Below are 56693 nucleotides of genomic sequence, written 5' to 3' on the forward strand. Positions count from 1 at the left end.
GCCGAACGGCGAGGGCATGCCCTGGAACACGCCGTCCCGCACCGTGACGCAGGAGAAGCGGGCCAGGCGTAGCACCACGGCCAGCAGGACCACGATCGCGCCGAGGGCCGCCATCCGCTGATGGGCGTCGTCCGCGACCATGCCGTAGACCAGGACGAAGTACGCCGGGGCCAGGCCGAAGCTGATCAGGTCGGAGAGGTTGTCCAGCTCCGCGCCCATCGGCGAGGAGCGGAGCTTGCGCGCCACCAGGCCGTCGAACAGGTCGAAGACCGCGGCGCAGAGCATCAGGATGACCGCCGTGGCCGCGCTGTGGCGGGCCATGCCGGACTCCTGGCTGCCGACCAGGTGCGGGATCAGGATGCCGGTGGTGGTGAAGTACACCGCCATGAAGCCGCACGTGGCGTTGCCGAGGGTGAGGGTGTCGGCTATCGAGAGGCGGAGAGAGAGGGGCATCTCCTCTTCGTCGTCCGTCCCGTCGGCCTCGGGCACCCAGCCCGCCTTTGTATCCGGATCAATCACGGTCAATTCGAGTCACCCCAGCCACGGTCTTCTGTCCGACCTCGACCGCGATCTCCACGCCCTCGGGCAGGTAGAGATCGACACGCGAGCCGAAGCGGATCAGACCGATCCGGTCACCCTGCTCGACCTTCGTCCCCTGCGGGATGTAGGGCACGATGCGGCGGGCGACCGCGCCGGCGATCTGGATCATCTCGATGTCGCCGAGTTCGGTGTCGAAATGCCAGACTACGCGCTCGTTGTTCTCGCTCTCCTTGTTGAAGGCGGGAACGAAGCCACCGGGCACGTGCTCGACCGACGTCACCGTGCCGGCCATGGGCGCGCGGTTGACGTGGACGTTGAGCGGGCTCATGAAGATCGCGACGCGGGTGCGGCCGTCCTTCCACGGCATGATGCTCTGGACCACACCGTCGGCGGGCGAGATGACACGTCCCGTGGCGATCTCACGCTCGGGGTCGCGGAAGAACCACAGCATGCCCGCCGCCAGCGCGGTGGCGGGTACGGCGACGGCCTTCGCGGCGCCGGAGCGGCGCGCGCGGGCCAGGCTGAGTGCTGCGGTGGCGACGGTCGGGAGAAGCCACGGCGATGCTCCGCGCGCGAGGCGGACCCGGCCGCGAGGTGCAGAGGTTTGGCTGTGGGGCATGGATGACCTTCGTAGCGGATGATGCCGCGCTGTAACGGGGGACGGCGGCTTTTTCCGGGGATCGTACCGGTCGCGGGCCACAACTGGGCAAGCCAGGAAGCCGAGTCGGCGGCTCAAGTGTACCGGCGCGGTGCCAACGGGGTGTGATCTTCTTCTCGAAGAAAACACCCCGTACCCGGACAATCAGCCTTGGAATCGATACTCTTCGAGCAACCTGCGACCGATGATCATTTTCTGGATCTCGGCGGTCCCTTCGCCGATGAGCAGCATCGGGGCCTCCCGGTAGAGGCGCTCGATCTCGTACTCCTTGGAGAAGCCGTAGCCGCCGTGGATCCGGAAGGCGTCCTCGACGACCTCCTTGCAGTACTCGGAGGCGAGGTACTTCGCCATCCCTGCTTCGAGGTCGTTTCGCTCCCCGGAGTCCTTTTTGCGTGCCGCGTTCACCATCATGGCATGCGCGGCCTCGACCTTGGTCGCCATTTCGGCCAGCTTGAACTGGATGGCCTGGTGCTGGGCGATCGGCTTGCCGAACGTGTGACGCTGCTGGGCGTAGGAAACACCGAGTTCGAACGCACGCTGCGCGACACCGCAGCCACGCGCCGCCACATTGACGCGGCCGACCTCGACTCCGTCCATCATTTGGTAAAAACCTCGGCCGGTGACGCCGCCGAGCACGCGGTCCGCGGGAATCCGCAGGCCGTCCATGATCAACTCGGTGGTGTCGACCCCCTTGTAGCCCATCTTGTCGATCTTGCCGGGGATGGTGAGCCCGGGGCGGACCTCGCCGAAGCCGGGCTCCTTCTCCACGAGGAAGGTCGTCATCGACTTGTGGGGCGCCGTGCCCTCGGGGTGGCCTTCGTCACTGCGGACCAGAACGGCCACCAGGGACGACGTACCGCCGTTCGTCAGCCACATCTTCTGGCCGTTCAGGACGTACTCCTCGCCGTCCTTCACCGCCTTCGACGTGATGGCCGACACATCCGAGCCCAGGCCCGGCTCCGACATCGAGAAGGCGCCGCGGATGTCGCCGGCCGCCATGCGCGGCAGGAAGTGGTCCTTCTGCTCCTGCGTGCCGTGCTGCTTGAGCATGTACGCCACGATGAAGTGCGTGTTGATGATGCCGGAGACCGACATCCAGCCGCGGGCGATCTCCTCGACGCACAGGGCGTAGGTGAGGAGGGATTCGCCCAGGCCGCCGTACTCCTCCGGGATCATCAGGCCGAACAGGCCCAACTCCTTGAGGCCGTCGACGATCTGCTGCGGGTACTCGTCGCGGTGCTCCAGCTCGGTCGCGACCGGGATGATCTCCTTGTCCACGAAGTCGCGGACGGTGGAGACGATCTCCTGCTGGATGTCCGTCAGACCGGCGGTCTGGGCGAGACGGGCCATTACTTCTCCTGTGCCTTCAGCTCCGGGCGGCCCGGCTGCTCGCCGCCGCGCTCCTTGATGTACGTCTCGGTCGGCACCATGACCTTGCGGCGGAACACGCAGACCAGCGTGCCGTCCTGCTTGTAGCCCTTGGTCTCCACGTGCACGATGCCTCGGTCGTTCTTCGACTTCGACGGCCACTTGTCGAGCACCGTCGTCTCGCCGTAGATCGTGTCGCCGTGGAAGGTCGGCGCCACGTGCTTGAGCGACTCGATCTCCAGGTTGGCGATCGCCTTGCCGGAGACGTCCGGCACGGACATGCCGAGCAGCAGCGAGTAGATGTAGTTGCCGACCACCACGTTCTTGCCGAAGTCCGTCGTCTTCTCGGCGTAGTTGGTGTCCATGTGGAGCGGGTGGTGGTTCATGGTGAGGAGGCAGAACAGGTGGTCGTCGTACTCCGTGACCGTCTTGCCCGGCCAGTGCTTGTACGTCGCCCCGACCTCGAACTCCTCGTAGGTGCGCCCGAACTGCATGCTCACGCCTCCGGAATCTCGAACTTGGTGGTGCGCTGCATGCCGGCCGCCCGGCCCTTGCCGGAGACGACCAGGGCCATCTTGCGGCTGGCCTCGTCGATCATCTCGTCGCCGAGCATCGCGGAGCCCTTCTTGCCGCCCGCCTCGGACGTGTAGTAGTCGTACGCGTCCAGGATCAGCTCGGCGTGGTCGAAGTCCTCCTGGGACGGCGAGAAGATCTCGTTGGACGCCTCGACCTGGCCCGGGTGCAGCACCCACTTGCCGTCGAAGCCGAGCGCGGCGGCGCGCTGCGCGACCTCGCGGTAGCCGTCGACGTTGCGGATCTGGAGGTAGGGGCCGTCGATCGCCTGGAGGTTGTTGGCGCGGGCGGCCATCAGGATCTTCATCAGGATGTAGTGGTAGGCGTCCGCCGGGTAGCCGGGCGGCTGCTCGCCCACGACCAGCGACTTCATGTTGATCGACGCCATGAAGTCGGCCGGGCCGAAGATGATCGTCTCGACACGGGGACTGGCTTGAGCGATCTCATTGACGTTGTTGAGGCCCTGTGCGTTCTCGATCTGCGCCTCGATACCGATGCGGCCGACCTCGAAGCCCATCGTCTTCTCGATCTGGGTGAGGAGGAGGTCCAGCGCGACGACCTGCTCGGCGCTCTGCACCTTCGGCAGCATGATGCAGTCAAGATTCTGGCCGGCACCCTCGACCACCGTCACGACGTCGCGGTACGTCCACTCGGTCGTCCAGTCGTTGACGCGCACGACACGCGTCTTGCCCGTCCAGTCGCCCTCGTTGAGGAACTTGACGATCGTGTGCCGCGCCTCGGGCTTGGCGAGCGGCGCGCACGCGTCCTCCAGGTCCAGGAAGACCTGGTCGGCGGGGAGACCCTGCGCCTTCTCCAGGAAGCGGGGGTTGCTTCCCGGGACCGCCAGACAGGAGCGGCGGGGACGCAGACGGTTGACGGTCATGCGGGGACCTCCAGGGGGTCGAGCTTGTTCGCTTTCCGGATCTCGTCGACGATACGGCCGATGATCCCGGTGATGTCGAAGTCCTTGGGGGTGAAGACGGCGGCCACGCCAGCGGACTTCAGCTGTTCGGCGTCCGCGTTCGGGATGATGCCGCCCGCGATCACGGGGATGTCGGCGGCGCCGGCCTCGCGCAGCCGCTCCAGCACGTCCGGCACCAACTGCGCGTGCGAGCCCGAGAGGATGGACAGGCCGACCGCGTGCACGTCCTCGGCGAGGGCCGCGTCCACGATCTGCTCCGGGGTGAGCCGGATGCCCTGGTAGACCACCTCGAAACCGGCGTCGCGGGCTCGTACGGCGATCTGCTCGGCGCCGTTGGAGTGCCCGTCCAGGCCCGGCTTGCCGACCAGGAAGCGCAGCTTGCCCGTGCCGAGGTCACCGGCCGTCAGCTCCACCTTGCGGCGCACCCCGGCCAGCGCCGAACCCTCCTCCACCGGTACGGCGACGGGCGCGGAGGAGACGCCGGTCGGCGCCCGGAACTCGCCGAACACCTCCCGCAGCGCCCCGGCCCACTCACCGGTCGTGACACCGGCGCGGGCGCACTCCAGGGTGGCCTCCATGAGGTTGTCCGTGCCCTTGGCGGCCTCCTTCAGCCGCTCCAGCGCCTTGCACGGGCGCGGGTGGTTGAACGGCGGCTGGTAACGCGAGTCCCGCCAGCCGCCGATCGCCTCGATCACCCGGGCCTCGACGGCCGGGTCCACCGTCTGGATCGCGGTGTCCAGGTCGGCCGTGAGCGGGTTCGGCTCGGTCGTCTCGAAGATGTTGACGCCGACGATCTTCTCCTGGCCGGACTCGATCCGGCCCCGGCGCTCGGCGTGCGAGGCGACGAGCTGCGACTTGAGGTAGCCGGACTCGACGGCGGCCATCGCGCCGCCCATCTCCTGGATCCGGTCGATCTCCGCGAGGGACTCCTCGACGAGCTGCGCGACCTTCGCCTCGATGACGTGCGAGCCCTCGAAGATGTCCTCGTACTCCAGCAGGTCGCTCTCGTGCGCCAGTACCTGCTGGATGCGCAGCGACCACTGCTGGTCCCAGGGGCGGGGCAGGCCCAGCGCCTCGTTCCAGGCGGGGAGTTGGACGGCACGCGCGCGTGCGTCCTTGGAGAGGGTCACGGCCAGCATCTCCAGCACGATGCGCTGGACGTTGTTCTCCGGCTGCGCTTCGGTCAGACCGAGGGAGTTGACCTGGACGCCGTACCGGAAGCGGCGCTGCTTGGGGTTCTCGATGCCGTACCGCTCACGCGTGATCTTGTCCCAGATGCGGCCGAACGCCCGCATCTTGCACATCTCCTCGACGAAGCGGACGCCCGCGTTGACGAAGAAGGAGATGCGGGCGACCACGTCGCCCATGCGCTCCTGCGGCACCTGGCCGCTGTCGCGCACGGCGTCGAGGACGGCGATCGCGGTGGACATCGCGTACGCGATCTCCTGCACCGGCGTGGCCCCGGCCTCCTGCAGGTGGTAGCTGCAGATGTTGATCGGGTTCCACTTCGGGATGTGGGAGACCGTGTACGCGATCATGTCCGTCGTCAGCCGGAGGCTCGGCCCCGGCGGGAAGACGTGCGTCCCCCGGGACAGGTACTCCTTGACGATGTCGTTCTGGGTCGTGCCCTGGAGCTTGGTGACGTCCGCGCCCTGCTCCTCGGCGACGACCTGGTAGAGCGCCAGCAGCCACATGGCGGTGGCGTTGATCGTCATCGAGGTGTTCATCTGCTCCAGGGGGATGTCCTGGAACAGCCGGCGCATGTCACCGAGGTGCGAGACGGGGACCCCGACCCGGCCGACCTCGCCGCGGGCGAGGACGTGGTCGGGGTCGTAGCCGGTCTGCGTCGGCAGGTCGAACGCGACCGACAGGCCGGTCTGGCCCTTGGCGAGGTTGCGGCGGTACAGCTCGTTGGACGCCTCGGCCGTGGAGTGTCCGGCGTACGTGCGCATGAGCCACGGCCGGTCCTTCTCCCGCACGCCGTCGGCATTCTGACGCTCAGTCATCTAGAACCTCGGGGTGCTCAGATGTTGCGGAAGCGGTTGATGGCGTCGACGTGCTTGGCGCGCATCTCCTGGTCGCGCACGCCCAGGCCCTCCTCGGGGGCCAGGCACAGCACGCCGACCTTGCCCTGGTGGAGGTTGCGGTGCACGTCGTAGGCCGCCTGGCCGGTGTCCTCGAGCGAGTAGACCTTCGACAGCGTCGGGTGGATCTTGCCCTTCGCGATGAGCCGGTTGGCCTCCCAGGCCTCGCGGTAGTTGGCGAAGTGCGAGCCGATGATCCGCTTCAGGGACATCCACAGGTAGCGGTTGTCGTACTCGTGGTTGTAGCCCGAGGTCGAGGCGCAGGTGACGATCGTGCCGCCCTTGCGGGTGACGTACACGCTCGCGCCGAAGGTCTCGCGGCCCGGGTGCTCGAAGACGATGTCGACGTCCTCGCCGCCGGTGAGCTCGCGGATGCGCTTGCCGAAGCGCTTCCACTCCTTCGGGTCCTGGGTGTGCTCGTCCTTCCAGAACTTGTAACCCTCGGCGTTGCGGTCGATGATCGCCTCGGCGCCCATGGCGCGGCAGATCTCCGCCTTCTGCGGGCTGGAGACCACGCAGATGGGGTTGGCACCGCCCGCGAGCGCGAACTGCGTGGCGTAACTGCCGAGTCCGCCGCTCGCGCCCCAGATGAGCACGTTGTCGCCCTGCTTCATGCCGGCGCCGTTGCGCGAGACCAGCTGGCGGTACGCGGTGGAGTTGACCAGTCCGGGGGCGGCGGCCTCCTCCCAGCTCAAGTGGCCGGGCTTGGGCATGAGCTGGTTCGACTTGACCAGGGCGATCTCCGCCAGGCCGCCGAAGTTCGTCTCGAAGCCCCAGATGCGCTGTTCGGGGTCGAGCATCGTGTCGTTGTGGCCGTCGGAGGACTCCAGCTCGACGGACAGGCAGTGCGCGACGACCTCGTCACCGGGCTTCCAGGCGTTCACGCCGGGGCCGGTGCGCAGAACGACGCCCGCGAGGTCGGAGCCGATGATGTGGTACGGCAGGTCGTGCCGCTTGGTGAGCTCGCTGAGCTTGCCGTAGCGCTCCAGGAAGCCGAAGGTCGACAGCGGCTCGAAGATCGAGGTCCACACGGAGTTGTAGTTGACCGAGGAGGCCATGACGGCCACCAGGGCCTCGCCCGGGCCCAGTTCGGGCAGCGGGACCTCGTCGAGGTGGATCGACTTGCGGGGGTCCTTGTCGCGGGTCTCGAGGCCCGCGAACATCTCCGTCTCGTCCTTGTGCACGGTGATCGCGCGGTACGACTCGGGGAGCGGCAGAGCGGCGAAGTCGGCGGACGTGGAGTCCGGCGACTGGATCGCGTCCAGGATTTCCTTCACGGTGTTGCCTCCGGCGATGAGCGTCCGAGGGAAGACGCTGAGGGGTACGTCGGGTGCTGCTGCTGAGGTGCGTGGTGCCGTCGGTCCGGCGGAGGTGGTGCCCTGTGGAGCTGTTGGCAGCGCTTTGTGGCGCGGAGGGTGCCTGTGACGCAGGCGTCCGGGCGCGCAGGCCCTGGGGCTTGCGGGGACAGTCGGCGCACGGTGGGTCTGTGTGTGCCGGCCGCCCGGACACCTTCAACGTATGACACCGCGTGTCAGGTGGCAAGGCACTGAGTGCCAGAACTTGATCTCAGATGAAATCTTCACGTCACAGATGAGCGATGATCGATCATGTGGACTCGCGGGCGGGTGGTCCACCTGGAAATATCACGCAAGGTGAACGGTAATCTCACTCAGAGTGAGCACGGATGTCGCGGAAGCCGAACTCCGTGTTGTCACCGCGGATACCGACGCCGCCGGGCTGGTAGAGGTCGCCCGGCGAGGGGTCGGTCACGTTCAGCACCTCGTGGCCCGCCAGCTCCAGCGTGACGCGGACCCTGTGCCCCGGAAGGTTGGTCGCGGTGGCGACGACGTCGGTCCAGGCGTCCGGCGGCAGCGTGGCCGGCGCCCTGGCGAGCGGAACGGGCCGGTACCGGAATGGTGTTCCGGTACCGGCCCGTGAGCCGTGAGGTCGGAGAGGTGAGAGCGCTCGGATCAGGAGCGCTCCTTCAGGGCCTCCTCGATCGTCCGCATGACCTCGTCGAGCGGGGCGTCGGTGCGGGCGACCGTCACCAGGACCTCGCCCTGGCGGGAGACCGTCGCCGGGGTCGAGGCCGGCGCGGACGACGTGCTGCGGCCCGCGCCGATACCGGTGCCGAAGGTCTTGCGGACGATCGCGAAGGCGTGGTCGAGCTGGGCCTCCACCTCGCCCTGGCCGTCCGCCCGCAGCCAGCGCCGCAGGACGTGGTTGTGGGCGGTGACGACGGCCGACGCAGCCACCTCGGCGAGCAGCGGGTCGTCGTTGGCGTCGTCGGCGTGCGCGTGCTCGTCGAAGTGGCCGAGGAGGTAGCGCGTGAAGAGGCGCTCGTAGCGGGCCACCGACGCGATCTCCGCCTCGCGCAGGGTGGGTACTTCGCGCGTGAGCCGGTAGCGGGCGACCGAGATCTCCGGCTGGGCCGCGTACATCTTCATGACTTCCTTGATGCCGCGGCACACCGTGTCGAGCGGATGCTCGTGCGCGGGGGCGGCGTTGAGCACCGCCTCGGCGCGGATCAGCGTGTCGTCGTGGTCCGGGAAGATCGCCTCTTCCTTGGAGCGGAAGTGCCGGAAGAACGTACGGCGCGCGACCCCGGCCGCGGCCGCGATCTCGTCGACGGTCGTCGCCTCGTACCCCTTGGTCGCGAACAGTTCCATCGCCGCGGCCGCCAGTTCGCGGCGCATTTTCAGCCGTTGGGCGGCGGCGCGGCTGCCTGCGGCACTTTCCGGCGCGTCCGGCGTGGCGGTTGTACGTGAGGACCTGGCGGGCTGGGACATGACCCGAACGTACTGCATGTGCGCAGCTCCGCGCGCATGTCCGGGGTTTCCCCCGCTCCCGGGGAGCGGGGGTCCTCCCGCCGGGTCGAGCAGTCCGCCCCAGTCCCGGTCGGCCTCGGCCGGCCCGTTCCCGGTGAGCGAGTCGCCGCGGCCGTCAGCGGCGGGCATATTCGCGGAAGCCGCGGCCGGTCTTGCGGCCGAGGCAGCCCGCAGCCACCAGGTGCTCCAGGAGCGGCGCCGGGGCGAGGCCCGGGTCGCGGAACTCGCGGTGCAGAACCTTCTCGATCGCCAGGGAGACGTCGAGTCCGACCACGTCCAGGAGCTCGAACGGGCCCATCGGGTAGCCGCCGCCCAGCTTCATCGCGGCGTCGATGTCGTCCAGCGACGCGTAGTGCTCCTCCACCATCTTGATCGCGTTGTTGAGGTAGGGGAACAGCAGGGCGTTGACGATGAAGCCCGCGCGGTCGCCGCAGTCCACGGCGTGCTTCCTGATCGCGGCGCACACCTCGCGGACGGTGGCGTGGACGTCGTCCGCGGTCAGCACCGTGCGGACGACCTCGACCAGCTTCATCGCCGGGGCCGGGTTGAAGAAGTGCATGCCGATCACGTCCTGCGGGCGCGAGGTGGCGCGGGCGCAGGCGACGACGGGCAGTGAGGAGGTGGTGGTCGCGAGCACCGCGCCCGGCTTGCACACCTTGTCCAGCGTGGCGAACAGCTGCCGCTTGACCTCCAGGTCCTCGGCGACCGCCTCCACCGCCAGGTCGACGTCGGCGAACGCGTCGTAGGAGCCCGCCGGCGTGATCAGGTCCAGGGTCCGCGCGGCGGCGTCGGCGGTCATCCGGCCCTTGTCGACAGAGCGCGAAAGCGACTTGCCGATACGGGACTTGGCGGCCTGTGCCTTCTCCTCGCTGCGGGCGGCGAGCACGACCTCGTAGCCGGCCTTGGCGAACACCTCGGCGATGCCGGACGCCATCGTGCCGGACCCGGCGACACCGACGGAGCGCACGGCGCGGCCGGCGACGGCGGAGCCGCCCTCCAGCGGGGTCAGCGCGTCCCGCACGACCGCGGCGCTGCCCGGGGCCTCGTACGTGTAGAAGCCGCGGCCGGACTTGCGGCCGGTCAGGCCCGCCTCGCTGAGCTGCTTGAGGATCGGGGCGGGCGCGTGCAGCCGGTCGCGGGACGCGGCGTACATCGCCTCCAGGACCGTGCGCGCGGTGTCGATGCCGATCAGGTCGAGCAGGGCCAGGGGGCCCATCGGCAGCCCGCAGCCCAGCCGCATCGCCGCGTCGATGTCCTCGCGGGAGGCGTACTTGGCCTCGTACATCGCGGCGGCCTGGTTGAGGTAGCCGAAGAGCAGCCCGTCCGCGACGAATCCGGGGCGGTCGCCGACCGCGACCGGCTCCTTGCCGAGGGCGACGGCGAGATCGGTGACCGCGGCGACGGCCTGGGGCGCGGTCAGCACCGAGGAGACGACCTCGACCAGCTTCATCGCGGGCGCCGGGTTGAAGAAGTGCAGACCGAGGACCCGCTCCGGGCGGGCGGAGTCGGCGGCCAGCCGGGTCACGGACAGGGCGTTGGTGCCGGTCGCGATGATCGTCTCCGGCCGCACGACGCCGTCGAGTTCACGGAAGACCTGCTGCTTGATCTCGTACGACTCCGGGACCACCTCGATGACGAGGTCGGCGTCGGCCGCGGCCCGCAGGTCGGTGGAGGTGCGCAGGCGGGCCAGGACCTCCGCGCGCTCCTGCTCGGTCAGCCGGTCGCGCTCCACGGCGCGGGCGGTGGCGGACTCCAGGGCGGTGACCGCGTGCGCGGCGGCGGCCTCGCTGATGTCGATGCCGATCACCTCGCGGCCGGCCTTCGCGAGGATCTCGGTGATGCCGGTGCCCATCGTGCCGAGACCGACGACGGCAATGGTCTGCAGCGGGGACAGAGAGTCGGACTGGGGAGTGGCCATCGCGGGACTCCAGAAATGAAGGTGACGACTGGGAAACGCGCCCGGCTGCGCCGCGGGGGCGCACCGGCGCGGAAGGCGGAGTGCGGGTGTGGTCCGGGCTGCGAGCGCACACGCCCGGTGTTGGCGCCGCGGGCGTGCACACGCCCGACACGACGGAAACCGACCGGCTCTGTCCCGAAGCCGGGTCGTACTGCGGTACTGACGTACCGAACCGACCGGCACTCACGACGGCTGCGTCACCAAACCGTCGCAAGCAGATGTGCGAGTGCGTCACTCGCTCGTATGAGCTTAACCCGTCGGTAACGAGCGCGCCAGCCCCCGGAGTTTGCGAGCCGGGCCCCGGTGGCCCGACGGCAGTCCTAGGCTGGGTGCGTGGACGAAGAGTTGCGGTCGCTCACGGAGCGCTTACGGCAGGAGTCGCGCGGATCCGCGGCGTACGAGCACCTCGTCGCCACCGCGGACCACGAGGAACTCGCGGAGGCGCTCACCGCCGCCGGACAGCCCTTGTGGGCCAGGGAGTTGGCCGCGTTCCGGCTCGGCACGGCGGGCGACCGGCGCGCCTTCGAGGCGCTCGTGCTGCTGCTCAACCACCGCGACCCGCCGCGCTGCGCCTCCGCCGCCCAGGCCCTCGCCCGGCTCCGTGACCCGCGCACCGCCCGCGCGGCCGCCGCCCTGGCCACCAACGAACTGCGCGTCGCCCACGCCCTGCACCCGGTGCGCCTCCTCGTGGAACTGCGTGCTCCCGAGTCCGTGCCCGCGCTGATCACCACCCTGGAGCGGCGCCTGCGCCCGCACGACCCCTACCGCCGGGTGGCCCTCGCCTGCGTGGACGGCCTCGGTGCGCTCGGTGACCCCAGTGCCCGCCGCGTCCTGAACGAGGCCCTGGCCCACCCGGCCCTCGCGGAGGCGGCCGTGCACGCACTGGCGCGCATCCCGAAGCAGCGGTGACCTCTCAGCGGACCGGCTCCCGCACGTACCGCACCTCGGGCACGGCCACGCCGTCCACCTCGAAGGGCTCCTCGGCGCCGTCCGCGCCAAAGCCCGCCCGCTCGTAGAAGCGCCGGGCGCGCGTGTTGCCCTGAAGGACCCACAGGAACATCCGGGCGCGACCGGCGGCCGAGGCCTCCCGCACCGCCCGCTCCAGCAGCGCCCGGCCGACCCCGCCGCCGAGATGGGCGCGGTCGACGTAGAGCGCGTACAACTCGGCGTCCGCGGTGCGCACTTCACCGTCCCGGTACGGCCCGTGCGCCGCCCAGCCGACGAGCGCGCCGTCCCGCTCGGCGACGAGGTTCACCACGTCGCCCCTGCTGTCCCGGAACCAACTCCGCCGCCGCTCGGCGTCCGCCGCGACGTCGAGCGCGTCCAGGTAGGTCTGCGGCATGAGCCCGCGGTAGGCGCTCCGCCAGCCGGCGACGCGGATCTCGGCGACGCGGTCACAGTCGGCGGGGGTCATGGCACGGATATGCACGGGTGCGTCGTTCATGGGCGCACCTTAGGGAGCGACCGGTCCCGAGGGCGCGTGATTATCCGGCGACCACGGCGAGGGCCTCCACCTCCAGCAGGAACTCCGGACGTACCAGCGAGGCCACCTGGACGGCCGTGGCGGCCGGGAGGCGGTCGTCGGGTATGTGGGCGGCGCGGGCCGCGCGGACGGCCGGCATATGGGCCATGTCCGTGACGAAGTAGGTGAGTTTGACGACGTCCGCGAAGCTCGCCCCGGCGGCCGCCAGGCACCGCCGCAGGTTCTCGAAGACCTGGCGGGCCTGCGCGGCCGGGTCGCCCTCGCCCACCAGCTCGCCGTCCTCGTCCAGGGCGAGCTGGCCGGAGACGGCGACGAAGCGGCCGGCGGCCGTGACGACGTGGCTGTACTGGGCGGCGGGTGCGACGCCGTCGGGGGCGGGGATCCTGGTCGGTTCGCTCATGGGGCCATGGTGGACCAGGGGTCTGACAATGCCCCCGACGGCCGTCAGCGGGCTCAGCGGCCAGGCTCGGTCGGTGCTCAGTCGTCCTCAGCCTCGGAAGCCGAGCAGGCCGTGCAGGGTCGAGCCGCGGGACGACGACGCGTCCGGCAGCGCCTTCGTGTTCAGGGGCTTGGGGTCGGGCGTCTTCTTGCACACCGCGTCGACCTCGCCGCCACTGCGGGGCACCGTACCGTCGGTCAGATACGTGGCCAGGTGCTTGTCGAGGCAGTTGTTGCCGCTCAGCGTGATGCCGTGGTTGCCGCCGCCCTGCTCGACCACCAGGCTGGAGCCGCGCAGCAGACGGTGGACCGTCGCACCGCCCTGGTACGGGGTGGCCGCGTCGTCCGTCGCCTGGAACAGCAGCACCGGCGGCAGCGCGCTGTTGGCGACGTCCACCGGCTTGAGCATGCTCACCGGCCAGAAGGCACACGGGGCGTTGTACCAGGCGTTGTTCCAGGTCATGAACGGCGCCGTCTCGTGCACCGCCCAGGTGTCCTTGTCCCACTGGCGCCAGTCACGCGGCCAGGATGCGTCGCGGCACTGCACCGAGGTGTAGACGCTGTAGCCGTTGTCGCCCTCGGGGTCGACGGCGGCCAACTTCTCGTACGCGTCGACCAGCGCGTCGGACTTCCTGCCGTGGACGTACGACGCGAACGCGTCGGCGAGCGAGGGCCAGTAGCCGTCGTAGTAGCCGCCGGGCATGAACGTGTCCTCCAGCTCGGAGGGGCCGACCTTGCCGCCCGCCGGCTTCTCGGCGAGGGCCGCCCGCATGGCGTACCAGCGGGCCTCGACCTTCTTCGGGTCGGTGCCCAGCTTGTACGTCCCGTCGTGCCGCGCGATCCACGCCATCAGGGCGCGGTGGCGGTCGTTGAACGCCCGGTCCTGCGCGAGGTTGTCCTCGTACCAGACGCCGGTCGGGTCGACGACGGAGTCCAGGACCAGGCGGTGGACCCGCTCCGGGAAAAGCTTGGCGTAGACCGCGCCGAGATAGGTGCCGTAGGAGTAGCCGAAGTAACTGAGCCGCCGTGCGCCGAGGGCCCGGCGGATCGCGTCCATGTCCCGGACGGCGCTGAGGGTGCCCATGTACCGCAGCACGCCCGGGTACTTCTTGCCGCAGGCGGCGGCGAACGCCTTCGCGCGCGCGAGGCCGGCGTTCTCGAGCTCCGCCGTGCCCGGCACGGAGTCCGGACGCACCGGGTCGAAGTGGCCCGGCTCGCAGTCCAGCGCGGGGGTACTCTTTCCGACGCCGCGCGGGTCGAAGCCGACGACGTCGTACTGGGCGGCGACGGCCTTGGGCAGCGCGGAGGCGACGAACCCGGCGAGCGTGCGTCCGCTGCCGCCCGGTCCGCCGGGGTTGACCAGGAGCGGGCCCTGCGACGTCCGGGCGGTGTGCGGGACGCGGGTCAGGGCGAGCGTGATCTGCTTGCCGCGTGGGTTCATGTGGTCGAGTGGCACCCGCAGCGACGCGCACTGGAGCGTCGGGTAGTCGGTCGTGCCGCACTTCTTCCAGCTGGGCCCGGTCGTCCGGGTCGTACGGTCCGGTAGAACGGACGGCGCGTGGTGCCGGGTGCTCGCGTCGGCGGGGACGGCCGTGAACGATCCGGCCAGGACGACGGCGGCGCCGCACAGCACGGCTGCGCGTGTTCCCATGGGTCCTCCCAGGGACGGAGGGGACATGGACCGCGTGAGTCACGGTCCTCGCCGCATCGTCCCGAAGAGAACGTCCGGAAGAACCCGTTCTGGCAATACTTGACCCAATCGGGTCGAGTGATGCCCTCGAACGCTCTCAGATCAGCGTGAGTTGGGTCGGCTCGCCGACGGCGGGGTCCGCTGCCGGGCGCTGCGGCTCGGGCGGGCGGATCCGGCGGTGCGCGGCCGCGCGCGTGGGGCCGATGCCGTACTCCCGGGCCAGGTCGTGTACCTGACGGGTGATCCGGCGCTGGTACCACTTCGGCGCGTAGGCGCCCTCCGCGTACAGCCGCTCGTAACGGCGGACGAGATACGGGTGGTGCTGGGCGAGCCAGGCCATGAACCACTCGCGGGCGCCGGGCCGCAGGTGCAGCACCAGCGGGGTGACGGAGGTCGCCCCGGCGGCCGCGATGGCGCGCACGGTGGCCCGCAGCTGGGCCGGGTCGTCGCCCAGGAAGGGGATCACCGGTGCCATCAGCACCCCGCAGCCGATGCCGTGCTCGGCGAGCGTCCGTACGACTTCCAGGCGTCGCTCGGGCGCGGGCGTGCCCGGCTCGACGGTGCGCCACAGGTCCGGGTCGGTGAAGCCCACCGACATCGAGACGGCCACGTCCGTGACCTCGGCGGCCCGCTTCAGCAGGTCGAGGTCGCGCAGGATCAGCGTGCCCTTGGTCAGGATCGAGAACGGGTTCGCGTGGTCGGTCAGGGCGGAGATGATCCCCGGCATCAGGCAGTAGCGGCCCTCGGCGCGCTGGTAGCAGTCGACGTTCGTGCCCATCGCCACGTGCTCGCCCTGCCAGCGGCGGGAGCCGAGCTGGCGCCGCAGTACCTCGGGCGCGTTCACCTTGACCACGATCTGGGTGTCGAAGCCGATTCCGGTGTCGAGGTCCAGATAGCTGTGCGTCTTGCGGGCGAAGCAGTACACGCACGCGTGCGTGCAGCCCCGGTAGGGGTTGACCGTCCACTCGAACGGCATGCGCGAGGCGCCCGGCACCCGGTTCAGGATCGAGCGCGCCCGGATCTCGTGGAAGGTGATCCCGCGGAACTCGGGCGTGTCGAACGTACGGGTGGTCACCGCGTCCGCGCCGAAGAGCGCGCCGTCGGCCCGGCTGTGCCCGCCGGGCTCCTGTGTCCCGTGTTCCGGCTCGCCCTCGGGTTCCACTGTGAGGTTCTGCCAGCGCATTACGCCTCCTCGGTAGCGCCGTCCTCCGAGAATAGAACATTCGTTCGCATGATCGTGCAAGGCGGTTTCCGAGTGCGTTTCCGATCGCTTGCGGTACCCCGATTTGGGGGGTCGGGGACCAGGGTGGTTGGCTTGGTCCCATCCCGAGAACTCAGGTCCTGGAGGAATGCAATGGCGCAGGTCGAGGCCACTACGGAGCGGGTCGTCGCGGCGGACGCGGACACCGTGTTCGACGCTCTGGCCGACTACAGCGGCACGCGCGCGAAGCTGCTGCCCGAGCACTTCAGCGAGTACGAGGTGCGCGAGGGTGGCGACGGCGAGGGCACCCTCGTCCACTGGAAGCTCCAGGCCACCAGCAAGCGGGTGCGCGACTGCCTGCTCGAGGTCAGCGAGCCGACCGACGGCGAGCTGATCGAGAAGGACCGCAACTCCACCATGGTCACCACCTGGCGTGTGACCCCGGCGGGCGAGGGCAAGTCCCGCGTCACCGTGACCACCACCTGGAAGGGCGCCGGCGGTATCGGCGGCTTCTTCGAGCGGACCTTCGCCCCCAAGGGTCTCGGCCGGATCTACGACGCGGTGCTCGCCCGGCTCGCCGTCGAGGTCGAGAAGTAGCCCCACGTTCAACCGGCAGGCGGCAAAGGCACGTTGGCCCTCTCACCGGTTCGAGTGGATCTCCGTGCGCCCCGGCATGACGCCGTAACTCGTCGCGCTTGTTCGTAGTTGTCGACTTACGCGGGATTTACGCGGACATCATGCGACAGCGCGGCGAGGGGAGCGGCAGGTGGGCGGGATCACCCTGGTGAAGGACGCGCCGGACACGGTGGCGCCGGTGGCCGTCGAGCCGCCGGCGCCCGCCCCGCCCTCCGGCCCCGCCGCCGAACTCGGCCCGCGCCGCATCCGGTTGGTCTTCTGCGGGCTGATGCTCGCCCTGCTCCTCGCCGCCCTGGAGCAGATGATCGTCGCCACCGCCCTGCCGAAGGTCGTCGGCGAGCTGCACGGCCTGGACAAGATGTCCTGGGCCATCACGGCGTACCTGCTCACCGCCACCGTGGGCCTGCCGCTGTACGGCAAGCTCGGCGACCTCCTCGGCCGCAAGGGCGTCTTCCAGTTCGCGATCGTCGTCTTCGTCATCGGCTCCGCGCTCGCCGGACGGGCGCAGACCATGGACCAGTTGATCGCCTTCCGCGCGGTCCAGGGTGTCGGCGCGGGCGGCCTCGTGATCGGCGTGCAGGCGATCATCGCGGACCTCGTGCCGCCCCGGCAGCGCGGCCGCTTCATGGGCCTGATCGGCGCCGCCTTCGGCCTCGCCTCCGTCGCCGGCCCCCTCCTCGGCGGCTACTTCACCGACCACCTCTCCTGGCGCTGGTGCTTCTACATCAACGTGCCCTTCGGCCTGTTCACCCTCGCCGTCGTCAGCGCCGTCCTCAAACTCCCCAAGCCGCGGGTGCGGCCCCGCTTCGACGTCCTCGGGGCGCTGTTGCTCGCCGCCGCCTCCACCTGCCTTGTCCTGCTGACCAGTTGGGACGGCACCGAGTACGCCTGGGGCTCGCGCGAGATCCTCGGGCTCGGCGCGGGCGCGGCCGCGGCGGCCCTCCTCTTCGTCCTCGTCGAGCACCACGCGGTCGAACCCCTCATCCCGCTGCGGCTGTTCAGGGACTCCGTCTTCAACGTCAGCGGCCTGGTAGGGCTCGTCATCGGCGTCGCCCTGTTCGGCGCCGCCAGTTATCTGCCGACCTTCCTGCAGATGGTCGACGGGGCCACCGCCACCGAGTCCGGCCTGCTGATGCTGCCCATGATGGGCGGGATCGTCGGTGCCTCCATCGTCTCGGGGCAGCTCATCAGCCGCACCGGCCGCTACAAGGCGTACCCGGTGCTCGGGGGCGCCCTCTCCGCGACCGGGATGTGGCTGCTGTCCCGGCTGGAGACCGACACGCCCCGGCTGCACTACAGCATCTGGATGGCCGTCCTCGGCGCCGGCATCGGCCTGGTCATGCCCGTACTCATCCTCGCCGTGCAGAACTCCGTGCGCCCGGCCGACCTCGGCACCGCCACCAGCGCCAACAACTACTTCCGGCAGATCGGCGGCAGCGTCGGCGCCGCCGTCTTCGGCACGCTGTTCGCGAACCGGCTCACCGACGCCCTGCGCGAACGCATCCCCGCGCGCGAGGGCGCCCGGCTCCCCGACCCCGAGTCGCTCACCCCGCAGCTCGTCCACGCGCTGCCCCCGGCGCTGCGCGACGCCTACATCCGCGCCTACGCCGACGCGATGCCCCGGATCTTCCTCTACCTCGTCCCGGTGCTCGTCCTCGGCCTGCTCATCGCCTTCTTCCTCAAGGAGAAACCGCTGGTGTCCCACAACGCCGCCGAAACCGAGCCCGCGCACCTCAACTCCACGATCCCGCACGCCCGTTCGTCCCACGCCGCCGGAATCCCCGTGTGCGGCACGGTGCAGCACCCCGACGGAACCGTGGTCCCGCGCGCGGCGCTCACCCTCATCGACGTGGCCGGACAGCAGATCGGGCGGGGCGCGAGCGGCGAGGACGGCCGGTACGCCCTGGCCACGCCCGGCTCGGGGGCGTACGTGCTGATCGCGGCCGCCGGTGGCCACCAGCCGCAGGCCGTCTCCGTGACCGTCGGCGAGCGCCCCGTCGAGCTCGACGTCGTCCTCGGGGGCGCCGGTCGCCTCGCGGGCACCGTCCTGACCGCGGACGGCAGCCCGGTACGGGACGCCGCGGTCACCCTCACCAACGTGCACGGCGAGGTCGTCGCCACCACGCGCAGCGGGCGCGAGGGCGGCTACGTCATCACCGAGCTGGTCGCGGGCGAGTACACCCTCGCCGCCAGCGCGCCCGCCTTCCGCCCCGCCGCGCTGCCCGTCACCGTGCAGGCGGCCCGCGAGACCCGCCAGGACGTCGAACTCGCGGGCGGCGCCGTCCTGAAGGGCACCGTCCGGGCCGGCGGCGGCCGCCCTGTCGAGGACGCGCGCGTGACCCTCCTCGACGCCGCAGGGAACGTGGTCGACACCCTCACCACCGGGGCCGACGGAACGTTCCGGTTCGTGGACCTGTCCTCGGGCGAGTACACCGTCATCGCGGCCGGGTACCCGCCCGTCGCCACCGTCCTCCAGGTCGCGGGCGGCGGGCGCACCGAGCGGGACCTCCAGCTCGGACACGAGGACTGACAGCTCGGACACGAGGACTGACAGCTCGGACACCCGGACCGACGGTCCGTCCCAGGTCCGGCGTCGATTCCCTGTACGCGGAAACGATCCGGGGAGATCAATTCCAGAATTGGCACACATCTCAACCGGCCGCCGCCGTACGGTAGTCACGGTGGCACAGATCATCGCGGAGCCGTGGGGAGAGAGGGCCGGGACCATGGACCGTGGCACTGAGAGAGGCACACCTCCCGGCCGCGCGGCCGGGAACGGCACGGCGGCCCGGGTTCCGCTCGCCGTGGTCGTCGTCGACCGCGGCGGCCTCGTGTCCCACTGGAGCAGCGGCGCGCGACGGCTGTTCGGCGCCGCCAAGGAGCAGGCCATCGGGCGAGCCGCCCTCGACCTGCTGCCCGTCTCCGGCGCGCTCCCGGAGGGCGACGAGATCACTCCGTACGGCGCGTACGCCGCCTACGACGGTCTTGGCCACGACCTGGGGTCCTCGATCGACGGGCGGCAGAACTACCCGGCGGCGGGCCGCGCCCGCCTCACCGTGCCCGCCGACGAACCCGGCGAGGCCCGGATCCCGCACAGCAGGACGGAGTTCCCCGCGTCCGACGGTCGGCGGCGCAAGGACGTCCTGTGGTGGGCCTACCCGCTGGTGGGCCCGGGACCGGAGCGGCTGCTGGTGCTGGCCGCCGACGCGGAACGGCTGCGCCCGGCCCCGGCGGACGACAGCGGACCGGCGGAGGCGTTCGAGCGCATCGCGCCCGGATTCGCCCTGCACACCGACTTCCCCGGAGCCGACGAACTCGCCCGCCGGCTCCCCGAGATCCTGCCCAGCATGAGCGTCGACGACGGCGCCCGCATCGTTGCGCAGGTCCTCGAACTGGGCTATCCCGTCCTGGAGTTCAGCCAGAGCGAGCGGGTTCCGATCACCCCGGACTGGGGTGTGGCCCGGCGCACCGAGCGCAAGGCGCGCCGCGAGCGGGCCGCCCAGGCGGCGGCGCAGGGCCTGCCGCTGCCCGAGGACGCCGCCGAGGACGACCGCGACGACCTGGAGTACGCGGCCGTACGCGAACGCCTCGAGTTCCTCAACGAGGTCAGCGGACGCATCGGCACCTCCCTGGACCTGGCGCGGACCGTCATCGAGGTCAGCCGCGCCGTCGTCCCGCGCTTCACCGACGTCGCCGGAACCTATCTGCGCGAACAGGTCGTCGCGGGCGAGGGGTTCCCGGACGGGGTGCCCGACACCACCACCCTGTGGCACCGGGTGGCCCTCGAGCACACCGACGAACCCGGCCGCTGGGACGACGTCGTCCCGGTCGGCGAAGCCATGCCGTTCCCAGCGCACACCCCGTTCTTCCAGTGCATGACCAGCGGTGAGCCCGTCCTCGTGCCGCGCATCAGCGGGGAGTTGGGGCACGCGATCGCCGCGCAGTTCGAGAAGCGCGACATCCGCCCGCTGATCACCGGCCGCTCCATGCTGGTCGTCCCGCTCAAGGCGCGGAACGTCGTCCTCGGCTTCATGGTCCTGCTACGCCACCCCGAGCGCCCCGAGTTCAACGACATGGACCGGGTCACCGGCGCCGAACTCGCCGCCCGCGCGGGCCTCGTGCTCGACAACGCCCGCATGTACACCTACCAGGAGAGCGTCGCCGAGACCCTCCAGGACAGCATGCTGCCGCACATCCCGCCGCGCATGGCGGGCTGCGACATCGCCACCCGCTACCTCCCCGGCACCCTGCTCGGCCGGGTCGGCGGCGACTGGTTCGACTCGGTCAAGCTGCCGGGCGCCCGCACCGCCCTGGTCGTCGGCGACGTGATGGGCCACGGCCTCAACTCGGCGGCGATGATGGGCCAGTTGCGTACGGCCGTGCAGACCATGGCCGCCCTCGACCTGCCGCCCGCCCAGTTGCTGCGCAACCTCGACGACCTCGCCCAGCGCCTCGGCGACACCTACCTGGCGACCTGCCTGTACGCCGTCTACGACCCGATCGCCGGCGAGCTGCACCTCGCCAACGCGGGCCACATCCCGCCGGTGCTGGTGCGCGCCGAGGACGGCCGCAGCGAGCTGCTCGACCTGCCCACCGGCGCGCCGATCGGTGTCGGCGGGGTGCCCTTCGAGGCGGTGCGCGTGCCCGTGCGGCCGGGCGACCGGATCGTGATGTGCACCGACGGTCTGGTGGAGGTGCGGGGCGAGGACATCGGCGTGGGTCTCGCGACGCTGTGCGAGTCCGCCGCCCACCCGGCCGCCTCCATGGACGACGCCTGCGACACGATCATCCGTGCCCTCAATCTCCGCGGCGGCCGCCGCGACGACGTGGCCCTGCTGATGGTCCGGCTGACCGGCATCGCGCCGGAGGACGTCGCCGAGTGGCGGCTGGCCCTCGCCCCGGCCGAGGCCGGCCGGGCGCGCACGGCGGTCCGCGAGCAACTGCGCGCCTGGGGCCTCGACCCGCTGGCGGACTCTGCTGAACTCATGGTCAGCGAGCTGGTCACCAACGCCGTACGCCACGCCCACGGCCGACACGTCCAACTCCGGCTGGTACGAGGCGACACCCTCCTCTGCGAAGTGGAAGACGACGACCACACCCTGCCGACCCTCCTGAACGCCGGCCCCGACACCGAGTCGGGACGCGGGCTGCGCGTGGTCAGCACGTTGGCGCGCGAGTGGGGCGCGAGCCGGACGGGCGCCGGGAAGACGGTGTGGTTCGAGCTGAGTTCGCGGCGTGGGTGAGCTCGGGGCGGGCTCGGTGTACGCGACGGGCAGGCCGATCACGCCGGCGCTGCTCGGAGCGGCCCCGGCCCCGAGGCCGGGTGAGGGCTGCGAGCGGTCAGCACTCTGGCGGGAGAGTGGGAAGCGAGTCGGAGGAGCGCTGGGAAGACGGTGTGGCTCGAGTTGAGTTCGCGGCGGGGGTGAAGGGGTTCCGACGCGGGCGTCGGTGTACGCGGTGGGCGACGCCCATCACGCCTGCGCTGCTGAGCGCCGGCCCCGAGTCCGGGTGCGGGCTGCGCGTGGTCAGCACTCTGGCGGGGGAGTGGGGGGCGAGTGGGACGGGTGTCGACAAGGCCGCCTGGTTCGAGCTGAGTTCGCCGCGCGCGTGAGCCGCTCGGGGCACGCGGCGGCGTACGCGGGGCGACGGGGGAGTGGAGGAGCGCGCCGCGCGCTTGTGGGGGTGCTCCAGCCGCGATAAACCGAACTCGGCCGTCAACCACGGCTGATCGGCTTCGCATCCTGGGGAGTTGGGCATGAGCGTGACGAGTCGGTACCGGGCGGCCTGGGAGGGTTTCTGGGACGAGGCGCCCGACGAGCCGGGGGCGGTGTTCTGGGACGCCGAGCCGACGTTGACCGCCGGGCCTCACCTAGGCCTCTTCGAGCCGTACCTGGAGGACCCGGACCTGCCGCTGATCGACCTCGGCTGCGGCAATGGCACCCAGACCCGCTTCCTCGCCGGCCGCTTCACCCACGTCGTCGGCGCCGACATCGCCGAGGCGGCGCTTCGGCACGCCCGGCGGGCCGACCCCGCGGACCTGGCGACGTACCGCCTCCTCGACGCCGCCGAGAAGGGCGAGGCCGAGCGGCTGCACGCCGAACTCGGCGACGCCAACGTCTACATGCGAGGCGTGCTGCACCAGGCCGAGCCCGACGACCGCCAGCCGCTGGTGGACGGCCTTGCCGCCCTGATCGGCGAGCGTGGTCGGGCCTTCGTCGTCGAGCTCTCCGAGGCCGCCCGGCCCGTGCTGCTGGGCCTCGCCCAGAGCCCCTCCGGGCCGCCGCCCAAGCTCGCCCCGATCTTCCGGCACGGCATCGCTCCCGGCGAGGTCGCCGACGATGCGGTGCCCGAGTACCTGCGGGCGGCTGGTCTCACCGTTCTCGCGAGTGGTGAAATGCCGCTGGTCACCACCGAGTTCTCCGCGGACGGCATCCGTATCGAGCTGCCGTCGAAGTGGCTCGTGGCCGGAGTGGGCTGAGAGGGCTAAGGGGACTGACGGGACGCCCGCGCACGCGGTGTCACGTGGTGTCAGGCCCGGCCGCGCCGTTACGTCCTTCGCGTGGCGCCGCGGCGTCGCACAACCGTCGGTCCCCGCCGTGTGTCTCACACGGCGAAGCCCGGCTGTGCGCGCTCGCGCGTCACGCCCCAAGGAGGAACAACCGTGGGCATCCGCCGACCGACCGTCACAGCCGCCACCGCAGCAGCCGCCGCGCTCATCGGGGCGTTCACCGTCCCGCTCGCCGGGGGGACCGCGTCTGCCGCGGAGGGCGCCGCGACCGTGCGCGAGGACTTCGACGGCGACGGCTACCAGGACATCGTCGTCGCCGCCCCCGCCACCACGGTGGGCGGCCACGCGTGGGCCGGTCAGATCGCCGTCAGTTACGGCTCGGCGAACGGCATCGGACCGGCCCGTACGACGGTCATCACGCAGGACACCCCTGGCGTGCCCGGCGCCTCCGGCGACGACCACGGCTTCGGCTACGAGCTGCTGCCCCGCGATCTGGACGGCGACGGCCTGACCGACCTGGCCGTGGTGACGCACGAGTACCGGCCGGCGGACAACATCGGCGGTTCGGTGATCGTTCTCTGGGGGCGGAGAACCGGCCTCTCCGGTCAAGGCGCGGTCCGGATCCCCGCACCGGCGAACGCGTTCGTCGGCGAGGACATCACCGCGGGCGACTTCGACGGCGACGGCCGCACGGACCTCTTCCTGCACAACTCCGAGGACTACGACGTCCGTGACGTGCTCTACGGCCCGTTCAGCCGGAACGGGGCACCCGCGCGCGAGCAGCAGCTGACCGTCTTCAGCACCGACAACACCATCTGCTCCACCGCCGCGGGCGACTTCAACGGCGACGGTATCGACGACCTCGCGACGTTCTACGCCTACGAGGACCACGCCGAGGGCGGCAAGCTGTGGCTCGGCACGAGGCAGGGCCTGTCCACCGCCCCTCGACCGCTGCCCTCCGCGGACACCACCGCCGTCGGCGACTTCGACAAGGACGGTCACGCCGACCTCGCCACGCGGGTCTTCCCGAACGGCGAGACGTATCTGGACGACGACCCGGGGACGGTCAAGATCTACTACGGCTCCTCGTCCGGTCCCAGCACGACCCGTACGAAGACGATCACGCAGGACACCACCGGCGTGCCCGGCGCGAGCGATAAGGGCGACCAGTTCGGGGCACGGCTGAACGCGGGCGACGTGAACGGCGACGGATACGCCGACCTGGCGGTGGGCGTCCCGGACGAGGCGATCGGCTCGGTGGCGAAGGCCGGTTCGACGGTGCTGCTCAAGGGCGGCAAGGGCGGGCTCACCGGCACGGGCGCGCAGGCGTTCCACCAGGACACCCCGGGTGTGCCGGGGGTCGCGGAGAAGGGCGACGTGTTCGGCGGGTCGGTGCGGCTGCTGGACGTGACGGGCGACGGGCGGGCGGATCTCGCCGCGGGCGCGCCGGGCGAGGACCTGGGCACGGTCGCGAACGGCGGCGCCGTGTGGCTGCTGCGGGGCACGGCGTCCGGTCTCACGGCTTCGAAGGCCGTCGCGCGGAACCCGGTGGACCTGGGGGCGTCGGCGGCGGGAGCGGAGTTCGGGGAGAACCTGGGCGGGGACAACGGGCCGGTGCTGTTGATTCCGTAGGCCTGCCAGTTCCGTAGGGACTTCCCTCACCGGCGTTTCCTAGGAACTTCCCTCGTCGGCGCGTAACGTGACCGCCCATGAAGATCCTCATCAGTGCCGACATGGAGGGTGCCACCGGCGTCACCTGGCCGGCCGACGTGCTGCCGGGGACGCCGCAGTGGGAGCGGTGCCGGGCCATGTTCACCTCCGACGTCAACGCCGCGGCCCTGGGCTTCTTCGACGGCGGTGCCGACGAGGTGCTCGTCAACGAGGCCCACTGGAGCATGCGCAACCTGCTCCTGGAACAGCTCGACGACCGGGTGGAGATGATCACCGGCCGGCACAAGTCGCTGTCCATGGTCGAGGGCGTGCAGCACGGGGACGTGGACGGCATCGCCTTCGTCGGCTACCACACGGGCGCCGGCGCCGAGGGCATCCTCGCGCACACCTACCTCGCCAACTCCATCACCGGGGTGTGGCTGAACGACGTACGGGCGAGCGAGGGACTGCTCAACGCGCACGTCGTCGCCGAGTACGGGGTGCCCGTCGTCCTGGTCACCGGAGACGACCTGGCCTGCGAGGACGCGCTCGGGTACGCGCCCGAAGCGCTCAAGGTCGCGGTCAAGGACCATGTGTCGCGGTACGCGGCCGTGTGCCGTACGCCGGGCCGGACCGCCGCCGACATCCGCGCCGCCGCCAAGGAGGCGGCCGCGCTCGCGGTGCGGCACGAGCCGGTCGAGGCGGGCCCGTTCACCGTCGCCGTGGAGTTCGACGCCGAGCACCTGGCGCTGAGCGCGACCGTCGTCCCCGGCGTCGCGCGCATCGGGGAGCGGAAGGTGGCGTACACCAGCGGCACCATGTACGAAGCGATCCGCACCTTCAAGGCGGTCACCACGATCGTCTCGTCGGCGGTGGAGGAGCAGTATGGCTGACCAGCCGGCACTCGATGAGGTCGTCCGGTTCACGTCCGACCTCATTCGCATCGACACCACCAACCGGGGCGGCGGGGACTGCCGCGAGCGGCCGGCCGCCGAGTACGCGGCCGAGCAACTCGCGGCCGCGGGGATCGAACCCGTGCTCCTGGAGCGCACGCCGGGGCGTACGAACGTCGTCGCGCGCATCGAGGGCACCGACCCCGGCGCCGACGCGCTGCTCGTGCACGGTCACCTCGACGTGGTGCCCGCCGAGGCCGCCGACTGGAGCGTGCACCCCTTCTCCGGGGAGGTCCGCGACGGGGTGGTGTGGGGCCGGGGCGCGGTCGACATGAAGAACATGGACGCGATGATCCTCTCGGTGATCCGCTTCTGGGCGCGCCAGGGCATCCGCCCACGCCGGGACATCGTCGTCGCGTTCACCGCCGACGAGGAGGCCAGCGCCGAGGACGGCTCCGGCTTCCTCGCCGACCGGCACCCCGGCCTCTTCGAGGGCTGCACCGAGGGCGTCAGCGAGTCGGGCGCGTACACCTTCCACGACGGCGGTGGGCGGCAGATCTACCCCATCGCCGCGGGGGAGCGCGGCACCGCGTGGCTCAAGCTGACCGCGCGCGGCCGGGCCGGGCACGGCTCCAAGGCCAACCGGGAGAACGCGGTGACCCGGCTCGCCGCCGCGATCACCCGGATCGGCGAGCAGGAGTGGCCACTGCGGCTCACCCCGACGGTGCGCGCCTGCCTCACCGAACTCGCCGCGCTGTACGGCATCGAGACCGACCTGAGCGACGTCGAAGGGCTGTTGGAGAAGCTCGGCCCGGCCGCCAGGCTCGTCGAGTCCACCGTCCGCAACAGCGCCAACCCGACCATGCTGGACGCCGGTTACAAGGTCAACGTGATCCCGGGCGAGGCCGTGGCCCATGTGGACGGGCGCTGTGTGCCCGGCGGCGAGGAGGAGTTCCGCACCACGCTCGACCTGCTGACCGGCCCGGACGTGGACTGGGAGTTCGAGCACCGCGAGGTGGCCCTCCAGGCGCCGGTGGACTCGCCGACGTTCGCGAAGATGCGAGCCGCCGTCGAGGAGTTCGCGCCCGAGGGGCACGTGGTGCCCTTCTCCATGACGGGCGGTACCGACGCCAAGCAGTTCTCGCGGCTCGGCATCACCGGCTACGGCTTCACTCCGCTGAAGCTGCCCGAGAGCCTCGACTACGGGGCGCTCTTCCACGGGGTCGACGAGCGCGTCCCGGTCGAGGCACTGCACTTCGGCGTCCGCGTCCTCGACCGGTTCCTGCGGACGGCCTAGCGAGCGACACATGATGAGGGACACATGATGGGGGACGACAGCATGCAGATCATGGCCTACGGCTCCTGGCCGTCGCCCATTGACGCCGCGCTGGCCGCCGCGCACGACGGACACCCCGAGTGGGTCGGCTTCGTCGGCGACGAGACCTGGTGGACCGAGCCCCGGCCCGCCGAGGGCGGCCGCCGCACGCTCGTACGGCGCCGCGCGGACGGCACGGAGGAGTCCGTGCTGCCCGCGCCCTGGAACGTGCGCAGCCGCGTCATCGAGTACGGCGGACAGCCCTGGGCCGGGGTCCTCCGGGACGGCCAACCCCTCGTGGTCTTCGTGCACTTCGCCGACCAGCGGCTGTACGTGTACGAGCCCGGCGGCGAGCCGCGCCCCCTGACGCCCGTGTCGCCGGTGGGCGGCGGACTGCGCTGGGCGGAGCCGCTGGTGGACCCGGAGCGCGGCGAAGTGTGGTGCGTACTGGAGGAGTTCACCGGCGAGGGGCCGGGCGACCTGCGCCGCGTCCTGGCCGCCGTACCGCTCGACGGCTCGGCCGCCGAGGACCGCGGTGCCGTACGCGAACTCACCGACGACCGGCGCCGGTTCGTCACCGGACCCCGGCTCTCGCCCGACGGACGGCGTGCCGCGTGGCTGGCCTGGGACCACCCCTGCATGCCCTGGGACGGCACCGAGCTGCTCCTCGCCGAGGTCACGGCCGACGGCACGCTGGGCGAGGCGCGCACGGTGGCGGGCGGCCCGCGGGAGTCCGTGGCCCAGGTCGAGTGGTCGGCCGACGGCCGTCTGCTGTACGCCAGCGACCGCACCGGCTGGTGGAACCTGTACCGCGACGGCGAGCCGCTCTGTCCGCGCGAGGAGGAGTTCGGCGGCCCGCTGTGGAAGCTCGGGCAGCGCTGGTTCGCCCCGCAGGACAGCGGTCTGATCGCGGTCCTCCACGGCCGGGGCGGCAACGCGCTCGGCGTCCTCGACCCCGAGACGGGCGAGCTCGTCGACGCGGTCGGTCCGTGGACCGAGTTCGCCCCCGCCCTCGCCGTGCACGGCGACCGGATCGCCGCCGTGGGCGCCGGGCCGTACAGCGCGTACGAGGTCGTCGAGCTGGACGCGCGGACCGGCCGGGCCCGGGTGGTCGGCGCCCGGCACACCGACCCGGTCGACTCCGCCTACTACCCCCAGCCGCGGATCCGCACCTTCACCGGCCCCGGCGGACGCGAGGTGCACGCCCACATCTATCCGCCCCACCACCCGGGCCGCGCGGCACCCGAGGGCGAGCTGCCGCCGTACGTCGTCTGGGCGCACGGCGGGCCCACCGGCCGGGCACCGCTGGTGCTGGACCTGGAGATCGCCTACTTCACCTCGCGCGGCATCGGCGTCGCCGAGGTCAACTACGGCGGCTCCACCGGCTACGGCCGCGAGTACCGCGACCGGCTGCGCGAGCAGTGGGGCGTCGTCGACGTCGAGGACTGCGCGGCCGTCGCCCTCGCCCTCGCGGACGAGGGCACCGCCGACCGGGACCGGCTCGCCATCCGGGGCGGCAGCGCGGGCGGCTGGACCGCCGCCGCCTCTTTGACCAGAACCGACGTCTACGCCTGCGGCACCATCAGCTACCCCATCCTCGACCTCGCCGGCTGGGGCAGCGGGGAGACCCACGACTTCGAGTCGCGCTATCTGGAGGGCCTGGTCGGCCCGCTCGCCGAGGTGCCCGAGCGGTACGCCGAGCGCTCGCCCAGCGAGCACGCCGACCGGATCACCGCGCCCTTCCTGCTGCTCCAGGGCCTGGACGACGTCATCTGCCCGCCCGTGCAGTGCGAGCGCTTCCTCGACCGGCTCCGGGGCCGGCGGGTGCCGCACGCCTACCTCACCTTCGAGGGGGAGGGGCACGGATTCCGGCGGGCCGACACCATGGTGCGCGCCCTGGAGGCAGAACTCTCGCTGTACGCCCAGGTGTTCGGCCTCAGCGTCCCCGAGATCCCCAAGCTGGAGGTGTCCGGGTGAAGGAACTCCTGCGCCCGCCGCGACTCGCCCCCGGTGCGCGCGTGGCGGTCGTCGCCCCGAGCGGCCCGGTGCCGGAGGAGCGGCTCCAGGCCGGCCTCGACATCCTGCGCGGCTGGGACCTCGACCCGGTCGTGGCACCCCATGTGCTCCACCGGCACGGTGTGTTGGGCTACCTCGCGGGCGCGGACGCCGACCGGGCCGCCGACCTCCAGCAGGCCTGGTGCGACCCGGCGGTGGACGCCGTGCTGTGCGCCCGCGGCGGCTACGGCGCCCAGCGCATGGTCGACCTGCTCGACTGGGACGCGATGCGCGCGGCGGGCCCGAAGGTGCTCGTCGGCTTCAGCGACGTCACCGTGCTGCACCAGGCCTTCGCCACCCGGCTGGGCCTGGTCACCCTGTACGGCCCCGCGGCCGCCGGCGTCGACTTCATCAAGAGCGCCCGGGCGCAGGAGCACCTGAAGGCGACCCTGTTCACCCCGGAGACCGTGCGGACCATCGCCACCGGTGGCACGGCCCTGGTCCCCGGGCGGGCCAGGGGCGTCACGCTCGGCGGCTGCCTCGCCCTGCTCGCCGGCGACCTCGGCACGCCGCTCGCCCACACCGGTGCCCGCGGCGGACTGCTGCTGATCGAGGACGTCGGCGAACAGCTGTACCGCGTCGACCGGATGCTCACCCAGCTCCGGCGCTCCGGCTGGCTCGACGGCGTCAGGGGCATCGGCCTCGGCTCCTGGGCCCGATGCGGGCCCTACGAGCTGCTGCGCCCCGTCCTCGCCGACCGGCTCGGCGCGCTCGGGGTGCCGGTGGCGGAGGAGCTGGGCTTCGGCCACGGCGACGACGCGCTGACGGTCCCCTTCGGCGTACGGGCCGAACTGGACGCGGACAAGGGCACGTTGACGCTGGACGAGCCCGCGCTGCGCTGACCGCCGCCACGGGCACCGGCCGCGGGGTGGCCGGTGCCCGTGACCGGCGGGCGCTTCACCCGGAGGACGCCCCCGCCGTGCGCTGCGCGGACCGCGGGCCCACCCTGGTCGCATGGGTGCGAAGACCCCCGAGAGCGGCGGTGCCACCGGCGGCTGGAGCGGTGGCCGCAGCACCGTGCTCGCGCTGATCGTCCTCGTCCTGATCTTCGTCTTCGAGAACCGGCGGGCCATCCGCGTCCGGCTGCTGGTCTCCGACGTCACCATCCCCCTGTGGACGGCCCTGCTCGCCACCGCGGCGATCGGCGGGCTGTGCGGTGCGTACGTCACGAAGCGGCGCGGCGGCAGCGGCGTAGAGTGACGCGATGCCGAACGACGCCTCCCGCTTTCTCGCCGAGGGCCCCCGCGTGGGCATACGCCCCTTCACCTACGAGGACGGCCCGGAGTTCACCGCCCGCGCGCGCGAGAGCAAGGACCTGCACCACCCCTGGCTGACCCCGCCGACCACCGACGAGGCCTACACCGCGTACGCGGCACCGCTGATCGAGGACCCGGCACGGGCCGGGTTCCTGGTCTGCGAGAAGGACAGCGGGGCCCTGGCCGGCTACATCAACATCAACAACATCGTCCGGGGCGCCTTCCAGAGCGGCGCCCTCGGCTACGGGGCCTTCGCGCACGCCGCCGGACGCGGGTACATGCGCGAGGCCATGACCCTGGTGATCGGCCACGCCTTCGGGCCCATGGGGCTGCACCGGCTGGAGATCAACGTCCAGCCCGGCAACACCGCGTCCATCGCCCTCGCCCGCGGGGCCGGCTTCCGGCTGGAGGGCTACTCGCCCGACATGCTCTACATCGACGGGGCCTGGCGGGACCACGAACGGTGGGCGCTCACCGCCGAGATGACGGCTCACGGCCGACCTTCATGACCACCGGATACCGGCAGGCGGTATCCGGCACCTTTGCGGAATCCTGACTCGTAGCGCCCCTGGCCGGTTCCCCGGCGACCGGGTTCCATGGTCGTCGTGACGACGATCCGACGTGAGGTACTGACCCTGCCCACCGCGGAGTCGGGGCCCGACAACCCGCTGCCCCCGCTGCGGCCCCTCGACGAGGTCCACCGCCTCGACGACCGCGACAAGGCGGACCTGCCGCCCGACATGGCCCGCCAGGTCGACTACGCCCGCCTGCGCAGCCTGCTGCCCGCGCGCGTCCGCGACGGCTACGGCAGAACGCGCGCACCGCGGGCGATCGACGCCCTCGTGATCGAGAACGAGAGGCTGCGCGCCACCGTGCTGCCCGGCCTCGGCGGCCGCATCGCCTCCCTGGTTCACGTGCGGACCGGCCGTGAACTCCTCTACCGCAACCCGGTGCTGCAGCCCGCCAACTTCGCCCTGAACGGAGCCTGGTACTCCGGCGGCATCGAATGGAACATCGGCGCCACCGGCCACACCACCCTCTCCTGCTCCCCGCTGCATGCCGCCCTCGTCCCCGGCCCCGACGGCACCCCGATGATCCGCCTGTGGGAGTGGGAGCGGCTGCGCGACCTGCCCTTCCAGGTCGACCTGTGGCTGCCCGAGGGCTCCGACTTCCTCTACGCCGGCGTCCGCGTCCGCAACCCGCACGAGCGTCCCGTGCCCACCTACTGGTGGTCCAACATCGCCGTGCCCGAGGAGTGCCGGGTCCTTGCCCCGGCGTCGCGTGCCTGGCAGTTCGGCTACGAGCGCAGGCTGCGCCGGGTGCCCGTCCCGGCGTACGACGGCATCGACCGGACGTACCCGCTCAACAGCCCTTATGCCGCCGACTACTTCTATGAGGTGCCCGAGGGGCGGCGCCGCTGGATCGCCGCGCTCGACGCCGACGGGCACGGGCTCGTGCAGACCTCGACCGACGTGCTGCGCGGCCGCAAGCTGTTCGTGTGGGGCTCCGGGCCCGGTGGGCGGCGCTGGCAGCGGTGGCTCACCGAGCCCGGCACCGGCGGCTACTGCGAGATCCAGGCCGGCCTCGCCCGCACCCAGCTGGAGCACGTACGGCTGGAAGCGGAGAGCGAGGTGTCCTGGCTGGAGGCGTACGGCCCGCTGACCGCGCCCCCGGACGGCGAGTGGACCGAGGCCTTGCGCGGGGCGGAGGAGCGGCTCGACGCGGCCTTGCCGCGCGCGGAGGTCGACGCCGCCTACGCCGCCTGGAAGCCGTACGCCGACGCCGAACCCGGCGAGACGCTCGCCACCGGGTCCGGCTGGGGCGCGCTCGAAGTCCTGTACGGAGCACGGAAGTTGCCCGGCACCCCGTTCAGCGAGGCCACGCTCGACGCGGACCAGGCGCCATGGCGGGAGCTGCTGCGCTCCGGCACCCTGCCCGCCCCGCGCCGTCCCCGGCCGCCCGGCCCGACGCTGGTCGCCCCGCACTGGCGGGACATGCTGGAGACCGCCCCCGCCACCCCGCTCACCGAGTACCACCTCGGCGTCGCCCAGTGGCACGCGGGCGACCGGGCGCAGGCGGTGCGCAGTTGGGAACGGGCGCTGCGACGCGCCTCCTCCCGCTGGCCGCTGCTGCGCTGCCTCGCCGTCGCCGACGAGGAGTCCGGCCACCACGAGCGGGCCGCCGACCGGTACGCCGACGCGTTCGACGACCTGTGCCGCGAGCGCGGCGAGGCGCTGGACGAGGAGCCGCGCGAGGCCGGCGACGCGTGGCCGGCCGCCGCGGCCGCGCTCGGGCGCGAGGCGCTGGAGACGCTGCTGCGGCTGCGGCGCACCGAACAGGCCCGCGCGGTGTGGGACCGGCTCGACCCGGCCACCCGCGAACGCGGCCGATTCCGGCTCCTGGAGGCCGAGTTGCTGCTCGCCGAGGGACGGCGCGAGGAGGCCCGCGCCGTCTTCGAGGACGGCTTCGAGGTGGCGGACCTGCGGGAGGGGGCGGAGACGGTCAGCCATCTGTGGGCCCGCCTCGGCGCGGGTCCGCTGCCCGCGTCCTACGACTTCCGTATGCGGCCCGCCGCGCCGTGAGACGCCCGCGGCCGGTCAGCCGTGGTGGTCCACGTACTCGAACACGGTCCCGTCGGGATGCACCGCGAGCAGGTTGCGTCCCGCCGGGGTCGCCACCGGGCCCGCGACGACATGGGCGCCGAGGTCCGTGAGCAGCCGGTGGGCCTCGTCCACGTCCTTGACGGCGATGGTCGCGGTCACCTTGCGCAGCAGCTCCAGCTCCGCCTCCGGGCCGCTCATCAGCAGGAAGGAGCCCACCGCGGCGACCTGGACGCCCCCGCGCTCGAACCGCTCGGCTCTGCCGCCCGCGAGACGTTCGTAGAAGGGGATCGCGGCATCGAGGTCGCTGACACAGATACGCAGTGAGGCGCCCAGAATCTCCATACGGACGAGCCTAGTTGGGGCCGCCGCGGCAGGTGATCCCTTCGGCGGATCGGGCCGTCCGGTCCGTGACCCGCGGAGTGCGCATACGCGCGGAGGCACGCGTTATGCGTCCTTGGCCTCGGGTACCCGAGGCCAAGGACAGGGCCCGTGTCCCGGTACACCGCGCCTCGCGCACCGGATACGCACTGGTACGTACCGGATGCGCGCCCTGCGACGGCCACGTAGCGTGATCGTCGGAGCGTGCCGCGTGAGCGGCGGGGCGTCCGCGTCATCGACGGGCCGTCCGTGTGATCGCGGGAGGCCGCGCCCGCAACGCCCCGGCATCCCCTCGGGAGGAGACTCATGAACACCGCCGAGCTCGTCGAACTCGCCCAGCAGCTGCGCGTGGACAGCGTGCGGGCCGCCGCGGCGGCGGAGTCCGGGCATCCGACGTCCTCGATGTCCGGCGCCGACCTGATGGCGGTGCTGCTCGCCCGCCACCTGCGCTACGACTTCGAGAACCCGGGCAACCCGGCCAACGACCGTTTCGTGCTCTCCAAGGGCCACGCCTCGCCGCTGCTCTACTCCGCGTACAAGGCGGCCGGAGCCGTGGACGACGACGAGCTGCTCACCTTCCGTGAACTGGGCAGCCGGCTCGAAGGGCACCCGACCCCGCGGCAGCTGCCGTGGGTGGAGACGGCCACCGGCTCGCTCGGACAGGGGTTGCCGATCGCCGTCGGCATCGCGCTCGCCGGGAAGCGGCTGGACCACACCGGCTACCGGGTGTGGGTGATGTGCGGCGACAGCGAGCTGGCCGAGGGCTCCGTGTGGGAGGCGGCGGAGCAGGCGGCGTACGAGAATCTGGACAACCTGACGGCGATCGTGGACGTCAACCGGCTCGGCCAGCGCGGACCCACCCGGCACGGCCACGACCTCGACGCGTACGCCCGCCGATTCCAGGCCTTCGGCTGGCACACGGTGGAGGTCGACGGACACGACGTGGACGCCGTCGACCGTGCCTACGGCGAGGCCGAGTCCACCACAGGACAGCCCACCGTGATCCTCGCCCGCACCCTCAAGGGCAAGGGCGTCGCCTCCGTCGAGGACCGCGAGGGCCTGCACGGCAAGCCCCTGCCGGACGCGGAGGAGGCCGTCGCCGAGCTGGGCGGCGTCCGTGACCTCCAGGTGGCGGTGCAGGGGCCGCCCGCCGACCGGGTGCGGCCCCCGGTGGCCACGAGCCCGCTGGAGCTCCCGCGCTTCGACATCGGGGACGAGGTGGCCACCCGCGACGCCTTCGGCAAGGCGCTCGCCGCGCTCGGCGCCGCGCGCGGAGACGTCGTCGCGCTGGACGGCGAGGTCGGGGACTCCACCCGCACCGAGTTCTTCGCCAAGGAGCATCCCGACCGGTTCTTCGAGTTCTACATCGCCGAGCAGCAGATGGTCGCCTCGGCCGTCGGGATGGCGACGCGCGGCTGGGTGCCGTACGCGTCGACGTTCGCCGCCTTCTTCACGCGCGCCTTCGACTTCGTGCGCATGGCGTCGATCAGCGGCTCCGGCATCAACCTCGTCGGCTCGCACGCGGGCGTCGCGATCGGCCAGGACGGGCCCTCCCAGATGGGCCTGGAGGACCTGGCCATGTTCCGCGCGGTGTACGGCTCGACCGTGCTGTACCCGTGCGACGCCAACCAGACCGCGAAGCTCGTCGCCACCATGGCCGACCTCGACGGCGTCCGCTATCTGCGCACCTCGCGCGGCGCGAGCCCCGTCGTCTACAGCCCCGACGAGGAGTTCCCGGTCGGCGGCAGCAAGGTGCTGCGCTTCTCCGGCGAGGACCGGCTGACCGTCGTCGCCGCCGGGGTCACCGTGCACGAGGCACTGGCCGCCGCCGACGCGCTCGCGGCCGAGGGCATCCCCGTGCGGGTCATCGACCTGTACTCGGTCAAGCCCGTCGACCGGGAGACGCTGCGCCGGGCCGGCGAGGAGACCGGCTGTCTGGTCACCGTCGAGGACCACCACGAGGAGGGCGGCCTCGGGGACGCGGTCGCGGAGGCGTTCACCGACGGCAGGCCCGTGCCCCGTCTGGTCCGTCTGGCCGTGCGCACGATGCCGGGCTCGGCGTCGCCCGACGAGCAGCTGCGCGCCGCCGGCATCGACGCCGAGGCGATCGCGGCGGCCGGACGGCTGCTGGTCGAGGAGGCCGTCACCCTGTGAGCGACGACGTACGGACCGTCCGGGCCGGCCGCCGTACGGTGGAGGTCCGGCGGCCCGACAAGGTGCTCTTCCCCGCCGACGGGGACCGCCCCGGCGTACACCAAGAGCGACCTCGTCGACTACTACCGGTCCGTCGCCCGCTTCATGCTGCCGCAGCTGCGCGGGCGGCCGCTGATGCTGGAGCGGTACCCGGACGGCATCGACGGCCCGTCCTTCATGCAGAAGAACGCCCCGGACGAGTACCCCGAGTGGATCACCCGGGCCGAGGTGGCCAAGGAGGACGGCACGCTCACGCACGTCGTCTGCGACGACACCGCCACCCTCTCCTCTTCCTCGTCGACCAGGCCTGCCTCACCCTGCACCGCTGGCTGTCGCGGACGGACCGGCCCGACCGGCCGGACCGGATGGTCTTCGACCTCGACCCGCCCGGCGACGACTTCGCGCCGGTGCGCGAGGCGGCCAGGTGGCTCGGCGAACTGCTCGACCGCCTCGGACTGCCGTCGGCGCTGATGACGACCGGCTCACGCGGACTGCACGTCGTCGTCCCGCTCACCCGGCGGCACGACTTCGACGAGGTACGCGCCTTCGCCCGCGATGTCGCCGAGACGCTCGCCGCCGACCACCCCGACCGGCTCACCACGGCCGCCCGCAAGAAGGACCGCGGCGACCGCCTCTATCTCGACGTGCAGCGCAACGCCTACGCGCAGACCGCCGTCGCGCCCTACTCCGTGCGCCGTAGGCCGGGCGCCCCCGTCGCCGTCCCGCTGACCTGGGACCAGCTGTCCGACCCGGGCCTGAACGCACGCCGCTGGACCGTCGCCGACGCCGCCGACCAGGCCCGTACCCGCCCGTGGGCCGGGGCGATGGACCGGGGCCGGTCCCTGGGCCCGGCCAGGCGGCGGCTCGACGCGCTGCGTGGCTGAACTCCCCCTAGATCCGCGGGCAGTCGACGGGTCAGGCCTGCTTGCGGCAGGCCGGCTCGGCGCGCGGGATCGCGAGCCACGCTCGGCTCATCCCGCTGCGCGGGCGAACTCACCTCAGAACACGGGACGTTCGACGGGTCAGGCCTGCTTGCGGCAGGCCGGCTCGGCGCGCGGGATCGCGAGCCACGCTCGGCTCATCCCGCTGCGCGGGCGAACTCACCTCAGAACACGGGACGTTCGACGGGTCAGGCCTGCTTGCGGCAGAGCAGCTCCGCGTGCAGGACCGCGAACCAGCCGTCCTCCCGCCCGCCCCACTCCCGCCAGGCCCCGGCGATGGCCCGCAACTGCTCGCCGCTCGCGTGGCCGCGCTCCACGGCCCGCTCCGCGTAGGACGAGTCGACGGTCCGGTCCGCCCACAGTCCGCTCCACCACGCCCGCTCGTCCGGGGTGGCGAACGTCCAGGTGCCGGACGTGGCCGTGATGTCCGTCAGCCCCGCGGCCAGCGCCCAGGACCGCAGCCGCCGCCCCGCGTCCGGCTCACCGCCGTTGTCGCGGGCCACCCTGCGGTACAGGTCCAGCCAGTCGTCCAGGCCCGGCACCTGCGGGTACCAGGCCATCGACGAGTAGTCGGCGTCGCGGACGGCGATGAAACCGCCCGGCTTGGTGACCCGGAGCATCTCGCGCAGCGCCCGCACCGGGTCGCCGACGTGCTGGAGCACCTGGTGGGCGTGGACCACGCAGAACGTGTCGTCGGGGAAGTCGAGGGCGTGCACGTCCGCGACCGCGAAGTCGACGTTCGCCAGGCCGCGTTCGGCGGCCGTCAGACGGGCCCGGTCCAGGATGCCCGGCGCGTGGTCGACGCCGGTGACCCGGCCGTCGGGCACCAGCGCCGCCAGGTCGGCGGTGATGGTGCCCGGGCCGCAGCCGACGTCCAGGATCCGCATGTGCGGTTTGAGCGAACCGAGCAGATAGGAGGCCGAGTTGGCGGCCGTCCGCCAGCTGTGCGAACGCAGCACCGACTCGTGGTGCCCGTGCGTGTAGACGGCGGTCTCCTGCTGCTTGGGCATGCTCCACCTCTTCGTGTCACGGCTGCCGCCCTCATCGGCGGTACCGCGTCACCGTACGTCCTGATGCCGCATGGTGAGACCCCGCGTTTCACCATGCGGACACCGGGTGCCTTCTCAGCTCTACGGCAGCGGCCGGTAGGCCGTGAGCGCCCGCGGCAGTTTCTCCAGCACCACGTCGCCCGACACCTCGGTGACCTCGCCGTCGTACGCCAGGGGCGTGCCCGGCGAGACACCGGCCAGGCTCAGCCGCTGCACCTGGATCGCGGCATGGGCGGGGGAGCGGGTCAGCGGGCCCGCGAAGGCGGCGGCGAGCAGACGCGGCGCCGGCCTGCGGCCGCCGTGCACGACCCGGACGTCGAGCTGTCCGTCCGCGAGATCGCGACGGCGGGCGGGGGCCAGCCCCATGCGGTGGTACATGCAGTTGCCGGCGAACAGCATCCACAACGGGCGCTTCTGGCCGCCGAGTTCGGCCTGCAGGGGGTGCTGGTCGGTGCGCAGGACGCGCAGCGCCGCGAGCACCCCGGCCGGCCAGCCGCCGATCCGCCCCGACCACCGCTCCCGTACGCGCACCAGCTCCGGATACACGCCGAGGCTCAGTGTGTTGAGGAAGACGCCCTCGTGCTCGCGGGAGACGAACCGGCCCACGTCCACACACGCCGCCTCGCCCTCGCGGACGGCGCGGGCGAGGTCCCGCGCGCCCTCCACGCCCAGGTCGTACGCGAAGTGGTTGAGCGTGCCGCCCGGCAGCACCGCGAGCGGCTTCTTGTGCCGCAGGGCCGCCGCGGCGGCCGCGTTGACCGTGCCGTCACCGCCGCACACGCCGAGGACCCGGCCGCGGGCCGCTGCCTTCTCCAACTCGGCGCCGATCTCCTCCGGTTCGCACTCGACGATCTCCGCCTGCGGCAGCTCGTCCCGCAGCGCCGCCACCCGGTCGGCGGTGCCCGACGCCTTGTTGGCGACGAGCACCAGTCCGGCGCCGTCGGGCAGCGCCGGGGCGACGGGCGCCTCCCTGCGCCCGGGAACGCCGATCGCCCCGGGACGCGGCGCCCGGGCCGGGCGGGACGACGCCGGGGTGCGGGCCGGCACCAGGGCCCGTACGGCGAACGCGGTACCCGCGCCGAGAGCGGCGCCCGCGAGGACGTCGCTCGGGAAGTGAACCCCGGTGTAGACGCGGGACATGGCGACCGAGAACGCCACCGGCGCCAGCACGGCGCCCCACGCCGGGGACTCCAGCGCGACTCCGGCGGCGAACGCGGCCGCCGAGGCGGAGTGCCCGGACGGGAACGAGGTCGTGATCGGCTGCCGCTTCAGGTGCCGCACCACCGGGACCAGCTCCAGGGTCGGCCGGGGGCGGCGCACCGAGCGCTTGCCGAGGGTGTTGATGGTGAGGGAGGCGACGGCCAGGGAGGCGATGCCGCGGGTGGCGGCACGGCGGGCCCGGGGCGTGTGGATCGCCGCCATCGCGGCCGCCGTCGCGAACCACAGCACTCCGTGGTTCGCGCTCCGGCTCAGCCGAGGCAGGACACGCTCCGCGCCCGGCCATCGCCGCTCGGCGGCCACCTCGAACAGCCGGTTGTCGAGGGCGAGCAGCCAGATGCGGGCGGTGGTCCGGCCGGGGCGCTGGACGGTGAGATCGACGTCAGGGCTCATGAGGGGCGGGTACCCTGATGTGGCCGTATCCAGCGTCGTCGACTCCCGGTGGCCCCCGTTCGGCGCCGCCGGCGCGATCGAGCGAGAGGTGGTCCTGTATGCGTCTGCTCCTCATCCGCCACGGTCAGACCCCGTCCAACCTCGACTGGCTGCTCGACACGGTGCCGCCGGGCCCGGGGCTGACCTCCCTCGGCGAGCGGCAGGCGGCCGCCCTGCCCGAGGCGCTCGCCGACGAGGACATCGACGCGCTCTACGCCTCCACCCTGATCCGTGCGCAAGCGACGGCCGCCCCGCTGGCCGCCGCCCGGGGACTGGACGTCCACGTCCGGGACGGCATCCGCGAGGTGACCGCGGGCGACCTGGAGATGATGAGTGGCGACTCGGCGCCGGGCGAGCTGTACATGAAGACCGTGTTCGCCTGGGCGGACGGGGACACCGCGCTGCGGATGCCCGGCGGGGAGAGCGGTGCGGAGACCCTCGCGCGGTACGACGCCGTGGTCGCCGAGGCCGCCGGCAACGGGACCCGGACCGCCGCCCTGATCAGTCACGGCGCCGCCATCCGGCTGTGGACGGCGGCCCGCGCCCTCAACGTCGACGTGCCCTTCGCCGCCGCCCACCCGCTCGAGAACACCGGTGTCGTCGTCCTGGAGGGCTCCCCGGCCGACGGCTGGAAGGCGCTGTCCTGGGCGGGCGCGCTCGTGCGTCCGGCGGGGGAGGGCGGCCCGACCGGCGAGCCGGTGCCCGGGGACGCGGCGGGATAACGGTTTGCCCCGGCTCGCGGGTGGCGCACAGAATGCCTCCTCATGGGACATCTGGAAGCCGCGCACCTCGAGTACCACCTCCCCGACGGCAGGGTGCTGCTCGGCGATGTCTCCTTCCGGGTCGGCGAAGGCGCCGCCGTCGCCCTGGTCGGCCCCAACGGCGCGGGCAAGACGACCCTGCTCCGGCTGATCTCCGGCGAGCTGAAACCGCACGGCGGCACGGTCACCGTGAGCGGCGGGCTCGGCGTGATGCGCCAGTTCGTGGGCTCCGTACGGGACGAGACGACCGTACGCGACCTGCTGGTGTCCGTCGCGCCCCCGCGCATCCAGGAGGCCGCGCGGGCCGTCGACAAGGCCGAGCACGCCCTCATGATCTCCCCCAGTGCCTCAACGGCCTGGGAGGTGCCCCCAGACGACGAGGCCGCCCAGCTCGCCTACGCGCAGGCCCTCTCCGACTGGGCCGAGGTGCGCGGCTACGAGGCCGAGACGCTGTGGGACATGTGCACCACGGCCGCGCTCGGCGTGCCCTACGACAAGGCCCAGTGGCGTCAGGTGCGCACCCTCTCCGGCGGCGAGCAGAAGCGCCTGGTGCTGGAGGCACTGCTGCGCGGCACCGACGAGGTGCTGCTGCTCGACGAGCCCGACAACTACCTCGACGTGCCCGGCAAGCGCTGGCTGGAGGAGCGGCTGAAGGAGACCCGCAAGACGGTGCTCTTCGTCTCCCACGACCGCGAACTCCTCTCCCGCGCCGCCGAGAAGATCATCTCCGTCGAGCCCTCGCCCACGGGCGCCGACGCCTGGGTGCATGGTGGCGGCTTCGCCACCTACCACGAGGCGCGGCGCGAACGGTTCGCCCGCTTCGAGGAGTTGCGCCGACGCTGGGACGAGAAGCACGCCCAGCTGAAGAAGCTGGTGCTGAACCTGCGCCAAGCCGCCAGCGTCAGCCACGAGTTGGCCTCCCGCTACCAGGCCGCCCAGACCCGGCTGCGCCGGTTCGAGGAGGCCGGACCCCCGCCCGAGCCGCCGCGCGAGCAGGACATCACCATGCGGCTGAAGGGCGGCCGGACGGGTGTAAGAGCCGTCACCTGCACGGGCCTTGAGCTGACCGGGCTGATGAGGCCGTTCGACCTGGAGGTCTTCTACGGCGAGCGGGTCGCGGTCCTCGGCTCCAACGGCTCCGGCAAGTCCCACTTCCTGCGCCTGCTCGCCGGCGACGACGTGGCGCACACGGGGCAGTGGAAGCTCGGCGCGCGCGTCGTGCCCGGACACTTCGCGCAGACCCACGCGCACCCCGAGCTCCAGGGCCGCACGCTCCTCGACATCCTGTGGAAGGAGCACGCGCAGGACCGGGGCGCGGCCATGTCCCGGCTGCGCCGCTACGAGCTGACCGGCCAGGCCGAGCAGTCCTTCGACCGGCTCTCCGGCGGCCAGCAGGCCCGCTTCCAGATCCTCCTGCTGGAGCTGGCGGGCGCCACCGCCCTGCTCCTGGACGAGCCCACCGACAACCTCGACCTGGAGTCCGCCGAGGCCCTCCAGGAGGGCCTCGAGGCCTTCGAGGGCACGGTCCTCGCGGTCACCCACGACCGCTGGTTCGCCCGCTCCTTCGACCGCTTCCTGGTCTTCGGCGCCGACGGCCGGGTACGGGAGACACCGGAGCCCGTCTGGGACGAACGGCGCGTGGAGCGCGCCCGCTGAAGCCCCGCCCCGGCTCTGCCAGGCCCGCCGCCCCGGATGTTCGTACAGTGGTTCCAGGAACGTGAGGCCACGACGACGAGCGGGGCACACCATGACCGGAGTCGAACCGGACCGGCTGGACGACCAGCAGCTCATGAAGGAGCTGGAGACGATCCACCGTACGCGCCACGACACGCTGCTCTACGGCTCGAACGACGCGCTGCGTGCCCACAACGAGCGCATGGCACAGCTGGAGGGCGAGTACCTGCGCCGCAATCCGCGCCGCCTGGTCGCCGCGAACCGCACCCGCGAGGGCGCCCGCGAACGGGCCTGCGGAGGGACGGTCGCGCAGAGCGACTGAAGCGGCTGAGCGACCGAGCGCGCTGGGCGCTGAGTTCGCTGAGCGGCCGGGCGTGCTGAGCGGCCGAGCGGCGGGAGCGCTGGTGTCCGGACGGCGTCGACACCGGGTGCCGTGGTGGCGCCCGGTGTCGACGGCGTTCGGTGACGTGCGGGAAGGGGCGTGGGGTCTCAGGCGTGCGTCAGCGCCTCGGCCAGTGCCTCCAGGTTGTTGAAGCGTGCCGGACCCGCCAGCTCCTGGACTCCCTCGACCAGCTCGTCGGGCGCGTTCCCGCGGCGCAGTCGGCCGGCCAGCTCGTCCGGGCCCGCGGGGAACGCCCCGCGCCCCAGGAACCGCGCCAGTTCCAGGCGTACCGACTCCAGCGACGGCTCCGAGCTGGTCGCCGGTACCACCGGGCCCCGCCACAGTTCGGGGTCGTCGTCAGCCGGAGGCTCCGGGCCGCGCCAGTCCACGGCCCGCGTCGGGTGCCCGGACCTGAGCATGCCCTGCATCTCGTGCTTCATCTCGTCGTCCCGGTGGAAACTCAGCCGGTCACTGCCTCGCTGCATGGCTCCCTCCAGCCTTTCTCAGGGGGTGCGCTTGGCGCATCGCGTACCCATACGACGGCGGCCGACACACGCGTCCGCCATCCCGGGGCATGCCCGTTTGGGCGGGAAGAGACGGGGTTTGCGCCCGGAGGCCGAGGGCAGATGCAGTGACAGTGCTTTCGGACAAGGGCCCGTGGGAGCGACGAGCCGTCGCTACGGGCGCGCCGCGTCCGTAGCGACGGCGCTCCCACGGCGACTGTCGACCCCGAGTCTCTGAGGAGTTGCGACGCACCATGCCGAATCGAGCACGCACGCGACACCACCCGCACGACGACGCCCCCGACACCCAGGTGGCGTTCCGCAGGCTGGGCGCACTGCCGCCCGGAGAGCGGCGCGACCGGGTCCGTGACGAGATCGTCGAGGCGTGGCTGCCGATGGCCGACCGGATCGCGGGACGGTACCGGGGCCGCGGCGAGAGCACCGAGGATCTGCGGCAGGTAGCGGCCCTCGGCCTGGTCAAGGCGGTCGACCGGTACGACCCGGCACGCGGCCACGCCTTCGAGAGCTATGCCGTGCCCACCATCACCGGTGAGATCAAGCGGCACTTCCGCGACCACATGTGGACGCTGCACGTCCCGCGCCGGCTCCAGAACCTGCGTACCCAGGTGCAGACCGCCGTCCAGGAGCTGACGCAGGCCGCGCCGGGGCGGCAGCCCACCGTGGCGGAGCTCGCCGAGCACGCGGACCTGAGCGAGGCCGACGTACGCGAGGGACTCCAGGCGCTGGACGGCTGCGCCGCGCTGTCGCTGGACGCGGAGGTGACCGGCAGCGAGGACGGCTACTCCCTGAGCGACACCCTCGGCGAGCCCGACCCCGCAGTGGAGGCGGTCGTGGACCGGGAGGCCGTGAAGCCCGAGCTGGCCGAGCTGCCGCAGCGCGAGCAGCGGATCCTGTACCTGCGGTTCTTCGGGGACATGACGCAGAACCGGATCGCCGAGGAGCTGGGCATCTCGCAGATGCAGGTCTCCCGCGTGATCAGCCGCTGCTGCCACCGGGTGCGGGACCAGGTGCTGCGGGACGTGGCCTAACCGGTCAGCCGGTCCGGTTCGTTTCGCTGGGCGGAGCCGTACGGGTCCCCGGCTCACCCGATAGGCCGTGGGCGTCCCGCTAATGGGGTCCGGCCGCGCGCGGGCCGGGGCCGGGCGGGCTGTGATGGCTGCGGGGCACGAGCGCCGTGCCCGTCCGCAGCCGTCGGCTCCAAGGAGTTCCCTCATGCGCCGCACCGCCCGTGCCCTTGTCGTCGCCGCCCTGGCCGGCGTGGCCGTGGGCACCGCCTCGGCCGCGTCCGCACAGACCGGTCCGGGCGCCGCCGAGACAGGCGGTGGCCTCACCGCGTCCGCGAGCTGTGCCCCGGCCCCGACCGGAGGGGGCGCCCCGGACACCGTGGGTGCCACCCCGCCGGCCTTCGAGCCGCAGACGCTGTCGCTGGGCGAGGCCACCGGCGGCACCGGCGGCACCGGTGACGCCGGTCGGGACGGCGCCGGGAAGAAGAGCGACGGCGCCTGCTCGGGATCGGACGGGCAGAAGAAGACGCAGCCGTGGACCGCGCAGGCGTCACTGCCGCCGGGCGGGGACGAGGGGGCCGGGGGCGACGGCGGTGACGAGAGCTACGGCGGACGCGGCGACAGCGGCGACGCCGGCGGTGAGGGCACCGGCGGTGAGGGCACCGGCGGTGAGGACATCGGCGGTGAGGACACCGGCCGCGACCAGGACGGGCGCACGGACGGCGGCCCCGGTGACGACGGCGGCAGGACCTGTGACGGCACCGAGTCGTCGCGGGGCGGTGAGGACAGCTGCGGTCAGGACGCCCTCGACCACGGGGTGGAGGCGGGAGCGGGCACCGTCGGCACCGCCTCCGTACCGGCCCTGGCCGCCGGCGGGGTGCTGATCGCGGGCGCGTTCGCCGCCGCCGCGCACCGGCTGGCCCAGCGCAGGAACGACACGGACGGCTGACGGGCACGGACCACGGACTGCGCGGAGGCGACATGTGGCGGAGGGAGCCGGAGGGCCACGGCCCCGTCCGCTACGGGCCGTCCCTCCCCGGCGACGGACTGCCGGTCCTGCCCGAACTCGCCGACGCCCTGGCGGCCGCCGCACACCGCACCGGCCCGGAGCCGCTCGGCGGCGAACCCGGCCTCCTCGACGCGGCGTCGGGCTACTGGACCCGGCGCGGGCTGCCCACCGGGTCCGGCCGCGTGGCCGCCGGACCCGGCGCCCCGTCGCTGCTGCTCGCGTTGACCGCCGCGCTCGGCGGCGACGTCCTGGTGCCCCGCCCCTGCGCCGCCTGGTGGGCGCCGTACGCCCGGCTGCTGGGGCGGCCCCTGTTCCACGTCCCGACCCCCGTCGAGTGCGGCGGCGTCCCGGATCCGTACGCCCTGCTGGAGACCGTGCGCCGGGTGCGCGCCGAGGGCGGCGAGCCGCGGCTGCTCGTGCTCTCCGTCGCCGACGACCCCACCGCCACCGTCGCCCCGCCCGAACTGTTGCACGAGACCGTCGAGGCGGCCGAGGGCGAGGGACTGCACCTGGTCAGCGACGAGACCTGGCGCGACACGGTGCACGCCCCGCACGACACCGTGCTGCTCAGCCCCGCCGAGATGCTGCCGGACCGGGTCACCGTCGTCAGCGACCTGGCCGGCGCCCTGCTGCCGTCCGACTGGCCCGCGGCCGTCGCCCGCTTCCCGGCGGGCGAGACCGGGGAGACGCTCCACGCGCGCGTGCTCGACGTGCTCACCGCGCTGGACGCGCGCGTCGCGGGCCCGGTCGCGGCCGCCGCCGCGTACGCGCTCGACGAGCCCCGGCCCGTCGTCGAACGCCGCGAGCAGTCCGTACGCCTGCACGCGCGCGTGGCCGAGGCGGCGCACGACGCCGTCACCACCGCAGCCCTGTCCCGGCCGCCGCAGGCCGGACGTCATCTCTACGCCGACCTCGACCCGCTGCGCTCCGCGCTCGATGCCCAAGGAATCGGCGATGCACAGGAGTTGGAGGACTATCTCACCACCCGTCTCGGCATGCCGGCGCCCGGCGGCCAGCGCTTCGGCGATGACCTGGGGGCGCTGCGCGTGCGGCTCGCGACGGCCCCGCTGCTGGGGAGAACGGACGAGGAACGCACGGAATGCCTCACCGCACCCGCACCGTTGGAACTGCCACATGTGCAACGCGCGTTGAACTCCTTGAGGTCGGTCTTCGACGATCTCCGCGACGACGCTCGGCGATGGGAGCCTCCTCGATGACGCAGCAGTCCGAGTCGCCCACCACGGCCCCGACACCCATCAGCGCCACCGCCGACGACGCCGGCGTCCTCGGCGGCAGCACGGCTCAGACAGCACCCACCCCCTTCACACCCCCGTTCCCGCCGCTCGCCGAACCCCGCCCGCTCGGCGAACGCCGGTTCTGGCCGCGGGCGTTCCACGACCGGCTCACCGCCCCGCTGCCCGGCCTCAAGGCCCTTGCCCGCTTCGCCCGTGAGGGCGCCGTACGCCCCGGCCCCGACGGCCTCTCCGACATCCAGCTGCTGCCCTACGAACCCGGCCCGCTGCCCCGCGCCGATGCCCGCACCGTCGCCATCACCTGGGCGGGACACGCCAGTTGGGTGCTCCGGATCGGCGGCCTGACCGTGCTCACCGACCCCGTCTGGTCCCGCCGGATCCTCGGCACCCCGGCCCGCATCACGCCCGTGGGCGTCGCCTGGAGCGCGCTGCCGCGCGTCGACGCCGTCGTCATCAGCCACAACCACTACGACCACCTGGACGCCCCGACGCTGCGCCGACTCCCGCGCGACACCCCGGTGTTCGTGCCCGCGGGGCTCGGCCGCTGGTTCCGGCGGCGCCGGTTCACGGTCGTGACCGAGCTGGACTGGTGGGAGGCGTCCCAACTGACTGGCGTCCGCTTCGACTTCGTGCCCGCCCACCACTGGTCCAAGCGCACCCTCGCCGACACCTGCCGCAGCCTGTGGGGCGGCTGGGTGCTCACCGACCCCGACGGCCGGCGCGTCTACTTCGGCGGCGACACCGGCTACGGCCACTGGTTCACCCGTATCGGGTGCCGCTACCCCGGCATCGACCTCGCCCTGCTCCCGATCGGCGCGTACGACCCGCGCTGGTGGCTCAGTGACGTCCACTGCGACCCGGAGGAGGCGGTCCAGGCCGCCCAGGACCTCGGCGCGCGCCGCATGGCCCCGATGCACTGGGGCACGTTCGTCCTCTCCGCCGAGCCCGTCCTCGAACCGCTGACCCGGGTACGGGTCGCCTGGGAGAAGGCGGGACTGGACCGCGAGGACCTGTGGGACCTTCCGGTGGGGGGCTCACGGGTGCTGGCGTAGCGCTGTCGCAGCGCTGTCCGTCGAACGAGGCGCCCGTGAGTGAACGTACGTGCGAGTTCTCGCCCGGACGGACGGCGTGACGGTGCGCGGACCCGTCCGGGGATGTCCACCGGCACCTTGTTTGCTCCCTTCGCGCGACTCCCGCGAAGTCCGGGGGCGGGGGTAGGGTCGGCGGCGAAACCCGGAGGTGAGGGGGACGCCATGGGACCGGTTCGGGTCACGGCGATCGCGAGTCTGACACCGTTGACGGAGCTTGAGGCGGATCCTTTCCTCGTGGATTCCCGCAGCCAGCACGCGATGTGCGCCCGCTGGGCGGCCGAGCACGGGTACGTCGTCGCCCGCGAGTTGCTGGTCCGGGGACTGCGCCCGGACCACTGCGTGCTGTGGGACGGGGTCCGCCCCGGCGCCGACCTGTTCGTCGCGCCCAGCCTGCGCGTGCTGGAGAGTGCGCTGTCCTCCGTGGAGGAGTTCACCGAGGAGTGCGCCCGGCGCGGGGTGCGCGTGGAGACGGTCGGGCGCGCGGAGCCGTCGTACGACGCCCAGATGAAGGCCCGCGTCCACCGGCGGCTGTCGATGCCGACCGCGGGCTACGACGGCCGGTAGCCGGAGTCGACCGCGGGCTACGACGGCCGGTAGCCCGAGTGTGGTCGGATGGGGACGATCCGAACCCGGAGTCCGGGAACGGGCACCCCGCCCCTCGCACGAAAGGGAACCCCACCGTGGCAACCACGCGCACCGCACACACCGTCTGGGAAGGCAATCTGCTCCAGGGCAGCGGCGACGTCACCTTCGACTCCTCCGGCATCGGCACGTACCCGGTGTCGTGGCCGTCGCGCTCCGAGGAGCCGAATGGCAGGACCAGCCCCGAGGAACTGATCGCCGGCGCGCACTGCGCCTGCTACTCCATGGCCCTGTCGCACGGCCTGAGCAGCGCCGGTCACCAGCCCACCAAGCTCGTCACCTCGGCCGACGTCACCTTCCAGCCGGGTGAGGGCATCACCGGCATCCACCTGAACGTCGAGGGCACCGTTCCCGGCATCGACGAGGACACCTTCGTCGCCGCCGCCGAGGACGCCAAGAAGAACTGCCCGGTCAGCCGGGCCCTGGCCGCCACCCCGATCACCCTCACGGCCAAGCTCGCCTGACCGCCGTACCACCCCGAGGCCGCGCCCCCGCCGCCGGAGGCGCGGCTTCGCCGTTTCGGGGTACCCGGCATTGACAACGGCGCACGCAGGTTTTGTGCTGGATTCGGGAAGTGCCCTGGCGGAAGGGGACGGAGATGGCGCGCGCGGTCGGGATCGATCTGGGGACGACGAACTCGGTGGTGGCCGTCCTGGAGGGCGGCGAACCCACCGTCGTCGCCAACGCCGAGGGGGCGCGGACCACGCCGTCCGTCGTGGCCTTCGCCAAGAACGGCGAGGTGCTCGTCGGCGAGGTCGCCAAGCGGCAGGCCGTGACGAACGTGGAGCGCACCGCGCGCTCGGTCAAGCGGCACATGGGAGACGGAGGCTGGCGCTTCCCGGAGAGCGGCGACATCGACGGCACCCGCTACCGCGCGCAGGAGCTGTCGGCACGGGTGCTGCAGAAGCTGAAGCGGGACACCGAGTCCTACCTCGGCGAGGACGTCACCGACGCGGTGATCACCGTCCCGGCGTACTTCGACGACGCCCAGCGGCAGGCCACCAAGGAGGCCGGCGAGATCGCCGGGCTCAAGGTGCTGCGGATCATCAACGAGCCGACCGCCGCCGCCCTCGCCTACGGCCTCGACCGCGGCGAGGAGCAGACCGTCCTCGTCTTCGACCTCGGCGGCGGCACCTTCGACGTCTCCCTCCTGGAGATCGGCGACGGCGTCATCGAGGTGAAGGCCACCAACGGCGACACGCACCTGGGCGGCGACGACTGGGACCAGCGGATCGTCGAGTACCTGGTCAAGAAGTTCAAGGGGCATTACGGCATCGACCTCGGCAACGACAAGATGGCGGTGCAACGGCTGCGCGAGGGCGCCGAGAAGGCCAAGATCGAGCTGTCGTCCTCCTCCGAGACGTCCATCAACCTCCCGTACATCACCGCCTCCGCGGAGGGCCCGCTGCACCTCGACGAGACGCTCACCCGCGCCCAGTTCCAGGAACTCACCGCCGATCTGCTGGACCGCTGCCGTACCCCCTTCCACCAGGCGGTCAAGGACGCCAAGGTGGACCTCTCCGCGATCGACCACGTCATCCTCGTCGGCGGCTCCACCCGGATGCCCGCGGTCACCGACCTGGTCAAGGAACTCACCGGCAAGGAGCCGCACAAGGGCGTCAACCCCGACGAGGTCGTGGCCGTCGGCGCCGCGCTCCAGGCGGGCGTCATCCGCGGCGACGTCAAGGACGTCCTGCTCCTCGACGTCACCCCGCTGTCCCTGGGCATCGAGACCAAGGGCGGCATCATGACCAAGCTCATCGAGCGCAACACGACGATCCCGACGCGCCGTTCGGAGATCTTCACGACGGCCGAGGACAACCAGCCGTCGGTCGGCATCCAGGTCTACCAGGGCGAACGGGAGATCGCCGCGTACAACAAGAAGCTCGGCGTCTTCGACCTGACCGGGCTGCCGCCCGCGCCGCGCGGGGTGCCGCAGATCGAGGTGGCGTTCGACATCGACGCCAACGGCATCATGCACGTCTCCGCCAAGGACCTCGCCACCGGCCGGGAGCAGAAGATGACCGTCACCGGCGGCTCGGCCCTCCCCAAGGACGACATCGACCGCATGATGCGGGAGGCCGAGCAGTACGCCGAGGAGGACCGCAAGCGCCGCGAGTCCGTCGAGACCCGCAACCAGGCCGAGCAACTCGTCTACCAGACCGAGAAGTTCATCCGGGACAACGAGGGGCGGGTGCCCGCCGAGACCAGGGCCGAGGTGGAGGACGCGACGGCCGAGCTGAAGAGGCTGCTCGAACAGAACGCGGAGACGGCGGCGTTGCGTACGGCCACCGAGAAACTCGCCTCCGTGAGCCAGAAGATGGGCCAGGCCATGTACGCCCAGGCCCAGCAGTCCGCCCCGGACGCCTCCGCGGGCTCCGCAGGCCCCGCCGGTTCGGCCGGGTCGCACGGAGCAGCCGAGGAGGAGGACGTGGTGGACGCGGAGATCGTCGACGACGACCGGGACACGAAGGGCGGAGCAGGAGCGGCCTGAAGTACGGTGGCCCCGTCCACCGGGCGGGCAGTGGGCCTCAGGCGTCCTCAGTAGGTCTCGCGGTACTCCCGCAGGATCTCCTTGGTGCGGCGGGCGGACGCGGCGTGGGTCGTCATGTGGTCCAGCACCTCCAGGTGCGTCGCCACCTCGCGGCGCGAGTCCAGGTAGAGGGCGCCGGTCAGGTACTCGGTGTAGACCATGTCGGGCAACTCCGGCTCGGCGAACCGGAAGAGCGTGAAGGGCGCGTACGTCCCCGGGTGCGGGCCGGCCGCGAACTCGGCGAGCTGGAGCGTGACCCGGTCCCGCTCGGCGTACTCCAGCAGCTTGTCCAGCTGCTCGCGCATCACCTCGGGCCGCGGGCTCACCGGCCGCCGCAGCACCGTCTCGTCCATGATCACCCACATGTGCGGCGGGTCGTCCCGCTCCAGCAGCCGCTGCCGGGCCATGCGCAGGGCGACGTGCCGCTCGATCGCGTCCGGCCCGGCCTGCCCGATCGTCCCGGCCTCCAGCACCGCGTGCGAGTACGCCTCGGTCTGGAGCAGCCCCGGCACGAAGTGCGGCTCGTAGGAGCGCATGATGCGGGCGGCGCCCTCCAGGCTCACGTACAGGCTGAACCAGTCCGGCAGCACATCGTGGAACCGCTGCCACCAGCCCGGCTGGTTGGCCTCCTCGGCCAGCGCCACGAACGCGGCGGCCTCGTCCTGAGGCACGTCGTACGTCTCCAGCAGCAGCTGCACGTACGGGATCTTCAGCGCGACCTCGGCCGTCTCCATCCGCCGTACGGTCGCCGCCGCCACGCGCAGCACCCGGGCGGCCTCGTCCCGCCCCAGCCCGGCCGCCTCCCGCAACTCCTGAAGCCGCTTGCCGAGCACCACCTGCCCCACGGTCGGCGCAGCCCGCCGCTCACTCACGCCACGCCTCCCCTACGCGCCCGCGCCGAATACGCGAGCAGTGTGCCACGTGTGGCGACGTGGCACACGTGTCCGACGGCCGTCACTTCACCGGCTGCGAGCTCCCTCCCCGGGGCGGCCCCACCCGGGCACCGATCGCGATGGCGCGGGCCCGGGATTCGGGGCTGAGGCCTTTGGAGCGGGGGGAGGTCTTGCGGTTGAACGCCGTGGGCTGGCATGCGTAGCCGAGATCCCTCATTCCGGGCCGGGCCACCACGACCGCGAAGCGCGGGTCGCCCACGTACCAGACGGCGCCTTTGTAGCCCTTGCGCGCCATCCGGTCCCAGCGCTTGAAGAAGTTACCTGGCTCCTTGGGGGAGGCGGTCTTGTTCGGGTTGTCCGGGTCCGGCAGCACGAAGACGGCGGACATGAAGCACCCCCTTCCCTTGACCCGCAGCCCGTCGGGCGCCTTCCTCCAGGGGTAGTTGATCATGATCAGGTACATCGTCCTGATGTTGATGAGCTTGAAGGCGGCTCCAAGGAAGCAGTACATGAAGACGGGAAGCAGGAGGGCCGTGAACACAGCCCACGCAGGGAGGATCGTCACGATGACGTCCAGCCCCCCTACCAAGCAGAACGCCCAGAGCAGGCACTTGAAGAGCCCCCAGGCCATCACGCGGCACCACGCGGCCCGGGTGCCGGGAGTGTCCCAGGCCACGGGCTCAGCGGCTGGCGGCGCAGGGTGCGTCATGTCGTTCTCACTCATCCGAAGTCCGAAGTGATCTGGTTCTGGGCGGCGCTGGGCCCGTTCACGGCACGGTCGATCTCAGGCGTCGGGTCGGTGAAGGACACCGTGGGCGCGATGGCTTCCAGCAACTGACGGTAGTACGTCCGTGAGGAGGTGCAGGTCGTGCTCAGATTCAGGATCGCCAACTGCACCCCGGACGGAGAGGGGACGTACAGATCGCATTGGTACAGCTCCTGCGTAGGCCGCGCACCTTCGCCAGGTACCTGGACCAGGGTCTCCGAGACCCCGGCGGGCAGACCGCCGGGCAACGTCAGCAGTCCCACGTTCGTCGAGTTCTCCCGCAGGGTCACGGCACGCGTCGCCGTCATCTTGGGCGGTGCCCACTCGATGTCGCGGAGCGCGACGGTGAGCACGGAGGCGGCGGACGTTCCGTCGTCGGCGAAGTGCATCCCGAGAAAGCAGCCGATCATTCCTTCGTTGCGCATCATCCGTGCCAGGAACCGCACGGCGAGCATCGCTTCGAGGCAGCGTTCGCGCGCTTCCTCCTCCACGGCCTCAAGGAGGTGCCCCACAAAGCCGTCGAAGTTGGCGTCGAGTTCGGTGCCCTGATCGGGGCCGAGCGCCGCGAGGGGCACATCCATGAAGCCCCTGGGGGTGGCGAACCAGAGCTTGCTGGTGGCGTCCCGTGCGGAGTCGGCGATGCCGAGCGTGAAAGAACTCTGATCGGTTGAGCGTTCCATGTCTCTCACAGGCGTACCAATGCTCGGAACGTGTTCATGATGGTCACGCCCGTTGCGGGCCCGTCCAGACCGAGACGCGCGCCGTCCACGGCGGTGGTTCCGTTCTTCACGCTGTCATTGGAGACCGCGTCGATGCCGTCGGCCGCGAGGCCGTACCCCGCAGTGGCCAGGCCCCCCACCGGCGAGGTGAACTTGACCACGTTCTCCGCGGCGGCGCCTCCGCCCAGACCTCGAACGATCAGGTCGCCCACGGGGTCCGCGCCGTTCATGAGGCGCGTGCCCGCCGTCACGGTGTCATCGGCGAACCGGCTGATGAACTGCCCCGCGCTCACGGCCTCGCCGGTACTGTGAGTTGCCGCGACGGCTCCGTTCAGACCGCGTGAGACGGCACCGAGGCCAGGCGCGACTCCGAGGATGTCGCCCGCGATCCCCACGGTGTTGGACCAGAAGTCCGCGTCGAGCTCGCCTTTGTTGAAGCCGTCAGAGAGCGACGCTTGCACTTGCGGGTCGGTCAGGCGTGTCAACAACGTCGCGGCACTCAGCGCAGCCGCGGCAACAAGGAAAGCGATGCCAACCGGGCCGGTGAGGACGATCGCCAGCAGTCCGGCGATCGCCCCGAGCACCCCGAGGATGTCCGTGAGGTTGTCCCCGATCCAGCTGAGGGACTTCTCCAGCCAGTTCGGTTCCTCCGGCGCGAGGTCCTTCGTCGCGGCGCCCAGAGCCTTCGCGATGGCATGGGCCGCGTCCGCGTGGTCGGCCTCCAGCTCGTGGGCCTTCTTCATGACGTCGTCCAAGGCGCCCTGGGCCTTGTTGACGGCGGTGGTCGCCTCGTTGAGGGCCTTCGTCGCGGCGTCCAGGCGCGCCTGCGCGGCATCACGCTCGCCGACGCTGTCGAAGGTCTGACCCGCGAGTTTCAGGTCGGGGTCGGAATTGGCCCTGTCGTAGCGGCCGTTGGCGGCCTCCAGGTCGCTCTTGTGGTCGCGCGCCTCGGCGTCGTACTTCTTCGCCAGCTCGCGACGGCTGGTCAGGCCGCCGTGCCAGGTGTCCATGGCCTTCGCGGCCTTCTCCAGCGACGTGTGCGCGTCGCGCATGTACGTCGGCAGGTCGCCGTCGAGCGCCTCACGGAAGCCGACGGCCGCGTCGCCCTCCCAGTAGCTGCTCTCGCCGAGCAGTCTGTCGATCTTCGAGGAGGCGTCCTGGAGCGCGTCCGCGCCCTGCTGGAGTTTGACGCGGAGGTTCTCCACCTCGCCGGGCTGGCCGGGGACGGGGTTCCAGCCGAGGTGCACGTACGGATTCGAGGCCACCCAGCTCACTTCCCCGCTGTCGCCGCGCGCTTGAAGCTCTCCTCGAGAGACTTCTCCACCTCGCGGTAGTTGTCCGTGTTCTGCTTCAGGCCCTCGGTGAGCTTGTCGATGCGTTCCTTCATCTGCTCGGAGCCGTACTTCCACTTCTCCTGGAAGGTGTCGCACGCCTCGTCGAGTTCGGCCGTCCCGACCTGGTCGGCGCGTGTCTGCTGAAGGGCCTTCCGTACCTGCTCCAGCGACTCCCGGGCCGATGTCAGTCCCTTGGTGAAGGACTCGAGCTGGTCGATGTCGGTCCTGAAATGATCCCCCATGGGCAGAATGTCCCTTCCTCTCGATCTGCCCGGCCGTCCGGCACGGCTCAATTCGGCGTCCATCCTTTCACGGGGCCCACCGGTCGCTGCCTGAGAGAGTGGGCGCATGACTCATGCGCACCGGCAGCACCACGACGACTCGCACCAGCACGACGACTCGCACCAGCACCGGCACCAGCACGGTCACACCGACATCGACTGGGCCGAGATGGCTCCCCGACTGGAGGCGCAGGCGGAGTTGTTCGAGCCTGTGTACGAGCAGGCCATGGCGTGGCTGGCCGGTGAGGTGCGGGAGCCGGGGCTGATCGTGGATGCGGGGAGTGGGCCCGGGGTCGTGGCGTGTCTGTTCGCCGAGGCCTTTCCGGAGGCGCGGGTCGTCGCGGTGGACGGGGCCGAGCCGTTGCTGGAGCGGGCCCGGGCGCGGGCCGAACGGCTGGGGTTCGGGGACCGGTTCGGCACGCTGCATGGGGAACTTCCCGGCGTGCTGGAGGAGTTGGAGCATCCCGCCGGACTGCTCTGGGCGAGCCGCAGTCTGCATCACCTCGGTGATCAGCGGGCCGGGCTCGCCGCGTTCGCCGGCCGGCTCGCGCCCGGCGGGACCCTGGCCCTCCTCGAAGGTGGTCTGCCCGCCCGCTATCTGCCCCGCGACCTCGGCATCGGCCGGCCGGGACTCCAGGCACGGCTCGACGTGCTGGAGGAGCAGTGGTTCGCCAGAATGCGCGCCGAACTGCCGGGCAGTGTCGCCGAGACCGAGGACTGGCCGGCGCTCATGGCGGCCGTGGGTCTGAAGCGCGCCGGCACCCGCAGCTTCCTGCTGGACGTCTCCGCACCGGCGCCCGAGGCGGCCCGCGCCTACGTCGTCGACTCCCTCGCCCGCCTCCGCGACGCCGTCGGCGACGGCCTGGATGCCGAGGACCGCGCCACGCTGGACCGTCTCCTCGACCCGTCCGACCCGGCGAGCGTCCACCGGCGGTCCGACGTCTTCGTCCTGGCCGCCTACACGGTGCACACGGCCGTGAAGCCCGACTGAGGTGGGGGCGACGCCCGGTACCGGCCGCGGTACCGGGCCGTCTCCCGACTCGCCCGCCCTGTCGCCCAGTTGCCGCTCAGTTGTCGCGCAGGAACTGGCGCGCCAGCCGATCGCCCAGCGTCACCGCCGCGCTGTGGCTCTCGATGGGGGAGACCTTCGAGTTCTTGAAGAGGATGTACGTCACGCCGGAGGCCGTGCCGCCGGCCACCGGGTCGGGGTCGATGCCGAGGGCCTTCGCGGTGGCGTACGAGGCCTCGCCGATGATCTGGGTGGGGCCGGTGTCGCCCACCACCGCGTACGCCACCTTGTCGCCGTGGATGACGGCGACCACGCCGCCGCCCTTGATGCCCGCGTCGGCGTAGTTCCAGATGCCGCTCGGGCCGGGCACGACGACGTAGGGCAGCGTCTCCGACTTCAGCGGCAGGCCGTCGGACTGGGTGAACGCCGTCTCGGGCTGGAACCAGCCGCCCGTGTCCTCGTTGCAGTGCGCCGAGCGCTGCCCGTCGCAGTCGATGTCCATGTCGGCCTTCCAGAACACCGCGCCGTTCTTGCCGCACACGGGGACCGTGGCCGCCGTGCCGCTGTCGGGGCGGTACTTGCCGTGCGAGACCTGGGAGCACGACGTCACCTTGGCCAGCAGCGAGGCCGCGTCGACCGAGCGCTCCCGGGCCGGCGCGACCGAATGCCCGGTGTGTGCGACGGACTGCCCGGCGTGCGTGACGGTGGGCGTGGCCGCGGCGGCCGGCAGTGCGGCCCCGCAGAACGCGCAGGCGGCAAGGGCCGCGGTGAGGGTCGGCGGGCGCCGTTTGCGGCGCATCGCCCCGGAGCGAAAACTGGGAAGACGGGACATTTTGGGCATTTAACCCGGATTTATCCCGAGAGTCACGCTGTTTCCGGGAGGTGAGGCGTCATGTTCGTCCGCACCGTTTACGCGACCGGCGACCCGGCGAAGATCGACACTGCGGTCAGGGCTCTGAACACGGAGGGGCGCGACCTGCTCGAAGAACGTCCCGGCTACCGCGGATCGGGCGTCTTCGTGGACCGGGAAACCGGCAAGATCCTGACCGTGAGCTGGTGGGACTCCGAGGAGAACAGACGTAACAGCGACACGGTGATGCGGGAGCGGCGCGGCGGCCTGCTGGCGCCGTTCGCGGGGACGGTGGCGGTCCGCAACTACGAGGTGGCCGTCGTCCACCCCGTCCGGCATCCACGGGCCGGCGGGGGACTGCGCATCACCACGCTGGAGTTCGCCCCCGCGGACACGGACCTGCTCGCCGAGACCTTCCGGGCGACCGTGGTGCCCCGGCTCGACACCCTCCCGGGGCTGGCACGCGCCGCCCTCTTCGTGGACCGGGAGCGCGGTCGGGGCCTGGTGGGCGTGGTTTTCGTCGACCGCGACGCGCTGGCCGCCTCCCGCGCGGCCCACGCGGAGATCCGGCGCGAAGGGGCGGCCAAGGCGCGGGTTGCCGTGACCGGCCTGGAGGAGTTCGAGGTGGTGCACGCGGACGTGCGTCTCGACTGACTCCCGGCACCGGGGAGTTCGGTCAGTGCGTGTCCCGACTCCGGCCGTCGGCAACGGGATCGAGGGGACGGTCGTACACCCCACCGCCGGCGCAAGGGGCGTACGACCGCTGTCGCCTGGTTTGCTCAGACCATGTCGAACGTCGCCGGGTCGGGACCCAGGCGGCGGTCCTCGTTCAGCGCGCTGATCGCCGCGAGGTCCTCGGTGTCCAGGCTGAAGTCGAAGACGTCGATGTTCTCCTGGATCCGGGACGGCGTCACGGACTTCGGGATCACGATGTTGCCCTCCTGGACGTGCCAGCGCAGCACGACCTGGGCCGGGGTGCGGTTGTGCTTCTGGGCGATCGCGATGATGGCCGGCACCTCCAGCAGGCCCTTGCCCGAACCGAGCGGCGACCAGGCCTCGGTGCGGATGCCCTGCTCGGCGTGGAACTCACGGGCCGCGC

At 72.0% G+C, this 56693-nt stretch carries 50 protein-coding genes and 1 pseudogene (2 of these 51 cut by a window edge); 27 read left to right on the plus strand and 24 right to left on the minus strand.

The genetic code is table 11. The features are described from left to right. From pssA to QFZ74_RS25885, 9 genes are all read right to left on the minus strand, one after another. On the minus strand, nt 1–489 hold the 5' portion of the coding sequence (gene pssA / locus QFZ74_RS25845; RefSeq protein ID WP_307623229.1) for a CDP-diacylglycerol--serine O-phosphatidyltransferase. 330 nt of this gene lie to the left of the window's left edge; only the first 489 of its 819 coding nucleotides appear in the window; it begins with the start codon at nt 487–489; its stop codon lies off the left edge, out of view. Between the two features lie 22 nt (nt 490–511). Continuing rightward, nucleotides 512–1159, minus strand: a complete 648-nt coding sequence (locus QFZ74_RS25850; protein ID WP_307623230.1) for a phosphatidylserine decarboxylase — start codon at nt 1157–1159, stop codon at nt 512–514. Between the two features lie 183 nt (nt 1160–1342). Further along, the gene (locus QFZ74_RS25855) at nt 1343–2548 is read right to left on the minus strand and encodes an acyl-CoA dehydrogenase family protein (RefSeq protein WP_307623231.1); all 1206 of its coding nucleotides are present in this window, start codon (nt 2546–2548) and stop codon (nt 1343–1345) included. Then, nucleotides 2548–3060, minus strand: a complete 513-nt coding sequence (locus QFZ74_RS25860) for a MaoC family dehydratase (protein ID WP_307624278.1) — start codon at nt 3058–3060, stop codon at nt 2548–2550. Before QFZ74_RS25860 ends, QFZ74_RS25855 begins: the two co-directional genes overlap by 1 nt. A 2-nt stretch (nt 3061–3062) precedes the next feature. Beyond that, nucleotides 3063–4022 carry a CoA ester lyase gene (locus QFZ74_RS25865; RefSeq protein ID WP_307623232.1) on the minus strand — a complete coding sequence of 320 codons (960 nt, stop codon included), beginning with the start codon at nt 4020–4022 and terminating at the stop codon, nt 3063–3065. After that, the gene (locus QFZ74_RS25870) at nt 4019–6067 is read right to left on the minus strand and encodes a protein meaA (RefSeq protein WP_307623233.1); all 2049 of its coding nucleotides are present in this window, start codon (nt 6065–6067) and stop codon (nt 4019–4021) included. The genes QFZ74_RS25865 and QFZ74_RS25870 overlap by 4 nt, the downstream gene beginning before the upstream one ends. A 17-nt stretch (nt 6068–6084) precedes the next feature. Beyond that, nucleotides 6085–7422 carry a crotonyl-CoA carboxylase/reductase gene (gene ccrA, locus QFZ74_RS25875; protein ID WP_307623234.1) on the minus strand — a complete coding sequence of 446 codons (1338 nt, stop codon included), beginning with the start codon at nt 7420–7422 and terminating at the stop codon, nt 6085–6087. Nucleotides 7423–8115: 693 nt separating this feature from the next. Continuing rightward, the gene (locus QFZ74_RS25880) at nt 8116–8934 is read right to left on the minus strand and encodes a TetR family transcriptional regulator (RefSeq protein WP_307623235.1); all 819 of its coding nucleotides are present in this window, start codon (nt 8932–8934) and stop codon (nt 8116–8118) included. Between the two features lie 154 nt (nt 8935–9088). Beyond that, a complete protein-coding gene (locus QFZ74_RS25885; RefSeq protein WP_307623236.1) occupies nt 9089–10891 on the minus strand; it encodes a 3-hydroxyacyl-CoA dehydrogenase family protein in 1803 nt (600 codons plus the stop codon). A gap of 372 nt (nt 10892–11263) precedes the next feature. On the opposite strand from QFZ74_RS25885, the gene QFZ74_RS25890 reads away from it, so the two are divergent. After that, a complete protein-coding gene (locus tag QFZ74_RS25890) occupies nt 11264–11839 on the plus strand; it encodes an adenylosuccinate lyase (protein ID WP_307623237.1) in 576 nt (191 codons plus the stop codon). A gap of 4 nt (nt 11840–11843) precedes the next feature. Here the strand turns inward: QFZ74_RS25890 and QFZ74_RS25895 are convergent, their stop codons facing one another. The 4 genes from QFZ74_RS25895 to QFZ74_RS25910 form a co-directional block, all read right to left on the minus strand. Further along, nucleotides 11844–12374 carry a GNAT family N-acetyltransferase gene (locus tag QFZ74_RS25895; RefSeq protein WP_307623238.1) on the minus strand — a complete coding sequence of 177 codons (531 nt, stop codon included), beginning with the start codon at nt 12372–12374 and terminating at the stop codon, nt 11844–11846. 40 nt (nt 12375–12414) lie between these two features. Beyond that, nucleotides 12415–12813 (minus strand): RidA family protein, encoded by a 399-nt coding sequence (locus QFZ74_RS25900; RefSeq protein ID WP_307623239.1) that lies wholly within the window; start codon nt 12811–12813, stop codon nt 12415–12417. 87 nt (nt 12814–12900) lie between these two features. Further along, nucleotides 12901–14502, minus strand: coding sequence for an alpha/beta hydrolase (locus QFZ74_RS25905; protein WP_307623240.1), 1602 nt, complete (start codon nt 14500–14502; stop codon nt 12901–12903). Nucleotides 14503–14638: 136 nt separating this feature from the next. Further along, a complete protein-coding gene (locus QFZ74_RS25910; RefSeq protein WP_307623241.1) occupies nt 14639–15724 on the minus strand; it encodes an Rv2578c family radical SAM protein in 1086 nt (361 codons plus the stop codon). A 171-nt stretch (nt 15725–15895) separates the two neighbouring features. Between QFZ74_RS25910 and QFZ74_RS25915 the strand changes: the two genes are divergently transcribed. The 12 genes from QFZ74_RS25915 to QFZ74_RS25970 all read left to right on the plus strand — a co-directional run bounded on the left by QFZ74_RS25915 (nt 15896) and on the right by QFZ74_RS25970 (nt 32637). Next, nucleotides 15896–16339, plus strand: coding sequence for an SRPBCC family protein (locus QFZ74_RS25915; protein ID WP_307623242.1), 444 nt, complete (start codon nt 15896–15898; stop codon nt 16337–16339). 169 nt (nt 16340–16508) lie between these two features. Continuing rightward, complete coding sequence (locus tag QFZ74_RS25920; protein ID WP_373462436.1) at nt 16509–18908, plus strand: MFS transporter; 2400 nt, start codon at nt 16509–16511, stop codon at nt 18906–18908. Nucleotides 18909–19104: 196 nt separating this feature from the next. Continuing rightward, nucleotides 19105–21621 carry a SpoIIE family protein phosphatase gene (locus QFZ74_RS25925; RefSeq protein WP_307624280.1) on the plus strand — a complete coding sequence of 839 codons (2517 nt, stop codon included), beginning with the start codon at nt 19105–19107 and terminating at the stop codon, nt 21619–21621. Nucleotides 21622–22133: 512 nt separating this feature from the next. Next, nucleotides 22134–22856 (plus strand): class I SAM-dependent methyltransferase, encoded by a 723-nt coding sequence (locus tag QFZ74_RS25930; RefSeq protein ID WP_307623243.1) that lies wholly within the window; start codon nt 22134–22136, stop codon nt 22854–22856. Between the two features lie 183 nt (nt 22857–23039). Next, nucleotides 23040–24518 carry an FG-GAP-like repeat-containing protein gene (locus tag QFZ74_RS25935; protein WP_307623244.1) on the plus strand — a complete coding sequence of 493 codons (1479 nt, stop codon included), beginning with the start codon at nt 23040–23042 and terminating at the stop codon, nt 24516–24518. 77 nt (nt 24519–24595) lie between these two features. Further along, entirely contained in the window at nt 24596–25429 is an 834-nt protein-coding gene (locus QFZ74_RS25940) for a M55 family metallopeptidase (RefSeq protein ID WP_307623245.1), read from the plus strand. Further along, nucleotides 25422–26726, plus strand: coding sequence for a M20/M25/M40 family metallo-hydrolase (locus tag QFZ74_RS25945; protein ID WP_307623246.1), 1305 nt, complete (start codon nt 25422–25424; stop codon nt 26724–26726). The genes QFZ74_RS25940 and QFZ74_RS25945 overlap by 8 nt, the downstream gene beginning before the upstream one ends. Nucleotides 26727–26768: 42 nt before the next feature. Continuing rightward, complete coding sequence (locus QFZ74_RS25950) at nt 26769–28721, plus strand: prolyl oligopeptidase family serine peptidase (protein WP_373462496.1); 1953 nt, start codon at nt 26769–26771, stop codon at nt 28719–28721. Further along, a complete protein-coding gene (locus QFZ74_RS25955; protein WP_307623248.1) occupies nt 28718–29641 on the plus strand; it encodes an LD-carboxypeptidase in 924 nt (307 codons plus the stop codon). Before QFZ74_RS25950 ends, QFZ74_RS25955 begins: the two co-directional genes overlap by 4 nt. A 112-nt stretch (nt 29642–29753) precedes the next feature. Next, the gene (locus QFZ74_RS25960) at nt 29754–29999 is read left to right on the plus strand and encodes a DUF1049 domain-containing protein (RefSeq protein ID WP_307623249.1); all 246 of its coding nucleotides are present in this window, start codon (nt 29754–29756) and stop codon (nt 29997–29999) included. Nucleotides 30000–30003: 4 nt separating this feature from the next. Then, nucleotides 30004–30564: a GNAT family N-acetyltransferase gene (locus QFZ74_RS25965; RefSeq protein WP_307623250.1), complete on the plus strand. Its 561-nt coding sequence runs from the start codon at nt 30004–30006 to the stop codon at nt 30562–30564. 87 nt (nt 30565–30651) lie between these two features. Next, the gene (locus QFZ74_RS25970; RefSeq protein ID WP_307623251.1) at nt 30652–32637 is read left to right on the plus strand and encodes a DUF5107 domain-containing protein; all 1986 of its coding nucleotides are present in this window, start codon (nt 30652–30654) and stop codon (nt 32635–32637) included. Between the two features lie 15 nt (nt 32638–32652). On the opposite strand, the gene QFZ74_RS25975 is transcribed toward QFZ74_RS25970, so the two are convergent. After that, nucleotides 32653–33000 carry a VOC family protein gene (locus QFZ74_RS25975; RefSeq protein WP_307623252.1) on the minus strand — a complete coding sequence of 116 codons (348 nt, stop codon included), beginning with the start codon at nt 32998–33000 and terminating at the stop codon, nt 32653–32655. A gap of 342 nt (nt 33001–33342) precedes the next feature. Between QFZ74_RS25975 and QFZ74_RS25980 the strand changes: the two genes are divergently transcribed. Further along, on the plus strand, nt 33343–35190 hold the full coding sequence (locus tag QFZ74_RS25980; protein WP_307623253.1) for a transketolase: 1848 nt from the start codon (nt 33343–33345) through the stop codon (nt 35188–35190). Continuing rightward, a pseudogene (gene ligD / locus QFZ74_RS25985) lies at nt 35187–36113 on the plus strand (non-homologous end-joining DNA ligase). The gene QFZ74_RS25980 and the pseudogene ligD overlap by 4 nt, the downstream one beginning before the upstream one ends. Before the next feature lie 245 nt (nt 36114–36358). Here the strand turns inward: ligD and QFZ74_RS25990 are convergent. Together QFZ74_RS25990 and QFZ74_RS25995 are read right to left on the minus strand one after the other, a co-directional pair. Then, nucleotides 36359–37180: a methyltransferase domain-containing protein gene (locus QFZ74_RS25990; RefSeq protein WP_307623254.1), complete on the minus strand. Its 822-nt coding sequence runs from the start codon at nt 37178–37180 to the stop codon at nt 36359–36361. Between the two features lie 120 nt (nt 37181–37300). Next, nucleotides 37301–38830, minus strand: coding sequence for a bifunctional phosphatase PAP2/diacylglycerol kinase family protein (locus tag QFZ74_RS25995; protein ID WP_373462437.1), 1530 nt, complete (start codon nt 38828–38830; stop codon nt 37301–37303). 98 nt (nt 38831–38928) lie between these two features. On the opposite strand from QFZ74_RS25995, the gene QFZ74_RS26000 reads away from it, so the two are divergent. From QFZ74_RS26000 to QFZ74_RS26010, 3 genes are all read left to right on the plus strand, one after another. Continuing rightward, on the plus strand, nt 38929–39591 hold the full coding sequence (locus tag QFZ74_RS26000; protein WP_307623255.1) for a histidine phosphatase family protein: 663 nt from the start codon (nt 38929–38931) through the stop codon (nt 39589–39591). A 42-nt stretch (nt 39592–39633) separates the two neighbouring features. Next, complete coding sequence (locus QFZ74_RS26005) at nt 39634–41286, plus strand: ABC-F family ATP-binding cassette domain-containing protein (RefSeq protein WP_307623256.1); 1653 nt, start codon at nt 39634–39636, stop codon at nt 41284–41286. A gap of 91 nt (nt 41287–41377) precedes the next feature. Then, nucleotides 41378–41626, plus strand: coding sequence for a DUF6158 family protein (locus tag QFZ74_RS26010; protein ID WP_307623257.1), 249 nt, complete (start codon nt 41378–41380; stop codon nt 41624–41626). A gap of 167 nt (nt 41627–41793) precedes the next feature. On the opposite strand, the gene QFZ74_RS26015 is transcribed toward QFZ74_RS26010, so the two are convergent. Beyond that, complete coding sequence (locus QFZ74_RS26015; RefSeq protein ID WP_307623258.1) at nt 41794–42171, minus strand: DUF2795 domain-containing protein; 378 nt, start codon at nt 42169–42171, stop codon at nt 41794–41796. A 272-nt stretch (nt 42172–42443) separates the two neighbouring features. Here QFZ74_RS26015 and QFZ74_RS26020 point away from each other — a divergent pair, with 272 nt between their 5' ends. The 7 genes from QFZ74_RS26020 (at nt 42444) to dnaK (ending at nt 49703) form a co-directional block, all read left to right on the plus strand. Then, on the plus strand, nt 42444–43238 hold the full coding sequence (locus QFZ74_RS26020) for a SigB/SigF/SigG family RNA polymerase sigma factor (protein WP_307623259.1): 795 nt from the start codon (nt 42444–42446) through the stop codon (nt 43236–43238). A gap of 184 nt (nt 43239–43422) precedes the next feature. Beyond that, nucleotides 43423–44163: a hypothetical protein gene (locus QFZ74_RS26025; RefSeq protein ID WP_307623260.1), complete on the plus strand. Its 741-nt coding sequence runs from the start codon at nt 43423–43425 to the stop codon at nt 44161–44163. A 32-nt stretch (nt 44164–44195) separates the two neighbouring features. Continuing rightward, nucleotides 44196–45440: an aminotransferase class I/II-fold pyridoxal phosphate-dependent enzyme gene (locus QFZ74_RS26030; RefSeq protein ID WP_307623261.1), complete on the plus strand. Its 1245-nt coding sequence runs from the start codon at nt 44196–44198 to the stop codon at nt 45438–45440. Continuing rightward, a complete protein-coding gene (locus tag QFZ74_RS26035) occupies nt 45437–46528 on the plus strand; it encodes an MBL fold metallo-hydrolase (RefSeq protein ID WP_307623262.1) in 1092 nt (363 codons plus the stop codon). Before QFZ74_RS26030 ends, QFZ74_RS26035 begins: the two co-directional genes overlap by 4 nt. A 201-nt stretch (nt 46529–46729) precedes the next feature. Further along, a complete protein-coding gene (locus QFZ74_RS26040; protein WP_307623263.1) occupies nt 46730–47131 on the plus strand; it encodes a hypothetical protein in 402 nt (133 codons plus the stop codon). Nucleotides 47132–47247: 116 nt separating this feature from the next. Continuing rightward, complete coding sequence (locus QFZ74_RS26045; RefSeq protein WP_307623264.1) at nt 47248–47673, plus strand: OsmC family protein; 426 nt, start codon at nt 47248–47250, stop codon at nt 47671–47673. A gap of 134 nt (nt 47674–47807) precedes the next feature. Beyond that, entirely contained in the window at nt 47808–49703 is a 1896-nt protein-coding gene (gene dnaK / locus QFZ74_RS26050) for a molecular chaperone DnaK (protein ID WP_307623265.1), read from the plus strand. 47 nt (nt 49704–49750) lie between these two features. On the opposite strand, the gene QFZ74_RS26055 is transcribed toward dnaK, so the two are convergent. The 5 genes from QFZ74_RS26055 to QFZ74_RS26075 form a co-directional block, all read right to left on the minus strand. Further along, complete coding sequence (locus QFZ74_RS26055) at nt 49751–50614, minus strand: helix-turn-helix transcriptional regulator (RefSeq protein ID WP_307623266.1); 864 nt, start codon at nt 50612–50614, stop codon at nt 49751–49753. An 82-nt stretch (nt 50615–50696) separates the two neighbouring features. Next, nucleotides 50697–51344 (minus strand): hypothetical protein, encoded by a 648-nt coding sequence (locus tag QFZ74_RS26060; protein WP_307623267.1) that lies wholly within the window; start codon nt 51342–51344, stop codon nt 50697–50699. An 11-nt stretch (nt 51345–51355) separates the two neighbouring features. Continuing rightward, nucleotides 51356–52081, minus strand: coding sequence for a hypothetical protein (locus QFZ74_RS26065; RefSeq protein ID WP_307623268.1), 726 nt, complete (start codon nt 52079–52081; stop codon nt 51356–51358). A 5-nt stretch (nt 52082–52086) separates the two neighbouring features. After that, the gene (locus QFZ74_RS26070; protein WP_307623269.1) at nt 52087–53385 is read right to left on the minus strand and encodes a hypothetical protein; all 1299 of its coding nucleotides are present in this window, start codon (nt 53383–53385) and stop codon (nt 52087–52089) included. 5 nt (nt 53386–53390) lie between these two features. Beyond that, complete coding sequence (locus QFZ74_RS26075; protein ID WP_307623270.1) at nt 53391–53696, minus strand: hypothetical protein; 306 nt, start codon at nt 53694–53696, stop codon at nt 53391–53393. Nucleotides 53697–53802: 106 nt separating this feature from the next. On the opposite strand from QFZ74_RS26075, the gene QFZ74_RS26080 reads away from it, so the two are divergent. Next, nucleotides 53803–54726 (plus strand): trans-aconitate 2-methyltransferase, encoded by a 924-nt coding sequence (locus QFZ74_RS26080; protein ID WP_307623271.1) that lies wholly within the window; start codon nt 53803–53805, stop codon nt 54724–54726. Nucleotides 54727–54802: 76 nt separating this feature from the next. On the opposite strand, the gene QFZ74_RS26085 is transcribed toward QFZ74_RS26080, so the two are convergent. Beyond that, entirely contained in the window at nt 54803–55543 is a 741-nt protein-coding gene (locus tag QFZ74_RS26085; protein WP_373462497.1) for a glycoside hydrolase family 75 protein, read from the minus strand. A 93-nt stretch (nt 55544–55636) separates the two neighbouring features. Here QFZ74_RS26085 and QFZ74_RS26090 point away from each other — a divergent pair, with 93 nt between their 5' ends. Next, nucleotides 55637–56248, plus strand: a complete 612-nt coding sequence (locus QFZ74_RS26090; protein ID WP_307623273.1) for a hypothetical protein — start codon at nt 55637–55639, stop codon at nt 56246–56248. 125 nt (nt 56249–56373) lie between these two features. Here QFZ74_RS26090 and QFZ74_RS26095 read toward each other — a convergent pair whose 3' ends face one another. Further along, nucleotides 56374–56693: the final stretch of an aldo/keto reductase gene (locus QFZ74_RS26095; protein ID WP_307623274.1), read on the minus strand. Its footprint extends 517 nt past the window's final position; the window shows 320 of its 837 coding nt (coding positions 518–837); the start codon falls outside the window, past its right edge; it ends in the stop codon at nt 56374–56376.

Origin of the sequence: Streptomyces sp. V3I7 (assembly GCF_030817495.1) — a bacterium.
Lineage (GTDB): Bacteria > Actinomycetota > Actinomycetes > Streptomycetales > Streptomycetaceae > Streptomyces.

Bases quoted from the DNA above. Each gene is read 5' to 3' on its own strand.
- QFZ74_RS25850 (WP_307623230.1), bottom strand. From the start codon at position 1,159: ATGCCCCACAGCCAAACCTCTGCACCTCGCGGCCGGGTCCGCCTCGCG.
- QFZ74_RS25855 (WP_307623231.1), bottom strand. From the start codon at position 2,548: ATGGCCCGTCTCGCCCAGACCGCCGGTCTGACGGACATCCAGCAGGAG.
- QFZ74_RS25860 (WP_307624278.1), bottom strand. From the start codon at position 3,060: ATGCAGTTCGGGCGCACCTACGAGGAGTTCGAGGTCGGGGCGACGTAC.
- QFZ74_RS25865 (WP_307623232.1), bottom strand. From the start codon at position 4,022: ATGACCGTCAACCGTCTGCGTCCCCGCCGCTCCTGTCTGGCGGTCCCG.
- QFZ74_RS25870 (WP_307623233.1), bottom strand. From the start codon at position 6,067: ATGACTGAGCGTCAGAATGCCGACGGCGTGCGGGAGAAGGACCGGCCG.
- QFZ74_RS25880 (WP_307623235.1), bottom strand. From the start codon at position 8,934: ATGTCCCAGCCCGCCAGGTCCTCACGTACAACCGCCACGCCGGACGCG.
- QFZ74_RS25885 (WP_307623236.1), bottom strand. From the start codon at position 10,891: ATGGCCACTCCCCAGTCCGACTCTCTGTCCCCGCTGCAGACCATTGCC.
- QFZ74_RS25895 (WP_307623238.1), bottom strand. From the start codon at position 12,374: ATGAACGACGCACCCGTGCATATCCGTGCCATGACCCCCGCCGACTGT.
- QFZ74_RS25900 (WP_307623239.1), bottom strand. From the start codon at position 12,813: ATGAGCGAACCGACCAGGATCCCCGCCCCCGACGGCGTCGCACCCGCC.
- QFZ74_RS25905 (WP_307623240.1), bottom strand. From the start codon at position 14,502: ATGGGAACACGCGCAGCCGTGCTGTGCGGCGCCGCCGTCGTCCTGGCC.
- QFZ74_RS25910 (WP_307623241.1), bottom strand. From the start codon at position 15,724: ATGCGCTGGCAGAACCTCACAGTGGAACCCGAGGGCGAGCCGGAACAC.
- QFZ74_RS25915 (WP_307623242.1), top strand. From the start codon at position 15,896: ATGGCGCAGGTCGAGGCCACTACGGAGCGGGTCGTCGCGGCGGACGCG.
- QFZ74_RS25925 (WP_307624280.1), top strand. From the start codon at position 19,105: ATGGACCGTGGCACTGAGAGAGGCACACCTCCCGGCCGCGCGGCCGGG.
- QFZ74_RS25930 (WP_307623243.1), top strand. From the start codon at position 22,134: ATGAGCGTGACGAGTCGGTACCGGGCGGCCTGGGAGGGTTTCTGGGAC.
- QFZ74_RS25940 (WP_307623245.1), top strand. From the start codon at position 24,596: ATGAAGATCCTCATCAGTGCCGACATGGAGGGTGCCACCGGCGTCACC.
- QFZ74_RS25945 (WP_307623246.1), top strand. From the start codon at position 25,422: ATGGCTGACCAGCCGGCACTCGATGAGGTCGTCCGGTTCACGTCCGAC.
- QFZ74_RS25950 (WP_373462496.1), top strand. From the start codon at position 26,769: ATGCAGATCATGGCCTACGGCTCCTGGCCGTCGCCCATTGACGCCGCG.
- QFZ74_RS25960 (WP_307623249.1), top strand. From the start codon at position 29,754: ATGGGTGCGAAGACCCCCGAGAGCGGCGGTGCCACCGGCGGCTGGAGC.
- QFZ74_RS25965 (WP_307623250.1), top strand. From the start codon at position 30,004: ATGCCGAACGACGCCTCCCGCTTTCTCGCCGAGGGCCCCCGCGTGGGC.
- QFZ74_RS25970 (WP_307623251.1), top strand. From the start codon at position 30,652: ATGGTCGTCGTGACGACGATCCGACGTGAGGTACTGACCCTGCCCACC.
- QFZ74_RS25975 (WP_307623252.1), bottom strand. From the start codon at position 33,000: ATGGAGATTCTGGGCGCCTCACTGCGTATCTGTGTCAGCGACCTCGAT.
- QFZ74_RS25980 (WP_307623253.1), top strand. From the start codon at position 33,343: ATGAACACCGCCGAGCTCGTCGAACTCGCCCAGCAGCTGCGCGTGGAC.
- QFZ74_RS25990 (WP_307623254.1), bottom strand. From the start codon at position 37,180: ATGCCCAAGCAGCAGGAGACCGCCGTCTACACGCACGGGCACCACGAG.
- QFZ74_RS25995 (WP_373462437.1), bottom strand. From the start codon at position 38,830: ATGAGCCCTGACGTCGATCTCACCGTCCAGCGCCCCGGCCGGACCACC.
- QFZ74_RS26000 (WP_307623255.1), top strand. From the start codon at position 38,929: ATGCGTCTGCTCCTCATCCGCCACGGTCAGACCCCGTCCAACCTCGAC.
- QFZ74_RS26005 (WP_307623256.1), top strand. From the start codon at position 39,634: ATGGGACATCTGGAAGCCGCGCACCTCGAGTACCACCTCCCCGACGGC.
- QFZ74_RS26010 (WP_307623257.1), top strand. From the start codon at position 41,378: ATGACCGGAGTCGAACCGGACCGGCTGGACGACCAGCAGCTCATGAAG.
- QFZ74_RS26015 (WP_307623258.1), bottom strand. From the start codon at position 42,171: ATGCAGCGAGGCAGTGACCGGCTGAGTTTCCACCGGGACGACGAGATG.
- QFZ74_RS26020 (WP_307623259.1), top strand. From the start codon at position 42,444: ATGCCGAATCGAGCACGCACGCGACACCACCCGCACGACGACGCCCCC.
- QFZ74_RS26025 (WP_307623260.1), top strand. From the start codon at position 43,423: ATGCGCCGCACCGCCCGTGCCCTTGTCGTCGCCGCCCTGGCCGGCGTG.
- QFZ74_RS26030 (WP_307623261.1), top strand. From the start codon at position 44,196: ATGTGGCGGAGGGAGCCGGAGGGCCACGGCCCCGTCCGCTACGGGCCG.
- QFZ74_RS26035 (WP_307623262.1), top strand. From the start codon at position 45,437: ATGACGCAGCAGTCCGAGTCGCCCACCACGGCCCCGACACCCATCAGC.
- QFZ74_RS26040 (WP_307623263.1), top strand. From the start codon at position 46,730: ATGGGACCGGTTCGGGTCACGGCGATCGCGAGTCTGACACCGTTGACG.
- dnaK (WP_307623265.1), top strand. From the start codon at position 47,808: ATGGCGCGCGCGGTCGGGATCGATCTGGGGACGACGAACTCGGTGGTG.
- QFZ74_RS26060 (WP_307623267.1), bottom strand. From the start codon at position 51,344: ATGACGCACCCTGCGCCGCCAGCCGCTGAGCCCGTGGCCTGGGACACT.
- QFZ74_RS26065 (WP_307623268.1), bottom strand. From the start codon at position 52,081: ATGGAACGCTCAACCGATCAGAGTTCTTTCACGCTCGGCATCGCCGAC.
- QFZ74_RS26075 (WP_307623270.1), bottom strand. From the start codon at position 53,696: ATGGGGGATCATTTCAGGACCGACATCGACCAGCTCGAGTCCTTCACC.
- QFZ74_RS26080 (WP_307623271.1), top strand. From the start codon at position 53,803: ATGACTCATGCGCACCGGCAGCACCACGACGACTCGCACCAGCACGAC.
- QFZ74_RS26085 (WP_373462497.1), bottom strand. From the start codon at position 55,543: ATGCGCCGCAAACGGCGCCCGCCGACCCTCACCGCGGCCCTTGCCGCC.
- QFZ74_RS26090 (WP_307623273.1), top strand. From the start codon at position 55,637: ATGTTCGTCCGCACCGTTTACGCGACCGGCGACCCGGCGAAGATCGAC.